Genomic DNA, 57,258 nt, shown 5'->3' with positions numbered 1-57,258 from the left:
CAGCCAGGATTTCACGGGCACTGTCAGGGGTAACAAAAACCAGCGTGTCATCAGGCGTGCGCAACGCCTCGGTGAAGCCCGCTGCCTCCCAACCTGCAATATGCTGACGGTCGGTTGAGGACACAAACACTTCGCGCTTGCGTGCACCGACGCCGTAAGACGCATCCAGCTCTGCCGTGGCTTCGGGGCTGTACGCAACCTGACGCTCCGAGCGGCCTCGCAGGTCATGCATGAAGCTGTTGTTGACAGCAGAGGAATAGAAGCCGGTCGGAGAGAAGCGGTTCAGATAAACATCCCCCTTCTTCAGCGTCAGAAGACGGCGCTTCCAAGCCTCCGGAATTGGGCTTTCCTTCGTGAGCAGAGGGCGCGTTCCGAACTGGAAGGCAATTGGCCCCAGATCCGGGTTACCAATCCAGTCCTGCCAGTCTTCCAGAGCCCAGACGCCACCGGCCATGATGATAGGTGTTTCATCCAGACCATACTGACGCATGACCCGACGAAGCTCCAGCACACGTGGGAACGGATCTTCCGGGTGCAACGGATTTTCCGTGTTGGAGAGACCATTATGGCCGCCCGCGCGCCACGGATCTTCATACACCACACCACCCAGCAGTTCCGGAGCCTTGCTGTACGCACGGCGCCAGAGCGCATTGAATGCACGCCCTGAAGACACGATCGGGTAATAGGGAATGCCGTACTTGATCGCGATATCAGACAGGCGATACGGCATGCCTGCACCACAGGTCAGGCCATTGATAACGCCCGGAGCGCCCTCAAGGATACCCTCGATGATTTCTTCGGCGCCGCCCATTTCCCAAAGGATATTGGCATGGAGGCGTCCTTTGCCACCTGAGATCTCACGGGCAATCTTCGCTTGGGCAATACCGCCATCAATGGCGTAGCGGATCAGTTCGCGCTGCCGTTCACGGCGGGTCCGTCCGTGGTAAATCTGGGGAACAGGACGCCCCTGCTCGTCGTAGCTGTCAGCGTTGACGGCGGAAATGGTTCCAATTCCGCCGGCAGCGGCCCAATGACCTGCCGAAGTACCGGTGGAGACAGAAACACCTTTGCCCCCCTCGACGAGAGGCAGAACATCCTGACCACCAAAACGAAGGGTGTCGATCAACTTCATGGGGACTCGATGTCTCCGATACTCACACAAAAAAGGCGGGGCCTTGCGAGCCCCGCCCGAGGACTCACTCGGCGTCGCGACGGGGCGGACGGCCGGCCTTGGCCCCCACACTCTCCGTGATATCGGCACCAGTTTCCTGATCGACAACCCGCATGGACAGCTTCACCTTGCCGCGGTCATCAAAACCGATGACCTTGACCTTCACGGCGTCGCCCTGCTGGACAACGTCGGACGTCTTGGCAACGCGACCCTGCGTCAGCTCGGAGATGTGCACCAGGCCATCACGCGGCCCAAGGAAGTTCACGAACGCACCGAAGTCGGCCGTCTTCACAACCTTACCGTCGTAGATGCGGCCGATTTCCGGCTCAGCCACGATGCCTTCAATGCGGGCGATAGCCTTCTGGGCCTGCTCGTCATTGGAAGCAGCGATCGTGATCGTGCCGTCATCCCCGATGTCCACCTTGGCACCGGAATACTCGACGATCTCGCGAATGACCTTGCCACCGGAACCGATCACGTCGCGGATCTTTTCCTTCGGCACGGACATCGTCGTGATCTTCGGCGCATTGCCGGAGACATCCGTACGGCCTTCCGTCAGAGCCTTGGCCATTTCGCCGAGGATGTGGATACGACCGCCACGAGCCTGCTCCAGGGCAATCTCCATGATTTCCGGCGTGATGGACGTGATCTTGATGTCCATCTGAAGGGCCGTAATGCCCTGTTCCGTACCGGCAACCTTGAAGTCCATGTCTCCCAGATGATCTTCATCACCCAGAATGTCGGACAGCACTGCAAAGCCACGATCTTCCTTGATCAGGCCCATTGCGATGCCAGCAACCGGGCGCGGCAGCGGAACACCGGCATCCATCAGCGCCAGGGACGTACCGCAGACGGTTGCCATGGATGATGAGCCGTTGCTCTCCGTGATCTCGGAGACGACACGCATCGTGTATGGGAACTGCTCCTTGGACGGCAGCAGCGGATGCAGCGCACGCCATGCCAGCTTGCCGTGACCAATCTCACGACGGCCCGGAGAACCCATACGACCACACTCGCCTACCGAATACGGAGGGAAGTTGTAGTGCAGCAGGAAGTTCGAGCGGTACTCGCCTTCAAGCGCGTCAATGATCTGCTCGTCCTGGCCCGTGCCAAGCGTTGCAACGACCAGAGCCTGCGTTTCACCACGGGTGAACAGGGCAGAACCATGGGCGCGCGGCAGGATGCCGACTTCTGCAAGGATCGGGCGAACCGTCTTCAGGTCGCGGCCGTCGATGCGGATACCGGTCTTGAGAATGGTGCCGCGAACAACCTGAGCTTCCAGCTCCTTGAGCATCGGCTTGGCCAGCTCAACGTCGAGACCTTCTTCAGCAAGAATCTCGTTGATGCGGTCCTTGGCTTCAGCAACCTTCTTGTAGCGTGCCTGCTTGACGCGCTCCTTGTAGGCATCGGCCATCAGCTTGTTGCCGACCTTTTCGACGCGCTTGCGAAGAGCAATCTCTTCCTTCGTCAGCGTCGGCAGATCCCACGGAGCCTTGGCTGCGTGTTCGGCCAGAGCGATGATGGCTTCAATCACAGGCTGGAAGGACGTGTGACCCAGGGTCACGGCTTCCAGCATGGTTTCTTCCGAAAGCTCGCTAGCTTCGGACTCAACCATCAGCACGCCTTCAGACGTACCGGCCACAACGAGATCCAGCGTGCTGTCCTTAACTTCGGACAGCGTCGGGTTCACGACGAGCTTGCCATCGATGCGACCAATGCGAGCAGCAGCAACCGGACCGAAGAACGGAATACCAGATAGCGTCAGGGCAGCAGAGCAACCGATCAGGGAAACGATCGCAGGATCGTTTTCCATGTCATGGCTCAGAACCGTAGCTGTAACCTGAACTTCATTGCGGAAGTTGTCCGGGAACAGTGGACGGAGCGGACGGTCAATCAGACGTGCATTCAGCACCTCTGCTTCAGACGGACGACCTTCGCGCTTGAAGAACCCACCTGGGATCTTGCCAGCGGCGTAAGCCTTTTCCTGGTAGTTGACTGTCAGCGGGAAGAAGTCCTGTCCCGGCTTGACGCTCTTGGCACCAACAGCCGTACACAGAACGACCGTGTCACCATAGGTGATCATGACAGCGCCGTCAGCCTGACGGGCAATCTTGCCGGTCTCAAGAATAAGCGGGCGTCCGGCCCACTCGATTTCCTTACGGAAATAATCGAACATATCGTTCTCCTAGATTAGGAACGAGCCATCATCTGGACATCCGGCAGGTGACGGAGCAGCGTTTCGGACGGCATGGCGGTGGTGGCGGGAAGCCCCCGGCACGACACCATGTGGCCTGAAACGCCGGTCGCGCACCCCACCCCCGGAAAGACCGATGGCAGGGGTGTCCGGGGGCAAGCCCCCGGACGACGTATCAGCGACGCAGGCCGAGACGCTCGATCACGCTCTGGTAACGAGCCTGATCCTTGCGCTTCAGATAGTCCAGCATGCTACGACGCTGACCGACCATCATCAGAAGACCACGACGGGAGTGGAAGTCCTTCTTGTGGGTCTTCAGGTGCTCGGTCAGGTTAACAATGCGCTCGGTCAGGATCGCAACCTGAACTTCCGGCGAGCCCGTGTCGGTCTCGTTCTGGCGGTATTCAGCGATCAGAGCCGTGCGGCGTTCTGCAGTAATCGACATCGTGTTCTCCAAAAAACTCGTGGTTTTCCAGCATCCGCGCTGCCCTGAGCCGTCCATCGCGGATCTGACACAGGCCAATCACGTGCTCTCCGATCATCGCACGCCACAGATGGTCTCCCTCCTGTGACACGGCCGGCAGAGAATATGTGAGATCCGAGGGGTCAAGAGACTGGCCCCAGATCAATATTCTTCCCTCCGCTTCGGTAACGGCCAGCGCCGGGATGTCGACCAGCGCGGTCGCTACATCCAGCAGAGGAGCCGGAAGAGCATCGGCGTTGTCCACAGTTTGAGTCGATTTGTCCAGTGCTATCTCGTCAATCGTCATGGCATGGGACAGATCAAACGGCCCGCATTTCGTTCGACGCAGGACGGAAATATGCCCCACAGTTCCGCAGGCAAGAGCGATGTCTCGCGCCAGAGACCGCATATAAACGCCCTTGCCAGACTGTACTTCAAAAACCGCAGTATCTGGATCCGGGCGCTCTACCAGTGTTATCGAATCTATCCGGGCCGGGCGTGGCGGAAGCTCCGGCGGACGGCCCGCACGCGCAAGATCGTAAGCCCGTTTTCCACCAACTCTCAATGCAGAGAACACGGGGGGAATCTGCATTACATCGCCCGTCAAAGCAGGGAGACAGGCGCGTAGATCGTCATCTGTTGGACGATGAACCGACGTCGCAAGAACTTCTCCCTCGCGATCATCGGTTGTGCGGCTTTCCCCCAGAGAAAGGGTAAAGCGGTAACGCTTTGTCGCATCCATAATATAGGGGATCGTTCGCGTGGCCTTGCCAAATGCGATCGGCAGGACGCCGGAGGCCAAGGGGTCGAGCGTGCCGCCATGGCCCGCTTTTTTCGCGTCAAATTCCCAACGCAGTTTATTGACCATGTCCGTAGACGTTGGGCCAAGCGGCTTGTCGAGAATCAGCCATCCGTCAATCTCGCGTCCGCGTTTTCTTGCCACTGGTCCAGCATCCCTCACTCATGATCGGGCGCTGATAGACCAGTCTGACCTGTAAATGCAAAAACACCCCTGACCCAAAGGCCAGAGGTGTTATGCACAATCAGTCTTCCAGATCTCGGCTAACTTCCGGTGAACGAAAGAGCTGATCCAGTTCCATCGCATTATCCAGCGCCGTATCTGGCTGGAAATGAATTTCCGGAACACTTCGCAGTCGAAGCACCTTGGCCAACCCGGAACGAAGGAAGGGAGAAACCCGCTTTAAAGCGGGAAGGACTTCTTCCACATCGCTTCTGCCCAGTCGGGTCACGAACACTGTCGCGTGACCAAAGTCCGGGGAAACCCGCACTTCCGTAACCGTAATGCGAACATCCAGCAGGTCAGGATCACGAAACTCCGTGCGGGCAAAGATGTCCGCCAGTGTCCGGCGAACCTCTTCTGCCACCCGAAGCTGGCGAGTGCTCGGCCCTTGGGCAACAACGCCTGCCGGGCCTTTCAGGTCATTTCTGGAACGTGAGCTCAAGCCGGGATCACTTCCATCTCGTAGCACTCAACGACATCGCCTTCGCGCAGATCATTGTAACCTGCGAAGGAAAGACCGCACTCATACCCACGAGCCACTTCCTTGACGTCGTCCTTGAAGCGCTTGAGCTGGCTGAGTTCACCCTGATGGATGACCACGTTCTCACGCAGCAGACGCACGCCACAGCCACGCTTGACGAGGCCTTCGGTGACGTAGCAACCAGCGACCTTGCCAGTCTTCGTGATGTTGAAGACCTGACGGATCTCCGCATAGCCCAGGAACTTCTCGCGATGCTTGGGCGCAACCTTGCCCTTCACGAGCTGCTCTACGTCGTCCGCCACCTGGTAGATGATGGAGTAGTAGCGGATATCCACACCTTCACGCTGCGCCAGTTCACGAGCCTGCGTCGTCGCACGAACGTTGAACGCCACGATGATGGCATCAGAAGCCTTGGCGAACTGGATATCGCTTTCCGTGATCTGACCGACGCTGGCGTTCAGGACGCGAATTGCAACTTCTTCATGAGCCAGCTTCTGGACGGTCGTGGAGATTGCTTCTGCAGAACCCTGAACGTCCGCCTTGATAAGAAGGGCAACTTCCTTCTGATCACCGGCCTGAATACGAGCCAGCATCTGGTCGAGTGTGCCACGGGCAGCAACCTGCGTCGCAGCCTGCTTTTCCTTGATGGTACGCTGACGGAATTCGCTGATCTCACGAGCGCGGACGTCGTTTTCAACAACAACGAACGGCTCACCCGCACCCGGAACACCCGCGATGCCGAGAATCTCGACAGGCATGGATGGTCCAGCATCCTTGAGCTGACGGCCACGATCATCGAGAACCGCACGAACACGTCCCCACTCCGCACCAGCGACAACGATATCGCCGCGACGCAGTGTGCCCTTCTGAACCAGAACGGAAGCTACTGGGCCACGTCCGCGATCAAGGCGGCTTTCGATCACCGTACCTTCGGCCATACGATCCGGGTTGGCTCTCAGATCAAGCATTTCAGCCTGAAGCAGAATAGCTTCTTCTAGCTTGTCCAGACCCGTACGCTTCAGTGCCGAAACTTCGACATCCTGCGTATCACCGCCCATATCTTCGACCACGATTTCATGGCTCAGAAGTTCCTGACGGACACGGGTTGGGTTGGCGCCTGGCTTGTCCATCTTGTTGATGGCGACAATGATTGGGGCGTTCGAAGCCTTGGCGTGCTTAATGGCTTCGATCGTCTGCGGCATGACACCGTCATCAGCCGCAACCACCAGAACGACCACGTCCGTCACGGATGCACCACGAGCACGCATGGACGTAAACGCCTCATGGCCCGGTGTATCGATGAAGGTGATCTTCTTCCCGGAAGGTGCCGTGACCTGATACGCACCGATATGCTGCGTGATACCGCCGGCTTCTGCGCCAGCCACATCAGCAGAGCGCAGTGCATCGAGAAGAGACGTCTTACCGTGATCGACATGACCCATAACAGTCACGACCGGAGCACGCGGCGCCAGATCTTCTGGGCGATCTTCGACACCCTTGATGCCGATTTCCACATCGCTTTCAGCAACGCGCTTCACACGATGGCCGAACTCTTCGACGATCAGCTCAGCAGTATCGCCGTCGATGCTCTGGGTTGCCGTCGCCATGACGCCCATTTTCATGAGCGACTTGATGACATCACCCTGGCGGGACGCCATACGGTTGGCCAGCTCGGCTACCGTGATGGTTTCCGGAACAATTACGTCACGCACAACACGCACCTGATCAGAACGAAGGCGTTCAAGCTCAGCCTGGCGACGCTCACGATCGCGCTGACGGCGAACTGAAGCCAGCGAACGGGTTTTGCCGTCATCGCCTTCAATCGCTGCACGCACATCGATGCGACCGCTACGACGGTCATTGCCGCCCGGGCTCTTACGTGGGGAAGGTTGCGTGGAACGACGCTGGGCCGGACCGCTGGGAGCACCACCGCCACTGCGACGAGCAGGAGCACGGCGCTCTTCTTCGCCACCAGCGGCTGCGGCCGGAGAACGCAGATGAAGCGTCTCACCACCACGTGGCTGTGCCGGCGCGGCAGGTGCAGGACGCGCAGTCTGAACCGGACGCTCCGGCATGATTGCACGCTCTGCGAGAGGACGCAGGCGCTGCACAGGGGCGGCAAGCTGCACGCCACCCGTTGAATGTGTACGCGGATCAAGCGGAGCAGCACGCTGGGCTTCTTCAGCTTCGCGCTCAGCCTGACGCACAGCGCGCTGGGCTTCTTCTTCTGCGAAGATGCGTGCGTCTTCCGCCGTTTTGATCGCCTGGCGATCACGCTCGATGCGCGCTGCTTCTTCAGCTTCTCTTGCTTCTGCAGCAAGACGCTGTTCTTCCTCAGCACGACGGGCCGCTTCTGCAGCCGACATGATCTGGATCTTTTCGGCTTCGCGGCGTTCAGCCTCTTCAACCGCAGCTTTACGCTGTGCTTCCAGAACGCGCTGACGCGTTGCAAGCTCCGCAGCCGTCAGGGCGCGACCGCCAGCACCAGCACCACGACCACCACGTGCGCCGCCAGCAGCCGAGCCACCCGGACCGGACGCTGCGCGCTTGGGCTTGCGAACTTCAACCTGCACGACCTTTGAACGGCCGTGGCTGAAGCTTTGACGCACGGAGCCAGCGTCGACTGTACGACCGACCTCCTGACGTCCTGCTGGGCGTAGGGACAGGCGGCCAGTCTTGTTCTGTTCGCCGCCCTGTGATGGGGTCTGTGTTCCGTCCTGGTTGCGCTCGTTGCCGTCGCTCATAGTTCCGCCTGTTCCTTACTGACCCCTTTGGGGTCTGGGAGTGGACGTCCTGCCACTCCCGAAAATCTCTCATGTTCGGCGATCAGGCGCTGTGCCAGCGCACCCGGCGCCATCACCGCATAGACCGCCCGGTCCCGGCCGAACGCCGAAGCCAGGACGCGATCGGGAACTGTCACCGCCGGCAGAGATCGCCGGCCCGACACCAGTCTGGAGAACTCGTCCAGGCTTGCACCTTCGGAACGGATCACCACCCCTGCCCTACCGGAAATGAGCCACTCCCGGCATTTCTGAAACCCGCAGACAACCTGCCCCGCTCTTCGGGCCAGACTGACAGCGTCCAACATCCTCTGCCCCAGTGCAGCCTCGACGAGATCCGCCAGACAGTCCGGTACAGACACCTGGGCCTTTGCAGCACGTGCAAAAGCCTGTCGGGTGCGGGGGCTATCTAACACATCCCGGCTGGCACTCAACCACATTCCCCGACCAGGCAGCTTTGCAGCCAGATCTGGTACAACCCGATTATCCGGGCTGACCACGAAACGGATCATGCTTTCAGGCGGCCTCTGCTCTCGGGTCACGAGGCAGCGGCGCTCTGAACCGCGGCGCCCTAAAGCACCGCGAATGGGACCATTATCAGTATCAGAAATATCAGACGTCGGTCGACTCCCCGTCCTTCTTTTCGGCTTCAGCCGATTCGTCACCTTCAAACCAGTGGGCACGGGCTGCCATGATGACTTCATTCGCGGCATCTTCATCCATGGCGTCTGCGCCAAGAATGTCCACGAGTTCATCACCTGCCAGATCCGCCAGATCGTCGAGCGTTTTCACACCCTTCTCACCAAGCGTCACCAGCATCTGGTTCGTGAAGACTCCGAGATCGACAACATCGTCCGTCACGCCAAGCTCTTTGCGCTTGTCGTCCAGCTCGTGTTCCTTGCCAGCCAGATACTCGTTTGCACGCAGCATCAGCTCTTCGGCAACACTCTCATCGAAGCCTTCGATGTCATGCAGTTCGCCCGGCTCCGTATAAGCCAGTTCTTCGATGGAGTGGAAGCCCTCTGTAACCAGAAGGCTGGCAATCACATCGTCCACATCCAGCGAGTCAACGAAGAGGCCAGTCCGCTTGCGGAACTCTTCCTGACGACGCTCCGATTCCTCGGCCTCCGTCAGAATATCGATGTCCCAGCGGGTCAGCTGGCTGGCCAGACGCACATTCTGTCCGCGGCGACCGATCGCGAGCGAAAGCTGCTCATCCGGCACCACGACTTCAACACGCCCTGCTTCTTCATCCATCACCACCTTGGTGACTTCAGCAGGGGCCAGCGCATTCACAACGAATGTTGCAGCCTGCGGGCTCCAGGGAATGATGTCGATCTTTTCGCCCTGCAACTCAGCCACAACGGCCTGAACGCGCGAGCCGCGCATACCAACGCAGGCACCGACCGGATCAATTGCAGCATCACGGGAAATGACAGCCATCTTGGCACGGGACCCCGGATCACGGGCAACAGCCTTGATCTCGATGATGCCGTCATAAATTTCTGGCACTTCCTGGGCGAACAGCTTGGCGAGAAATGCCGGATGCGTCCGTGACAGGAAGATCTGCGGGCCGCGCGGCTCGTCACGTACATCATAGATATACGCGCGAATGCGGTCCGAATTTCGGAAAGACTCGCGGGGGATCAGCTCGTCACGACGCAGAAGGCCTTCGGCATTGCCGATTTCAACCATCATGTTGCCGTACTCGGTACGCTTGACGGTACCGTTGACGATCTCGCCTACGCGATCCTTGAATTCATTGAACTGGCGCTTGCGTTCATATTCACGCACGCGCTGCACAATAACCTGCTTGGCCGTCTGCGCTGCAATACGACCAAAGTCGATCGGCGGCAGTGGATCAACGAGATGTTCGCCAATCTGAATTTCCGGCTGGAATTTACGAGCAATGTGAATGGGGATCTGCGTGTCCTCATTCTCCACCTGCTCGACAGCTTCCGTCCAGCGGCTGAGACGAACTTCGCCCGTCTTGCGGTCGATGGTCGCGCGAATGTCCTTCTCGTGACCATACTTGGCGCGGCCAGCCTTCTGAATGGCCTGCTCCATCGCTTCCAGCACTTCTTCGCGGTCGATGTTCTTCTCGCGCGAGACTGCGTCTGCGACCAGCAGCAGTTCAGGGCGGATAACAGATGTGTCCATCAGATCGGACCTCCAGCCAGCATGAGACGGGTCATTGTTTCTTCTTCCCCGGCTTCTTCGGATTCAGTTTCGGAACGCGAGGCGTCTCGCCGTCACTCTCCGCTTCAGGTGTGATACCCGAAAGGGCAGCACTTGCCTCAATCAGGGCATCCGTCAGGATCAGACGGGCCTTGCGAACTTCCGCCAATGGCAGCTCCGCTTCAGTCCCGTCGTCCAGACGAATCACGCCCTTGCCATCCCGCGTGCCCATCACCGTTCCAGAGAAACGACGACGGCCATTGAGCGGAACATCAAGCTCAGCCTTGGCCAGATGTCCGGCGAATCGCTCCCAGTCCTTTGCACGGGTCAAAGGGCGGTCGATTCCAGCTGATGATACTTCGAGCATCCATGCGCCTGGAATCGGGTCATCCACGTCAAGGATGGCACCGACGGCGTGACTGATCTGCTCGCAGTCCTCCACGGAGATCAGGGAGCCGTTTGCACGGTCCGCCATGATCTGAATGGTCGGGGTGTCGCGCCCGAGAACGGAAAGACGGACGAGTTCGTAGCCCAGGTCCGCCAGCGTCGGCACGATCCGCTCCGCAATGCGGGCTTCAAGGCCCGTCAGATGAGGCAGTTCGAGACCGGAAGATGTGTTCTGTTGAGACAAGACAAAAAAGGCGGCCCGTCAGGGCCACCCCCCGAAAAGAAGCGGAAGATGAATGGAATGACCTCTATCTAGGCCCTCCACCCTCGCAATGCAAGTAGAACGACAGGGATACAGCCCCATAAGCATATCGAAAGATTTGTTTACATTTATCAGTGCGGAGAATGCTTGCCTTGAACGGGTAGTCAGGGTGAGATGAGGCCCTGATGACAGCCGAACCCGAGCCTAAACCGCATCTCCTTCCGCAGCAGGATGCTCCCCGGAGCCGACCTCTCTGGGCGGGAGGTAGTCTTCTGGCCGTGGTCACCATTGGGGCCGGGGCATTTTTCTACACTCATGCCACAACGCCCAAGGCGGCAGTTCCCGCTCCTTCGCCAGACAATGCTGCCGTTGGCACAGCACCAGCGCTTCAGGCGGCGGTTCAGCTTTCCATGCTCTCCGCACAGAATGCCCCTAAAGCGCTTGCTGCCACCAGCTTCAATGCCCAACAGCGAAGCCAGATTTTAGCGGCTGTGCAGCGTGGCGATATGCGCCTTGTGGAAATGCCAGTTCTGGATGCGGCAGGCGTGACAGGACAGACCGTTGATGTCACAGTATCTGGATTGACCCAGCGCGTTGTTTTGACAGGAAAATTCCAGCGGCTCATTCTGCCGATTGCCGAAGCCGCACAGGTTACGATTGATCCTGTCACAATGCCGCACGCACCCGCTCTTACCATTGGTGCCATGACCGCCCTCGGCCCCGAAGCCCTGCCAAGCCTGACTGCGCTGAGTCAGCGTATCGTGCTTGGTGTGATTGTTCAGTAAAGGCCACCCCGGTGTTCAAGTCCCTCGTTCCCATGCTCAACCGGGCCATGCCAGTTATGATGGCGGCCTTCCTGATTCTGGCGGTCATTCAGGTGGCCGTCATGCTACACCTGTCTCTGGATGGTTTTTGGAGAGCTCTGAACTGGGCACGCCCTGCCTATCTCCCCCTTGCGGGGATCGGCGCCCTCCTGACCGTCATGGGTCTGGGATACGAAACTTCTGCAGAAAAACTGGCGCGTCGTGGACTGCGCCGGAGGAAAGGTCTGATCATGGATGTTCTCAGCCGGCTGACCAATCGTGGTGCGCTTGAAGAACTCATGGCCCGCGAACAGCGCGAAACCGTCATTGATGCGGAGGAGCTTGCCGCATCTCTTCGGGCCCGCGTCATCGGGCAGGACCGTGTCTGCGAAGACATTGCCCAGCAGCTCCGCCGCCGCCTCGCTCTTCAGGTTCGTGGCAAGCCCGTCGGCATTTTTCTGCTGGCAGGGCCTCCAGGAACTGGCAAAACCTATCTGGCCAAGCAGATCGCTCGCCAGATGGAGCGCCCTCTGCTCCATTTCGATATGACGCAGATGTCCAGCCCCCATGCAGCCACACAGCTCTTCGGCTCCCCGAAGGGCTATGTCGGCTCAGATACTTTCGGCAAGCTGACCGGCGGCCTCAAGGATCAGCCAGATGCCGTCGTGCTGCTGGATGAGATCGAAAAGGCCCATCCGGACGTGTTCAAGAAGTTCCTCACTGCATGGAACGATGGTCACGTTACGGAAGCGTCTACAGGCGAACAGGTCTCCACCACCCGCGCCATCTTCATGCTGACGTCCAACATCGCAACGGACGCACTGACAGAGATTGCGGACCGTTTGGAGAATGAGCCCGACAAGATGCGCGCCGAGTCGGTGGAAGCGCTCAAGCGGGCAGGCTTCGCTCCTGAGGTTCTGAACCGCCTCGACAGGATCTTCGTATTCCGCGCTCTCCGCGGTCTGGATCTGGCCCGTGTGGCCGCTCTGGAAATTGAAGCCATGATCGAAAGCTATGGCCTGCACGTTGAAATGGGCGGTATTGATCCGGCCCTGCTCTTTCAGGTCATGGTCAAGCAGAAGAACCTGGGCACCGGCGCCAGCGCTCGTGATCTGGTGCGGTCCATTGAAGATATGGTGAGCGAAAGCCTGATTATCGCCCGTCAGCAGGGCGCCAAGACGGTTCGCCTGACGGCAGGAGATGAGGGCGTTGTCGCGGAAATTTCCAAGGATACCGAAGCGCAACTCGGCCGCCTGAGCCACTGATCCATGACAGCATTTGGACGACTCTGGCGCCGTGCGCCTCTCTGGCGCACAAGCCTTATCATGATGGTCGGCGGGATCGGGATGGCCTCGTTTTTCCCGACCCCGGCTTTGAAGAAAGCCATGCCCTGGCTTCCGGGACATGCTTCTGGTGCAAGCCCATCGCCTGCAGCGGGCGCTGGCCCTCAAAACGCCGCCAGCGGCAATGCCCCAAACGGTGGCGTGGATCAGGTCGGTGTTCCCGATCCAGGCATCACCCTCCGGCACAGCCTGAAGATTGCCGGGCGTACGGTTCCGCTCCCGACCGGAGACTGGCACACCATCCTGACAGCGCGTAGCGGCCCTCACGGAGAAATTTCCCAGCAGGTTCTGGCGCGTACGGATAGTGGCGTTGTCTCGGCCGTGATTGTTGTCCGCGCCAGCCAGCAGACTCTTCCACAGGAAGTGACGGATGGGCTGGAAACGCCGTGCCATGATGATCGCAACTATGCATCACGTATCAGCGGAAAGCCGGGCGCATCGGAAGAGTGCACCTATATGGGGAACGCAGTTCTGGCGAACAATACAGTCAGCCCGGACCCATTCATCACAGCTGCCTTCAACCGCATGGCAACACTCGGCTTTCCAATTCCGCCCCTCATGATCAATGTTGGGTGGTATCACGCAGCCCTTCAGGGCACGCAGGGCGTTCAGGTCGAGACTGTTGAGACGCTTATTGCCCCGATTGAGCATGGGTCCCGCCAACTCCTGGCGCCCATTAACATTTGGGGCAAGGGCACAGTTCATTCCAATCCGGACTCCTCGCGCTTCATCACGGATCTGGATCGGTGGATGCTGAAATGGGCGGACGTTCTGCGGCAAGGGTTTGACGGAACGCTTGACCCGAATAACCTCACACCATCCATCACGAGTGATCCGTCAGCGCCCAAAGCGTCCTGACAAAAAAAGGCTGCCTCCCAACAGAGAGGCAGCCTTTTTTAATTCATTGAACGAGGCGTCTTTCATGCCTCCCAGTCAGTGGTGACCGATATTGCCGCCCATACCGCGGCCCATGCGCCGTTCTGCCATACGGGCCAATCTCACGAACGGTAGCCCAAGCAGAAGATAAGCCGCACCGACCATCAGCCCCGTTCCGAAATAATCGTAATAGGTGGACGATAGACGGACATAGGTCTGACTGAGTTCCGTCAAGGTGATGACGGACACCAGCGAACTGTCTTTGAGCAACGAAATAAAGTCATTGGTCATGACCGGCACAACCGTGCGGAAGGCCTGCGGGACCACGACCAGACGAAGCGCCTGCCAGTGCGTCATGTTCAGGGCGATAGCGGCTTCCATCTGGCCGCGGGGGACAGACAACAAACCCGCACGGTAATTCTCGGCTTCATAGGCCGCGTAATTGAGCCCCAGTGACAACACGCCTGCCATGAAGGGAGACAGCCGGATGCCAAAGGCTGGCAGGCCATAGAAAATGAAAAGAACCTGAATCAGCAGCGGTGTACCGCGAACGATTTCCACATATAGCCCTGCCACAAGCCGAGGGACCGTCCCACCATAATGCCGCGCCAACGCAAGAAGCAGGCCCAGAGCGACCGCAATCACCATAGCGAGCGCTGAAACAGCCAACGTCATCAAGGCAGCCTGGCCGATCAGAGGCAGGAACCCGACATACCGGTGAATTAGAACTTTCCAGTTCCCACCGGTCGTGCTGGCCATGGCCGCCCGATACCGGTCCCATTCCACCGGGGCAATATCCGGATGGGTATGGTCCCCCGTGTAGTTCTCCATCAACGGAGTCCACAGGTTCCAGCGTGCCAGAATCTGGTGAAGCGTCCCGTCCTTGATAAGGTCTCCGAGGGCGGCGTCCACCTGATCACGCAACGCGCGGCTACCAGGCGCAAACGCGATGCCATATTCCATGCTGCCGATCGGTTCGCCCACCAGCTTCATGTCATCGGAAATGCTGCCGTAATACAGGGCGATGGGCGCATCCAGCAGGATCGCATCCAGTCTTCCGTTGCGCAGATCTGAAAAGGCATTTGTCTCTTCTTCATAAGACCGGATCGTAGAGCCACCCTGCCGACGCAGCATTCGCTCGGCTGTAGTGTCCTTGATCGTGCCGATCTTATGCCCCTTGAGAGCCTCCAGCGTGTCGAGACCAGTTTCTTCCTTGCGAAGAATGATCCGCTCGCTTGTCACATAGTAAGGACGGGAGAACAGGACCGCTGCCTTGTGCTCCGGCGTCATTTCAATGCCGTCTGCAACCATGCTGTAAAGGTCACGCGACAGGCCAGGAATCAGGCCATCCCAGTCATTCTGAATGAAACGCGCCTTGCGGTGCATTTTCTCAGCGATGGCATTGACCAGATCGTATTCGAAGCCGGTCATCCGGGATTCATGCTCGGGATCATGGAACACGTAAGGCACATTGGCCTCACCATCCGAGGCCCAGGGCAGATCAGTGTTATCCCGAGCCCCCGGCACGACCAGAGCGTCTGGCGCGGATGCGACAGTCTCTTCAGCTGCTACGGCATGAACGGAGGGTGCCAGCATGAAAGCCAGCGCCAGTAGACACGCAAAAAACTTGTTCATCACAGGAGCGTCCGCAGGAAGCGCCGTGTGCGCCCCTCTTTCGGGTTGGCGAACATCAGGTCCGGGTCACCGCTTTCAACGATTTCACCAGCCTCCACGTACAGTACGCGATCCGAGGCGGCACGGGCAAAGCGCATGTCATGCGTTACGACAAGCTGCGTCATCCCATCATCATCCAGATCCCGCATCACCGACAGAACTTCTTCTGAAAGTTCCGGGTCGAGTGCGGATGTCGGCTCGTCGTACAACATGACAGATGGCTTCATGGCGAGCGCACGAGCAATTGCCGCGCGCTGCTTCTGGCCGCCCGAAAGACTGTCCGGGTAGCGGTCTTTAACACCGGCAAGCCCCACTTTTTCTAAAAGCGTACAGGCAGTCGCCTGCGCCTCATCCCGTGAGACACCCTTCACGCGCATCGGCGCCATCATGACGTTATCAATGACGGTTCTATGAGGGAAAAGATTGAAGGCCTGAAAGACCATGCCGACATGCGCCCGCAAACGATGGGCCTGTGCCTCATTGGCACGCGTCCAGCTTTTGCCGGTGCAGGCGAGTGTCACATCTTCAATACGGACAGTTCCGGCGTCAGGATGCTCCAGAAAATTGAGGCACCGCAGGAACGTGGACTTGCCACACCCTGACGGTCCGATAATCGAGATCAGCTCGCCACGTTCAACATCAAGTGACAGACCACGAAGAATTTCGTTGCCATCAAAAGACTTGGCGATCCCGCTCGCCTGTAACACCAGATCAGTCAGTTCCAGACATCCCTTAACAAGACGTGTGATCATTATACCGTTCAGCCCTCTTAACGGACCTCGCACTGGCTATCGAGACCTTTCCTGCATGCGGGAATGAGAATTCACCAGATTGCAGCTTTTCAGACGCCCCCTTGCAGTTCCCGCGCTCAGAGGGTCTAAGCTGATGAGACCGTGAACCGGACAGAACGCTTCCCATGACGACCCAGCCGCCCGACCCGACAACACCTTCCGTGCTTCTGGATGTCAGGGATATTACGGTTTTCCGTGGAGACCGGCTGGTTCTGGATGATGTGAGCCTTTCGCTTGCTCATGGCGATGCCATGATACTCACCGGCCCGAATGGTGCGGGAAAATCCACTCTTCTCAGAACAATCGCAGGCCTTCGCAAGCCTGATGGCGGCACGATTGAGCGCTATGGAGCACTGGCCTGGCTGGGCCATCAGGATGCTCTCAAGCCCGGCCTGACGCTGGCGCAAAATCTTGCCCTGGCCGATCGCCTGGGCAGCGGAAACATGGAAGACGTGTTGGAAGCCCTTGATCTGGCATTCCTGGCTGACCTTCCAGCACGCCTCCTGTCCTCGGGGCAAAAACGCCGGGCGGCTTTCGCACGCGTCATGCTGTCAGGAGCACCCCTTTGGCTTCTGGACGAACCGACCGTTGGTCTGGACGTGGCGAGCATCGAACGGCTTGGAGCAATCATGGCCAAACACCGTGACAATGGGGGAGCCATGATTGTTACGACGCATGTGTCGCTCCCTCTGGATAACACGCGCTCGCACGAACTCCCTTCCCTTGCTCACGCTGAACCGCTCTGGCTGTCATGACCGCTTTCTTTGCCTTGATCGACCGCGACCTGCGACTTGCCTATCGGTTTGGGGCGGATACGCTCGCATCCCTGCTCTTCTTTATATTATGTGGCAGCCTTTTCCCTCTGGCTCTTGGTCCCTCACCAGACCTGTTGCGTCATATGGGACCTGGTATCATCTGGGTCTGTGCACTACTCGCATCGCTTCTCCCGCTGGACAGACTTTTCGGCTCTGAACTGGAAGATGGCTCACTGGATCTGCTGATGCTCACGGGCCTTCCAGCGTATGCCGTTGCCTTCGCCAAAATGATTGCTCACTGGCTGACAACTGGCCTGCCTCTTCTTGTTGCAGCGATCCCGCTTGGCATCATGCTGGGCGTAAAAGGGAGCGAACTCCCGCTTCTCTTGTTCGGGCTGATGCTTGGAACGATGTGCCTGTCCCTGATGGGTGGCATGGCCGCCTCAATCGTGTTGGGGGCGCGTCGTGGTGGCGTTCTTTTGCCACTTCTTGTTCTGCCTCTCGCAACGCCGGTACTGATTTTCGGTGCGGCTTCCTCCTATGCCGGGCAGCTTGGTGCATCATCAAGCGCCGGATTCGACCTTCTGGGAGCATGCCTGTTTGCAATGCTGCCACTTTGCCCACTCGCAGCAGGCTATGGCCTCAAATCTGCGGTCGGTTAAAAAATCTCTCGATAAATCCATAAATTTTTTCGATTTGAACGTTTCTTGCCCGGCTTGAATAAGCTGAGCAATGAGGCGTTGGTTTTTTACAAATTATTCATCTTCATCATTTACATTGACTGTTAGCTTTAATTGAACGAATTACGCCATCAATAGCTTTCGTTTGTCTGCAGAAGAAGCGATGGGAGCAATTCCACTTCACTCTGCGAACAATACGGCGCACCCCTGCATTCTGGATTTTCATCACATCATGGCAACATCTACACCCGCTTGGACAAACGGCGATCTCTACACGTGGGTCGGCCCAACAACCGGCGGCAACTGGAGTGACGTGTCGAACTGGAGCTACGATGGCGCACCAGCAACACACGTTCCTGATACGCAGACGAATCAAGGCACAGTCACCATCCCATCAGGTGTGACCGTTACCGTCTCAAGCGCGACATCAACGCTTTCCGGCGTCAACATCAAGGTTGCAGGCACTCTCGACATTGCCTCCGGCACCAGCGCTCTGGCTGTCAACAATCTGGAAGTCGCTTCAGGTGGCACGGCCAACATCCAGCGCCCGCTGACGGCTAACAACGTCCTTCAGGTTGATAACGGCGGCACTGCGACATTCTCGAATGTCTCGCAGGACTGGTCTGGCTATCCGGGCCTCAAGCCATCAATCGCGACTGGCGGCACGCTCAATTTTGATAATTCCAACATTACGCTGGGCAGCGTCAGCGGCAGCGGAATTGCTGGCAACCTCAATATTTCCAACGGTTCGACCGTCAAGACGGCCAGCAACAGCACCACCATTACAGGCCCCATCACGGTCAACGGCGCAGGTACGTCCTTCACGGACAGCTCTGCCCTCCAGTCTACCCTGACGTTGAATGATGGTGCCAAAGCCACCATTACGACTTACCCGACTGACGGCACAAAGGTCGTTTTCGGAACGGGCAACAACACGCTGATTCTTCCGAGCGACCAGTACGCAGCTAATAAGCTGGTTCTGGCCAACCTGAAGGAAGGCGACAGCCTTGGCGTGAATGGTCAGACTGTAACGTCTGCCACCATGACCAGCGACAATGTAAAGCTGACCACGTCTAACGGCACAGTCAGCCCCAAAAGCGTTACCTACGACAGCAGCTACAAAAACGCTCCGACCGATAGCAACCCGGTCACGGTTAACACCAGCAATGGAAACGGCGTCATCTGCTTCCTCGCAGGTTCAATGATCCGCACGCAGGACGGTGAAGTCGCTGTCGAGACCCTGCGCCTTGGCGACAGCGTGGTTGTGTATGTTGACGGCCGTGAAGACGTTCGCACTGTCACATGGGCCGGACGTCGTCACATGACGGTACGTCCAGGTCCGTTTGCAGACGAAGCAGGCTACCCGGTTCGTATTCTGAAGGACGCCATCGCACCCGGCATGCCACACACGGACCTTCTGGTGACGGCAGAACATTGCCTGTTCCTTGATGGAAAGTTTGTCCCGGCCCGGATGCTGATCAATGGTCGCTCCATTCACTACGACACGAGCATCACGTCTTACGATTACTTCCACATCGAGACGGCAGATCACTCGGTCATCATGGCCAATGGCCTGTTGACGGAGAGCTTCCTCGACACGGGCAATCGCGGCGATTTCCGTCAGGACGGAAATGTTTTCAGCATCGGTGGCAGCGTCAAGAGCTGGAGCGAAGACGCAGCGGCCCCGCTCACGACGGACCGTACAACAGTCGAGCCCCTGTTCCGCGCAATCGAAGCACGGGCAGACATGGCAGGTCTGGTGTCTCAGGCTGACAGTGCAGTCCTGACGCAGGATGCTGACCTGCATCTCATGACGGAAGATGGCACCATCATCCGTAAAACGCGTGAGACCAACGGCTATGCCATGTTCATGCTGCCGGAGAAGGTTCGTTCTGTCCGTCTGATGTCCCGCACGAGCCGCCCATCCGATGTGATTGGCCCATTCGTTGATGACCGCCGCGAACTCGGTGTGCTCGTTGGCCAGATTGCCCTCTACGAGGCAGGCAGCACCACTGTGCTTCCCGCACATCTCGCCAAGGAAGAGCTGTCTGGCTGGAGTGTTCCTGAAGGAACGACCATGCGCTGGACCACAGGTCATGCCGTAATCTCGCTTCCGAGCCGGTCCTCGCACAGCATTGCCATGCTGGCTGTTCAGGTCCTGTCTAATAGCTCCTACCTGGTAGCAGCTGAAGACAAGGTCATTGCTCTGACCGCCTGATCCAGGTTTTCACGGCAAAACACGAAGCGCCAGCCCATCTAGGGCTGGCGTTTTTTGTTTTCCCACCTTCAAAACGCACCTGCCGTCTCGACGGCGATATGAAACCGCAGCATCATCGACGGATATTTTCATATGAGAAGTCCTTCACATCATGCGGTTTTCCCTCCGACGTTCCCTTCTCTCATGCGCCGCTCTTCTGGGATGCACCTACGGGCTGACCGCTCAGGCTGAACCCGGTTACTTCAGGGAGCCGTCACTCACGGGGCAGACTGTTCTTTTCAGTGCGGAACAGTCAGTCTGGAGTGTGCCCCTGACGGGAGGCACGGCCCAGCGCCTGACCAGCGCGCCTCATGGCGCCAATGCTGTTGACCCGCAGCCTGTCCTCTCGCCCGATGGCAAAGAAATCGCATTTCTAGCGAATTTTGATGGGCCAACAGAGCTCTACATCATGCCAAGTTCCGGCGGCACGCCCCGACGCATGACGTTTGAAAACGCGCCCAAACTTCATATCGCAGGGTGGGATGCTCATGCAGGCATCCTGTACTCCATGCCGGACGCAACTGGCCCTTACTACAGCTACAATGTCGCAGCTCTGGATCCCAAGACGGGTGCAAAGCACGTCTATCCGCTTGCCAACGTCAATGACGCATCCATTAGCCCAGACGGTAAATGGCTGTATGCCGTGCGGTTCGGGCTCGCCATTACAGGCGATCATATGCGGGCCTATCGTGGAGGAGCACTCTCGCAACTCTGGCGGTTTGATCTTCAGTCCGGAACTGAAGCCGAACGTATTGGCACACGCACAGCGAACCTGATTCGTCCCATGCCGTGGCGGGATCGTCTGATCGTTATTTCCGACGAAAGCGGGCGTTACAACCTCTGGAGTACCGCCACAGATGGAACAGATGCCCGACAGCTAACCCATTTTACGGATTACAGCGTTCTGGAAGCATCACTCTCAGGCGACCATATTGTGTTCCGCAAAGGGGCAGACCTCTTTTCGCTGGATCTGACCTCAGGCGAGAGCCACCAGATCCCCGTCAATTTGGTCTCGGACAATGCACCTCGTGCACCATACTGGCTGGATCGACCAACCCGCTTCACCACCTCGGAGACGATTTCTCCCAAAGGCGATGCTGCTATCTTCACGATGCGCGGCCACACGGTCGTGGCAGCAGCTTCCCCACGGCGTCTGATCGTCCTGCCCACCCCAGACAATGTCCGCCTGCGCCTTGCCCGCGTAACGCCAGATGGAAAATCCGTCATTGCGTTCAGTGATGCGGGTGGCGAATCTGCACTATGGCGTTTTGCGGCAGATGGCAGCGGCAAGGGAGAAGCACTCAGCCGGCCATCCTCAACCGAACCTGTCGCTCTGGAAATCTCACCAGACGGAAAATACGCCGCGCATACGGATCTGCTGGGGCGCCTGTGGTTGCTCAACCTTTCGAGCAAAGCTGAGAAGCTCGTTGATGATGCCACTCAGGACGGCACGAACGTTTTCGATTCCCTTTCATGGGCCGCAGACGGAAAGGCCCTCGCCTTCGTACGCACGCGCGGCTCTAATCTGCGACGTCAGATTGCCCTGTATTCTCCGGAAACAGGACGGACGGAGTGGGTGACGAGCGACCGTTACGAATCTTATAGCCCAACCTTCTCCCCAGATGGGAAATGGCTGTGGTTCCTGTCTGATCGCACATTCTCGCTGGCTAACGGTTCTCCCTGGGGAGACCGCAATCTAGGACCGGCGTTTCCACATCGTACAGGCATCTATGCCTTGGCACTCCAGGCCGGAGAACGCTTTCCTTTCCAGGCCCCCACCGAGCTGGATCATGATGACAGCAAGGAAAAGAGCGACAAGAAAGATGAGAAGAAGGACGCTCCCAAGAAGCCTCTTCCCGCGTTTGAATGGAACGGATTGGCCGATCGTCTCTATCAGGTTCCCGTCCCTGCCGCGGATTATCACGGGCTGGCAGCCGCCAGCGATTATCTGTTCACCGTGGATGGTACGGACGATGACGCCAACCCTCTGAAGTCCATCCATATCGACAATAACGCGCACAAGATCGAAACCTTCTCCTCCAAGGTTGAAGATTTCAGCCTCTCGGCAGACGGCAAAACGATCATGACCGTAGCCCCTCGCGCGAAGCAGGCACCCGAAGTTCTTCTGCTGCCGGTCGGGGCCAAGAAGCCTGATGATGTTGCAGGGAAAGCGGTCAGCTTTGACGGACTACGACTGCGCATCGACCCTGCTCAGGAATGGTCAGACGAATTTGTCGATGCCTGGCGCCTTCACCGTGATCATTATTATGACCGCGATCTGCATGGCGTAGACTGGAAAGCCGTCAGAGCCCATTTCGCGCCATTTGTGGATCGACTTGGAGACCGTGCGGATCTGGATGATCTGCTTGGCCAGATGGTTGCTGAAATTGGCGCCATGCACTCCCAGCTCCGGCCGGCACAAAGCCTCGAAGACCCGGCTGCGAACCTGATTGCCGGACTGGGTGCACAGATTACCCGCGAAGCAAAAGGCTTCCGCATCACACATATCTATAGAGGAGACCGCGATCTACCGGATCAGCAGTCTCCATTGGCTGCTCCGGGCGTTGATGCGCAGGACGGAGATCTGATTGTTGCCGTGAACGGACAATCCGCAGCCGACGAGCCCGACCTCTCTACGCTTCTGGCCAATCAGGCTGGAAAACAGGTTCTCCTGACCCTTCTGCGCAATGGCAAAGAACACAAAACAGTCGTGACAGCCGTAAGCTGGCGCAAGCAGAAGTCCTTGCGCGCACGGGACTGGGAAGTCAGCCGTGCTGATCTTGTGGATCGTGCAAGCCATGGACGCATTGGTTATCTGCATCTGCAAGCCATGGTCGGCGATGACATGGAGGCATTCGCTCGCGAGTTCTATGCCAATATCGACAAGGATGGACTCATTGTTGACGTCCGCGGCAATAATGGCGGCAACATTGACAGCTGGGTTCTGACGCAGCTCATGCGCCGCTCCTGGATGTTCTGGAGCCGCTATGGCAACGCTCCGGCCATTGACATGCAGCAGGCGTTCCAGGGCCATCTTATCGTGATTTCAGATGAAATGACCTACTCGGACGGTGAGACCTTCTCTCAAGGTATCAAGTCTCTCCACATCGCGCCGCTCCTTGGGGAACGCACAGCAGGCGCCGGTGTCTGGCTTTCGGACGGTGACCGTCTGATTGACAACGGCAATGCCCGGACAGCCGAGAATCCCTATTTCGATATGAACGGCCACTGGTTGGTCGAGAACAAGGGTGTCTCACCGGATATCGAGATCGAGAACATGCCGGTCGCCACCTTCAAAGGGCAGGATCAACAACTTGATGCGGCGGTTTCGTATCTGAAGACGCAGATGGCGGATCATCCGCGCCCTGCGCTCAAGGCTGAGCCTTTCCCGATTCAGCAGCCTGCTTCACCGCAATAAGGCAAAATAGTCCAAGGCCTCTGCACACATCTGCAGAGGCCTTTTTTATTCAGAGCATCATATCCATCACCTGATCCCGCCGGGAAAAACGGTGCATCAGCGCCGCCACACAATGCCCGGCAATCAGAACCCCCAAAATCCAGGCAGAAAACTGGTGCATGACACCCAGGATCGGCGCGAATAACGCAGTTTTCTGAATGAGCGCTGGCAGGTGCACCGTCCACAGCATCTGGACTGGCGCACCGTGGGCAGAGGCCATCAGCCATCCCGTGAGAGGTGTGGTCAACATCAGAAGATAAAGACATCCCTGAAGCACGCGCGCAGCAATGCGCTGCTCTTCCGGAATAGTGTCAGGTAACACTGGCGGCCGATGCGTTGCGCGCCAGGCCATTCTGAGAACAACCAGGATCACAACGGTCGATGCGATCTCCTTATGAATGGAAAGCAGTTCCCCCTTCAAAGGAGAAGCCCCACGCGGCAACAGGCGCCCCGCATAGAATCCAATCATCCAGACCGGGATAATGATAGCCGCCATGCCCCAGTGAAACAGGCGGGCCAGAAGAGAGTAACGTTGGGGCACGGGGCATCCATTTTCAGAAAAGGAAGAGCTTAGTGCTTCCTTTACCCTGTTTTCCGAAGCAATGAATTTTCATTCAGTGACAGAGAAGGATAGGAAGACCGGATATTCCTCCACAGGACCAGACCGTGATCCATTCCCTCTATCGTCGCATCACCGACCTTGCCGCCTCACCCAAAGCCGTATGGTGGCTTATTATTATCGCCATGGCAGAAGCGTCGGTCTTTCCTATCCCCGTTGACCTGATGCTCGTTCCCATGATCCTGACGCGACAGGACAGGGCCTGGTTTCTAGCAACAGTCTGCACTGTCTCCAGCGTAATAGGTGGCGTGATCGGATGGCTGCTCGGCGCTTTCCTGATGAAGCATATCGGTATGCCCATCGCCCACTTCTATCATGCAGACGGGCGCATTCTGGCATTGGAAGACCTGTTCCGCCGATATGGCATATGGATCATTCTGGGCAAGGGGCTTACACCTCTCCCCTACAAATTCGTCACACTGGCAGCCGGTGCGGCACACTTGCCGCTGCTGCCGTTCATCGCTGCCAGCATCACAACGCGCGGCGCACGCTTCTTCCTGGAAGCCGCACTCCTCAAGGCCTTTGGCGAACCTGTGCGCGAGTTCATCGAAAAGCGCCTGACGGTGATCCTGCTGATTCTTCTTGTCGTGATCGTTGCGGGCGTCGCGCTTGTTGAGCTCTTCTAGAGGAATAGTCACATCAGATGATGCGTTTATGGCATAAAAAATAACATAAATACTATTTGAATATAACAGAATCATGTTATCGTCCGCGAGATCGTACTCACACGGTTATCGGTGACGGCTTTCCAGCAGGCCTGCCTGCTCCGTTCTCCTCACGTCAGAATGTCCTGCGCGGATGACATGAGGAGAAAGGAACTGCCGGCCTCCGAACGACAACCCGAACGCATATTCCCGCTGTCAAAGGAGCTCGCCATGTTTAGAAAACAGCCTATCTTTAGCGCTAAACGTTTTAACATCCTGCCTCCGGCATCACGCTCGGCAGGTGTGTTCAGTGGTATCGAAGCACAGTTTCTTGGACTGGCCTCCCCCGGGATCGTCACACTGCTTGGCCCTCTGGAAAGCACCGATCTGTCATCGTTGCCGTGTGAAGACACTCCATCCTCCCTTTCCTTCAGGAAGGCATGACATTCATGAGTGCCACAGAGCTTTCTCCACCCCATCGATCAGCCGTCACCAAATCCCGCATCCTCTGGGGCATGCCGGTGATGTTGCTGTGGGGTTATATCGCCGTTGCCCTGTACATGACGGGCGACGGCATCGAAGTTGCATTCCTTGCCAAATACGTCACGCAGATCGGCTTTACGCCCAAGCAGGCAGGAATGCTCTTCACCATTTACGGTGCAACAGCCGCCATTTCGAGTTGGCTGTCTGGCGTGTTGGCCGAAGTTTATGGCGCACGCCGCATTATGGCGATCGGCACCATCTGGTGGGCACTGTGCCACGTCGCGTTCCTCGGGCTTGGCCTCGGACAGCACTCCTTCCCGATGATGATGCTGTTCTATGGTCTGCGCGGCTTTGCATACCCGCTGTTTTTCTATGCGTTCTTCTTCTGGATCGTCCAGAAAACCCCGGATCATCGTCTGGCCTCTGCCATCGGCTGGGTCTGGTCGATGTTCACGCTGGGTTACGGCATCATCGCGTCCTTCCTGCCAAGCTGGACCATCCCCGCTTTCGGCTTCATGCCGACCCTGTGGATGTCTTTAGCCTGGGTTCTGGCTGGCGGCGCACTGGCATGCCTGACCATCCGCGAAGATCCGTCTGAGGCCAAGCCACTGGCAGCCAAGGTGTCCGTCAAGGAACAGCTGATCGAGATCAGTCGCAGCCTGACGCTGATTGTTGAGAACCGCGATATTGCATTGGCACTCATCACGCGCGTCATCTGCAATCTGTCTCTCTTCGGCTTTCCGGTCATCATGCCGCTGTTCTACACGTCTCCGGAAGTTGGCTTCACCATGCCGCAATGGCTGCGGATCTATGGTGCGTTCTTCCTGGTTCAGCCGGTGACCAATGTTGTCTGGGGCCTTATTGGCGACCGGATCGGCTGGCTGCGTCAGATGCGCTGGTTCGGCTTTGTCGGCTGCGCAATGGCAAGCCTTGCCTTCTATTTCATCCCGCACCTGATGCCCGGCAACATGTTCACCGCAATTATCGGTGCCTTGTTCCTAGCTTTAACGCTCAACGCATTTGTGCCTATGGGAGCAATTTTCCCCGCCATTGCACCCGATCACAAGGGTGCAGCAGTTTCCGTGCAGAACCTTGGCGGTGGCCTGAGCAACTTCCTGGGCCCGGCACTGGCAACACTGTTTGTGACCGGCTACGGCACGCGGGGCGTCGTTTACATCTACGCAGCACTGTATCTGCTTGCCGCAGTCATCACCTGCTTCATCCGCTTGCAACAGCCAAAGGGAGCTTCCGCCATGGAGGTTTACTCTTCCGCTAAAGCGTCCGCGGTTCATGAAGAAATGGAAGATCTGGGCATCCAGACCCAGAAAAGCTAAGCCCCGGAAACAAAAAAAGCCCGGCACGCAGGCCGGGCGATTTTCTGAAGAGACCTCGCATCAAAATGCTGATGCGAGGTTTTTTTATTCCTAGTTCAGAGCCATCTGCTCATGAGCCAGAGCCTGCTCCGCACCAAATGATGGCCACTCAGAATGCGTCAGCGCTTTCAGAGACGGCGAAGACAGCCCCATCTTATGTGCATAAAGCCACGTATACGTCAGGGCGCGATGCACATAGTCACGCGTTTCCGTGTTGGGCAGCGTTTCCATAAAGAACAGCGGATCATGCAGATCTGCCGTCTGCGCACTTTCCCAGCGGGCAATAGCGCCAGGGCCTGCGTTGTAAGACGCCAGAACCCGTACAAGATCCCCGCCCTCAGGCCGCGCCGACAAAGATGTATGGCTCGACTGGGAAGCCAGATACAGCACGTAAAGCTGACCAATCTCCAAATTGGATGACGGGTTGTGGAGGCGATTTACCATGTCAGGCGGCACCGGAATGACAGCCATCCCATGGGCATCATATGTCTGGTGATGCAGTGTGATGAAGCTCGCCGTGATCGGCCGGATCTGCATCAGCCCATGCGCACCTGCGCCGGATGTAGCGGCAGCATCGAAATTCGATTCAACGCGCGTGAGGGCATAAACCAGAGCCGGGTTCATCCGGAAGCCATGGTTGGGCTTGAGACGAGGCATCGGCAGATCCGCACCGGCCGCTTGTGGCCGGTTTTCCCCATTCATGATGAGCGACGCAAGCTGTTCGGACAGATCTTCAAATCCGGCAGTCTGGGCAACCAACTGCAAGGACCGGGACCGCGCACTATCAGGCGCCACGTCCGTCCACATCCGCCGCATCAGCGCCTCGGCGCGTGCACGCTCGCCAATCTGAAGCAGGGCAAACAACTGTCGACCCTGTGGGAGCGCACTGATGGCCTCGACGTCAATTTCCCCAAGAACCGGAACAGGATCATGGAGCGTGATTTCCGTTACGCTGTCTGGCAGGCGGGCATGGCCCTTACGTCCAAGCTCCAGTGTCTGAGCGGCGAGCATCCCATAAAATGTTTCGTGATGGTTCGCTGCACGATGGAGCCAGGACACATATGCCGCCATTGCGTGACGGCGAATTTCTGCACGAGCGGCCCAGAACGCCGCGGCTGCATGAAGCTCAGGCGATGTAACTGGAGCATTCGCCGCCGATTCAAACAGCTCATATGCCGCATCAAGATGCCCCTGACGCCAGGCAGCCAGACCAGCAACATAAGCAGGAAGACCAACCTGATGGCCTCCGCGCTCGAAGCCGGCGCAACCATGACGCAGCGCGCTCTGAGCATCTCCCTGTGAAAGCAGCCCCAGAGAAATTTCTCCGTAAAGCTGCCCTGCATAGGCAGGGGTCATGCCGGGCGTAATATCCACAAGGTGCAGTGCGCTGGCTGCGCCCTTCACACCCTGCATCACCCGCTCCTGAACCGTACGATCCAGAAGAGGATTACGCGTGAAGGCGTGCGCCAATGGGTCCGCAGGGAAACTATTCGGCAGGTGAACGGTTTCAGGACGATCTTCAGGCGCCAGAGACCTCACAAAAGTCTGGACCTGAACGGAGCCTGCTGGAGCAGTCCTTACCAGAAGCCCCTGAATTGCAGGGGCGTCCGGTTGAGTTGAATAGTTTTTCAACCAGTCACGGAGCTGGTCCGCCCCTGGATGAGCACCAGGTGCAAGATAGCGATCTGCCAGAATATCGCCCAGCAGGACGCGATCCGTCAGCAAACGCGTCTGCTCCATGGCTTCTTGCAGGTCACCACGACGCTGCGCCTGCAGGATCAGACGATATCGACTGGCCATAGTGGCCGTCAGAGGGTGTGGCAGCGATACAATGCCGTCCCCACCGAGGCTGGGACGGGCTTCTGCAAACGCTGTTTCATCGCCAGCATGGTCTGGCTGAGGCGGCAGAGTCTGCACACCGTCAGCACGCACCGGGGAGAAAGTTCCACCGGTCAGAATCAGCACACTCACAAGCAACGCTCGCGCCGTGCCACCTGAGATGAAAGGGGTAATCCTTCGCATAGCCGCCGGGTGCTACCCGGTTTCTGGCACGCTGGCAAGTTTTGGTTAACCAGAACAGAACCTCGGACCAAGCGATGATATCGTCACACACTGGAACAATCCAGTGGCAAACACCTGTTTTCGAGTAGTTTTTTGCGTTTTCGCGAAGTTTTTTACAGGCTTAAATCAGGACTTATTTAGTTCTGTATTTTCCGCACCCAATCGCTCCATCAGAACCAGAAGATCCTGCCACGCATTCCGGCGTGCAGCAGGGCTGGCAGCGAGTTGTAACGGGTGTCGCATAGGCAGCAGAGCAACCGGTGCATCCAGCTCGGGAATCCGAATTTCCGTCCATTTGCCACGCAGCCGATTCAGCATGGCCTGATCCCCCAGAAGCAGCCGCAGAGGCGTTACTCCCATCGTCACCAGAAACGGTGGCCGGCACAGGGCGATCGTTTTCAACAGCAACGGACGACAGGACCGCATCTCCTGATCCGTTACACCGCGCCCTCCCGGCGGCCGCCATGGGACCGCTGGTGCCATTGAGAGCACGGAGCGTTCCAGCCCCGCAGTGGCCAGCATTCGATCCAGAAGCTCACCGGCACGCCCAGCAAAAAGTTCTCCAGAGCGATCTTCATCCGCATCCGGCGTCTCTCCGATCAGCATGAAACGAGCAGCATCGACAAAAACGGGCTTGAGCCGATGCGTTGCCGTCCGCGCCAGAAACAGATCATCAAGCGTTTCGCTCGCCCGAATCAGGGAAGGCAGATCACGTGCCTGTTCCAGCCCGGGTGATACCGGCGCAGGCGATGGCACTTCCCTGGGTAACGCTGATCGGGCGTGTAAGGTGTCCACTCGCGCAGGCAGACTCCGAGGCACATCAGAGAGGCGGTCAATCGTCTCTTCCGAAAGAACCTCGTCCACACCCCAGTCATATTGCAGCTGTAGCGCGGCAAGCAGTTCTGCCCGGCTCGGAACAGGCTGGGGTGTCATGAAAAATCCGTTCAGGTTGGCGTATGACCGCATGCGGTCTAGAATTGACCCATTATGCAGATCACGCGCGGCTGGCCCAGATCAATTCCGGTTTTTTCGCACTCGCTTCGCGCGGGTCTCTCGGCACTTATGCTGGCGGGAACCCTCCTGCCCTCAGCATTTGCTGCCCCTCCTCCGGAAACACTGCCCGCTATTGATCCCGGGAAATCCCTGACCGGATGGCTGCTGGCGTCGAGCGTCATGATGCAACGCGGAGAGATCGACGCTGCCTATAATGCGCTTTCACATGTCCTGACGTTATCTTCCCGCGATCTGAAGCTGCGCGAAGATGCTCTGCGCTACGCCGCCATGACGGGACATGAAGATGAGGCTGTGACGTTCGCCAAAACGCTTCCCGCCAGCGATATTGCCACCCTCGTCCTTGCCCAGAACGCGGTTACTCGGAAATCCTGGACGGAAATGCGCCAGACGCTGAGCCGCAATAACCATCGAGGCCCTCTGGTCTCTGTTGCAACGCCCGTTCTTCTGGCATGGGCACAGGCAGACGAAGGCCATGTCGAGCAGGCACTCTCCACCCTCAACGCTGCTGCGACCTTCGCCCCTACACGCCGCCTGTACCAGTTCCATGCCGCGCTGATTGCAGAGCGACTGCCTTCTCAACATCAGGCGGAACTTCTCTATCAGAAGACTGGCAACAGCCCCGATGATCCGCTGACGCTTCAGATTCTTTATGCCCAGATTTATGGTGGCTGGCTGGAAAGTCAGGGCCAGCATAAGGCGGCACTTGATGCCGTAGCTGCACTGGGCGTGAGTTCCCCTCTCGCCTCTATGATCATCGGGCCACTTCAGCATAACCTGAAAAAACGACCTCCCCTTTCTCCCTCTCAGGGTGCGGCAATTCTGAACCTGCAACTTGCCCTGATGATCACGGACGTTATTCAGCAGGAAGGCATTCCTCACGATCCGGCCATCATCGCATTGCAACAGGCCCTCTACCTTGATCCCACCCTGACGGTTGCACGCATTTTCCTTGCCGACACCTTCCGTGACGGCAATCAGATCTCGAAGGGCCTCGAGACACTCAATTCGGTTTCCAGCACGGACTCTCTGGCAGCGCTAGCTGCCCAAGAGCGAGTCAATCTGGCCAGCCGCTCTCACGATCTTCCACTTCAGGCCGATGCGCTTTATCGCGCGCTGACCCTGCTTCCGGGTAACCCGCAATTTCTGGTTCAACTGGCTGAAGTTCAGGATCAGATGGGCCATCATGCCGAGGCGATCGATCTTTATACAAAAGCTCTCAAGGCCTCCCCTCCTCGAAAGGAGATTGCCTGGCCGATACTTCTCGGTCGCGCCATGGCTGCCCAGGAAAACGGAGACTGGGCCATGATGCAGGAAGATATGCACCATGCACTGGAACTCGCCCCTGACCAGCCAGAAGTTCTCAACTTCGTCGGTTATGCCAGTATCGAACACGATATTGACCAAGACCACGCCCTGCAGCTGCTTAAGCGCGCGGTGGAGCTCCAGCCTAACGATCCATCTATTCAGGACAGCTACGCCTGGGCCCTTCTCAAGGCCAAAGGCGACCTAAAAACTGCGCTACCCATTCTTATTCAAGCTGCAGAGCATGCCTCGAGTGATGCCGAAATCGGCTATCATCTGGGCGTTGCCTATTGGTATCTCGGTCGCCACACGGAGGCTCAGGATCAATGGAACCAGTCTCTGGATGACAATCCGCAGCCTCAGGATCGCACTCTCATTCTGAATGCCCTGCAGCAGGGCGGCCCACATCTCAAATCATTCGAACAGAACAAATGACCCGTCTTCAAGATACCGCCCACGCCAAGATCAATCTCTATCTGCATGTCACTGGGCGGCGGCCTGACGGGTATCATCTGCTCGACAGTCTCGCAGTCTTCGCCGGTGCAGCCGACACGATCAGTGTGGGAGAAAAGTGCGATCGGTTTTCTCTGTCCATTGAAGGGCGATTTGGCAAAGGCCTTGAAGCCGACGACAGCAATCTCGTTCTCAAGGCAGCCCGTGCGCTTCAGGCAAAAAGCGGCTCTCATGATGCATACCGGCTAACACTGAAAAAGGATCTACCTGTCGCATCAGGTATTGGCGGCGGCTCAGCTGATGCCGCGTGCACGCTGCGCCTCCTGTCACGCGTCTGGAACGCAACAGAATCCGATCTTTGCACACTTGCAGAGCCCCTTGGGGCCGACGTTCCCGTCTGCGTTCGCCAGCAAGCGACACGCATGGAAGGGATTGGGGAAATTCTGACCCCATCACCAGAAATGCCGAACGGCGGAATTCTGCTGATTAATCCAGGCGTTGGTGTGTCAACACCTGATATCTTCCGCAGCTTTGCCGCGATGGGGGGTATCGTTCAGCGTACAAAACCGGTGCTCCCCAGCCAATGGGCGTCAATGCAGGACCTTGTGGATCTATTACAGCAAACAGCAAATGACCTTCAGGCACCCGCGATTGCTCATGCCCCGATTATTTCTGACGTTCTCACTGCGATTCAAAGTCAGTCGGATTGCCTTCTGTCGCGTATGAGCGGATCAGGCGCTACCTGCTTTGGCCTCTTCCCTACCCCACAAAAAGCCCGCGAAGCAGAAGAAGCTCTTACCCAAACGGCTACACGCTTGGGTTGGTGGACATGGAGTGGTCCATTCCATCAGAATTCTCCCGTTGGAACCCCCTGAAAAGAGGCGCTCGAGATGACTAGCAACCCGCGCATGCAGGTAACCCGCTCAGAAGACGGGCAAAAGATCATTCTCTCCTTTTTGGATGGAAGCGGTCTGACCGGTGACATTTCTCTGGACGAAGCCCAGTTGAACCAATTGATTACCAGCTTGGGGATGGCACGCACCGCGCTACTGGAAAAGCGTCCACCAGCGCCGATTGAAGGAGCGCGCTTTGCTCCCGTGTATAAAACAAACTGGGCTTTGCAGATTGATGCGCTAACCGAGGGGTCATTGCTGGCCTTTCAGCACCCTGCATATGGGCCCGTCGGTTTTGTTTTTACGCCTTCAGATGCGGAGCAGCTTTTACGCGGCCTCCAGAAGCATCGGACAATGGTTCACTCCCAACCTGGCGACGCTAGTCAGCCAAGCTGAGGGACACTTAGAATAGTTCTACATCCGCGGCAGCGAACGGAGCGACAGGGTGCCCTTTAAGCATCCCTCGAAGATGCTCCAGGGTCACTTGTTCAATTTCGTGACTAGCAATTGTCACACGCTGTACATCAGACTGCCTCGAAAGACGCAGGCAGAGCGCACTCATTTGCTCAAGCTCCTGCATCAGGACGTCCAGTCCCTGCAGAGAGCCAACCGCGTTTTGACCGCAACCATCCAATATGAAGGCCTCAGCATATCTGCATGAAGATGATGCCTGAGCCCACTGCTGTGCCATTCCTTGAAACAAAACAGCGAGTTTGATCTGATCCACACAGTTACGCTCCACAGATGGGACCGAATACTGCCTCGATCCGTGATTTTAGCGAGCTTGTGGTAAAAGGCTTAGCCAGAAAATTGTTTACTCCGGCTGAAATAGCCTGCTGTACCAGCTCCTTATTGGCCTGCCCCGTCAACATAATGAAACCCGTTTTTCCGATCGTAGACGACGCGCGCACAGCCTTTAACAGCTCCAGACCATCCATATCTGGCATATTGAAATCTGATATGATCAGGTGCGTTGAATTTGCATTCAGATGTTCAAGAGCTTCCAGCCCGTTACGGACGCCAGAAACTTTCACAAAGCCTAACTGAACAAGACTGTTTCTCAACAGAGAACGAATGGATGTCTGGTCATCCACAAGCAGAACAGACATGGAGGAAGCAGAAATCATTGATAAGTCTCCATTTTGTGGGGATCGGCCAGCCGAAGAATAGCAGCGCCTATTTTAGGTAAGGGGAGTTGCGTCTCTACAGCGCCACACTCAAATGCGGCTCTGGGCATCCCATAGATGACTGAAGTGTGTTGATCCTGCCCGATTGTCTTGGCCCCGGCCTCTCGCATGGCCAGTAGCCCTCGCGCACCATCAGCTTCCATCCCGGTTAAAATGACGCCAACAGCTCGGGAGCCAGCTGATCGAGCGACAGAGAGAAAAAGCGCATCCACCGAAGGTCTATGGCCATTCACTGTCGGCCGCGGCACCAAATGGCAGACGTAAGACGCAATGTTTTCATCATAAGCAATTTCCGTGTGCGCCTCGCCTCCAGGCGCAATCAAAATTTGCCCCCGTTCAAGGCGACAAAAATCGGTCACAAGATTAACCTGAGGGCGAGAAATTGAGTTTAAACGCCGAGAAAAATTCTCAGAAAACTGCCGCGGCATGTGCTGCACAATCACAGTGGGTGGGCAATCAACGGGAAAGCTTTGCAAAACCTCGGAAAGAGCCTCTACACCACCTGTAGATGCACCGATTGCCACGATGGCATCGCTTACGTCTTTTTTCACTGAGTGGGTCGCCGTTCGCGATAACGAAGCTTGAACCACAGCTTCTCCAAGCCCCGCAAACGCGTCCTCGCCTTGCAAAGTAGGCATTTTAGAAAAGCAGCTTACAGCGCCCATCTGCCGAGCCCGTTCTGTAATTTCCCCATGTGGAGATAAGAGGCTGGAAACCATAACAACCGGCATTGGGCGTAAACGCATGATCTTTTCAAGAAACTGCAGCCCATTCATCCCCGGCATTTCAACATCAAGTGTCAAAACATCTGGCTTCAGTCGGATAATCATATCCCGCGCCTCAAGAGGTGTAGTTGCAGTTCCAACTACTTGAATGCGTTTATCTCGCTTCAATGCAAGCGTTATGAGCGCTCGACTTGTAAGCGAATCATCTACAATCAAGACTGATACAGGTGAATGCCGTAAATAAGGGTCGAAAATTTTATGGTGCACTTGCATCATACAACTTTTTTGTAAGCATTTATTCCAATAGGGCGGAGACCCAATTCTTCAAAATTAGTTATTCTCTCAGAGTGACCAATATAAATTTCGCCCTTGATGTGAAGACGACTAGACAGCCTTCTCCACAAAAGATCGGTCGTTTTTTTATCAAAATAAATTGTGACATTCCTACAAAAAATTGCATGAAATTTCGCTTGAAATGGCCATTCACCAATAATATTTAGTTTTTTAAATAAAACTAAATTCTTAATATTTCTTGAAAAATAGAATTCTTCCCCAGAAAAATCACAAAATTTATTAAATTTTTCTAAGAAATTTTTTGGAATATTATTTTTGAAATAGATGCCATCTTGAGCTCGCCTTATCATCTCCGGATCAATATCAGTACCTAGAATTTTTATTTTTTTTATATGCGAATAATTTACTGCTTCAGCTGCTGTCATTGCAGCAGAATAGGCTTCTTCTCCACTTGAACAGGCGGAAGACCAAATACGAATTCCTTCTTCTCTCATTATTTCCGCATGGAAATCACAGCATAATAATTTATACAAATAACAAAAGTGATGTTTTTCTCTAAAAAATGACGTAACATTTGTTGTTAAAGCCGATATCATTTTGTCTTTTTCATATTCACCTCCTCTAGATTCCATTAATTTAAAATAATCGTTTATATTTTCAGCATTAACCTCTTTGATTCTTCGAGAAATTATTGATTGAATAGTATATTTTTTACTTTGATCAAGATTAATTCCAGATATTTTTTTTGCAATTTTTGAGATAGTTAATAAATCTTCTTTGCTTAGAAGTTCCTTATTATTAATCATTTATGCATTCTTTTATAAAAAACGACTCATTTATTTTAAATATATTCCTCTCATCAAAAGAAATAATCCCCTCTAAAAAAGAGCAATTTTCATTAAAATTTATTCGTCGCAAATCCTCCTTATGGTAAGATAGTATTTCCAAAACATCATCGACAGAAAAGGCAATTATTTTGTTATCTCCCTCTAAAATTATAATAGCTTTTTTTAAAATATTTTCATTATAACTATTAATTTTTTTACCAAAATTTATCAGCGGTATAACTGACCCACGAATATTTATAATACCTTCCACGAACTCTGGAGAGTTTGGAATAATGGTTGATTTTATCCAATTTTTTATTTCTTTCACATAAGATATATCTATAGAGTATTCTTGATTATTGGATAAAAAAACCAGACTTTTTGACATATATTAAATTCCAATTCTAGATAATTAGTTACAAAAAACTACCGATGCCAGAATCGACATCAATAATTAGCGCTACACTTCCATCTCCAAGAATAGTTGAAGATAAAAATCCGGATAATTTTTTATAGTTTTTTTCTATTGATTTGATCACAAATTTTGATTGATCTATTAATTCATCCACAACTATAGCATAGTTCGATTTTTTCTCATTTTGCAAAACCAAACATATTGATAGATATTTTTTCTCTTTAATATTTATAGGTATTAATTCATTTCTGTATAAATATTTTAACTCATTTTCTGATATTTTTAATATTTTCTTTTCTTCCAATAAAAAGGCTTCAACAACATAATTTGTTGGAACAATAAATTTTTGATTTCCGGATTTAAATATTAAACCATCAATAATAGAAAGCGTCATAGGCAAGGAAATAGAGAATTTAGTTCCTTTTCCTTCTTCAGAGAAAACCGAAATATTTCCACCTATCTCAGATACAGTCTTCTTTACTACGTCCATCCCCACACCGCGACCAGACAATTCCGAAACAACATCAAGAGTAGAAAAACCTGGGGAAAAAATTAAATTTTGAATTTCTTCTTTTTCAAGATGAATTCCTGGCATGATAATTTTCTTAGAAATTGCCTTTTTATAAATTTTACTACAATTTAATCCGGATCCATCATCTTCTACTTCAATGATAAACCGTCCAGAACAAATAAAAGCTCTTAAATATAAATTTCCTTCATTGTTTTTATTACTATTTTTTCTAATATTTGGTTCTTCTAGACCGTGATCTATGGCATTTCGGATCAAGTGCATTAAGGGCTCAGAAAGTTTTTCCAAGATTGATCGGTCAATTTCTGCTTCCTCACCTTCGATATGAAACACCACATGCTTTCCAGAAAGACGCGCTGCCTCTCTCACAATTCTGTTCATACGCTGAAAAACAGCTTTAATGGGATGCGCACGCATTGCCATTACATTTTCTTGTAACTCTTGGGTAAGCTGATTCAATTCAGAAACTGCGATATCAAGTGACGATCCGGGCAAAACATTACTTGATTGCATCTGAGTCCGTATAGCTCCCTGGTTAATGACCAGCTCGCTTACTAAATCTACGAGTTTATCTACTCTGCATGTATCAATACGAATTGTAGAATGCTCTTTATTTTCGTATTGAGAAACTCGATTCACTAATGCAGGATCGACTAAACCATCATTTGAACTTTCATGCGTCGGGATGGGTAAAGGTTGTAATTCTAAATTATCTTTGGAGAAGGGAGATTCGATAAATTTGTAGCCAAGATCCCCCCCTGACCACTCAAATATCTCTTCAATATTCTCCCTAGCTTCAGGTGTTCTCAGAATTATTTTCCATTTGAGATAGCATACATCTGCTTCAAAAGACGTCAGAGACGGAACTTCAGTAGCATCCAATTCAACCTCAATAATTCCTTTCTTCTGTAAAAATACAAGAAAATTTATTGCATCGTCACCGTTCGAATAAAATGAATATTTCGGGTTTATTTCAAAAAAGAACGTATTTTCTTTTTGATCTACGATATCTATTTTGACCGGCTGAAATTTAAATTCATCTATCTCTTCCGGCACCATGGAATTCAATATCAAATTTTGATCTGGATCGATTCCATCATTCAAATAATGGTTGAGATCAGCGTAGGTTTCATTCGAATCAGATAATGAAGTACCAAATCGATAAAATGAAACAATATCAGATAAAAAATCAGTCGCTTTTAAAAAAATTTCGACTGAACTTTGATCAATATCAAGTAGACCTGATCGAAATTTTTCCAGTACCTCCTCAAATAAATGAGCAAGACGTACCAGATTTTCCATTCCGAACGCTGCAGCTCCACCTTTAATAGAGTGAACTGAACGAAATATCGTATTTATTTTCGACAGTTTATCCGGAGACGTCCCGATGCTTCCGAGTTCGTCTTCAAGTACAGATAAGTGTTCCTCGCATTCTTGAAAAAAAACCTGACGAATTTCTTCCAAGCCATCTTGATCGTTCATGGTAACACTCGCTCAATAGTCTCAAGCAAGCGATCCGCAGTAAATGGCTTTAACAGCCATCCCGTGGCCCCAGATTCACGTCCTTTGTTGCGAATTTCTGGACTTCCCTCAGTCGTCAAAAAAAGAATTGGTACGTATTGCGCTTTCGGTCCGGATCGCAGCCTTTTAACAAGCTCTAAGCCATCCATTCGTGGCATATTCAGATCCGTAATAATAATATTTGGATCAAATACTTCTAGCTTTTCTAGCGCATCCAATCCATCCTCTGCAGGACAGACATTATATCCAGCTTTCTCCAATATATTTCGCAGAATATTTCGGATCGTTCTAGAATCATCAACAATCATTATATTCATTGATTATTTTCCTTCTCAAGTAGGAAGGTGCCTCCCAACAATTCGAGAGCTTTCTGAAATTCAACGGATGGATTTTGAATAAAAAAACAGGCTTGGCGCCCATGAGCTGTTTTTTGAGCTGAGAGTAAAATTTCGAAACACCGCCCCCCCAGACGTTTGACAGCGCCACCATCCAAAACAATATCTGTCGCTTGGTCTCTAAGCTGCTGCAAAAAATGCTTTGCAAATGCAGTTCCCATATCTGCCGGGAGACAAAGCACTGTCATCATCGAAACTCCTCCCAGCCGTCGTCAGAGGTCTGAAAATCATTCGTTGAAAATAAAGAGGTCGCGGGAACGATATTATGATCGACCTGCGCATGCACGGCTCCAAATACGTTCCGATCGCCGACATGAAAATGATGAACAATCTGCACCAATTCTCGCGCTTCTTTGCTGAGGTTATGGCTTGCAGCCGTCGCTTGCTCGACCATTGCTGCATTTTGCTGGGTATTCTGATCCATCTGGTTTACTGCCAGGCTAATTTCAGACAGATCGTTTGCTTGGCTTTGCGCAGCAGTCGCGATTTCTCCAATTAGCACGCTGATCTCACCGACATTTTCAACGATGGTCTTCATGGCAGCACCAGTTTCCTGAACAAGGACCGTGCCTTTGCTGACTTGCTGCGTGCTGGACGTAATAAGATTTTTGATATCTTTCGCAGCATTGGCCGATCTCTGAGCAAGAGCTCGTACCTCTGTGGCGACAACAGCAAACCCTCGTCCCGCATCTCCAGCCCGGGCTGCCTCTACGCCAGCGTTTAACGCCAGTAGGTTTGTCTGGAACGTAATATCATCGATAAGCCCCAGAATTTGCCCAATTTGTTTGGATGATTGCTGAATATCAAGCATTGCAGCCATTGCTGCTGCCATGACATCTCGAGAACTCTCGGCGCGCTCACGCGTCTGGGTCACCACAATACTGGCATGCATTGCCGCGTCTGCGGTTTTCTTGACCGTCTCCGTCACACTTCCAACGGACTGAGTCGTCTCTTCAAGTCGACTGACTTGCTGTTCCGTCCTATGAGCAAGGTCATCGGCGGCAGACGCAATTTCGGCAGATCCGGAAGAGATTGTTCCGACGCTATCATTAAGAGACATCAGAATTCTCTGAAGGTCCGTAAGTGTCGCATTGAAATCTTGTCGAAGGCGCTCGTATTTTTCCGGGAAGACCTCCTCCAGTTTCTGGTCAAGGCGACCTGCTTTGAGGTTCTTTAACGCAGCCCCAAGTACGTCTATCATCTCATCGCGCGAGCCAGCTTCGGCCATCGCTTCACTTTGGGAACGATTAGCTTCTTCCTGAGCACTCTTTATGGAAGCCTGCGCTTCGACAGCACGCTTTTGACTTCTCTCCAGATCAGTTTGCAGACCTAGCAAACGTTCATGAACGCCAGCAAGATCAGGAAAAGGGTTACCAGAAGAGAAGACATCCTGAACTGCCAGTTGAGATAAGCCGTACGACAGACGCTTGGCTGGAAGAAACACTTTCCAAAAGATCAGAATGTCGGAGAGAATTATGCCCAGAAAAACTAGAGCATCTGGCGCAAGGCAATTTAAAATTCCGTAGCCAGACATTTCGCGTACGCGCCAGTACGCTGCTCCAAACAGCAGCATCATAGGAAACGCCAGAATTACGCACAGCAGCGGCAATGTGATGCCACTGCTCTCAGGGCGTACAGGCTCGCGCGAAAAGAACATTCCAGATCACCCTGTCAAAACAGAACCTGCCCCAAGTCCGCACGGCGCGAGAGGCATGAAGGGCTGTTCTACAAGTGACTGATTTATACTCCGTTAACAGCGCTGACAGAGCATCCAGGGACTACGGCTGCGAGGCTGTACTCTGGCCCGCGTCTGCAGCAGGAATATCTTTATCATGTTGAGCGTAAAGATAATCATCCCGAGAGATCCAAACCCGGTAATGCTTCAGGAAGTCACTACCCAGAAGAACATCGCTTTCTGAAAGATCATCAACAACATCCAGTCTGATGTTTCTGAAAACAATGTCCCCAATTTCCAGCGTAGAAAAGAAATGTCGGTAGATTTTTATAGGGTCTCGCGTGACCCCATATCCAGGCATGACGGGATCATTATTCAGCATAGCCTGAGTGACCCCTGCCCTTCGTGCTGCACTCATTGTCACCAGAGTTGAGGAAGCACCTGTATCCAGGATCGCCTCGGCTGGTTTGCCATTAATCTTGATCTGGAGCCTCGTTTTCAATCCATCTGTCGAAGAGTGGGTAACGGGAATTTTGTGGACTGTTCCGTCCCACCCTGGTGTCGGAAACGAACAGTCTTCCGTGCGAACCAACTGGACAACATGATCAGGCACATCGACGATGGTATCGTAGTTTGCCAGAAATTCCTGCCCGAACAGCCCAACGACAGGCAGACCATCAGCATGCCCCCCAAACTTCCCACCGGCAATGACCGCAAAATTCTTGGCGCTGGATGGCCCCATTTCCAGGCTCTTGATGCGAACAGCCTGAACGAGTTCGCTGCCGCCTACACCCGTCATGGTACCGACCGGCCCCATGACTTCCAGTCCAAACGGCGAGATATAGGCACTCCCGATTACAGAAGTCGTAGCCCCGGTATCGACTATAAGAGCCGCCGGATGCCCATTTATGCCGGCTCGGACAATCGGCGATCCAGACTCATTGATGATGGGCATGACGCCACTGATATACAGCTTGCAGTTATGAGGCCCGGTAGGCGCGCAAGCCGATAGAACCCCTGAAAGGAGTCCAACGGCTCCCAATCGCTTCAACACCCGCATTACCGCACGTACCCAATCAAACGTTTCAAACAGTTACACTGTCCGCAGGTCACGTTTTTCCTGCAAGTCATTTTTTTTGTTCGAAAAAAGCATTTTTTTAAAAAACGCTCTTGCCACCCCCAGAGCACGCTGCTAAATCACCGCCACCGACCGAGAGGAAGCCAACACGGCCCCGAACGGACGGTCCAAAGATCGCCTAAAGCGATTTGCGGGTGTAGCTCAGTTGGTTAGAGCGCCGGCCTGTCACGCCGGAGGTCGCGGGTTCGAGCCCCGTCACTCGCGCCACTCTCCTTAAAGAGTGGCCACTAAATCCCCTCCCAAAAAAATTTACAGTAAAAAACGGGATTTTCCGTCTTTTAGCTTTTTAGTAATTAGCGTTACATTTGGCTACAAAGAGCCTTTAATTTCGTAAGAAATTCTTAACCTCCCAAGAAGAAACTCTAAGCATCCTCTCATCTTCTCAGGGTGCACTTATGTCTTCCATTTCTGCTGTTAGTACCGCTTCCAATATGTCGGCGCTCTATGCCACAGCAACCGGCCAGAGCTCGAACGCGTCGTCCTCCTCTTCTACCGCCGAAGAGACAACCACGACGACAAACGCTGATGGCACTGTCACCACCACAGTTACAGATTCGTCCGGCAATATTATTTCTGAAAGCACAACAAGCAGCACGTCTGGAGCCACTGACAAAAGCAGGAGCCTGGATACGATGGCCTGAACCGACTCACTCAGGCTGTGAGGTAAACCTCCAGAACCTCATCCGGAGGTCCATCCATCCGGATTTTCCCATTTTCCAGCCAGATAACCCGCGTACACCATTTCCGCATAATATCTGGCTGATGGGTTGAAATCACCAAGATATCCGCGTGCTGAACCATGGCTTCCAACCGTTCCCGTGCCTTGTTCATGAAGGCACCGTCACCGGCCAGGAACCATTCGTCCATGAGCAGAATCTGCGGCAACATGGCTGTTGCTAAGCCAAAAGCCAAGCGAACCGTCATTCCTGAGCTATAGGCTTTGACGGGCATATCCATATAACTGCCCAGATCAGCAAATGCCTCGACATCCTGATCCAACTGCGCCGTCTGCTGCTTGGAAAGGCCACCGTGCAGCGCAAACAGGCGGATATTTTCGCGTCCTGTCAGCTCCATGTTCATGCCAAGGCTACTATCCAGCAATGTCCCGATTGAGCCTTCCAGGCGAACACGCCCGTGTACTGGCTCGTAAATACCCGCGAGCGAACGAAGAAGCGTCGTTTTGCCGGCACCATTTCGGCCGATCAGACCAAGCCGCTCACCCGGCGCGAGACTGAAGCTGATATCTTGTAAAACGCTAACAATAGTTCTCTCACGGCCATCCTGAACAAGATGCGCTGCCGGAGAACCAGGACGAAGACTGGATAACCTGTCCCCTACATGCCGCTTCAATGAGCGACTTTGGCCATGGTACAGGGGAAAATCGATCCGAAGCTGATCAACGACAATACTTGGCATTACATCAGATCCAGTATGGAATACGGGCACGCATACGACAGAACAATGCAGCAGCAGCAGCCCAAAGAAGGATGCCCTGTCCGATAGCGGCATACCAAAGAACGGGTCTGACCTCGTACCCCATGAGTGGGCCACGCATGACTTCAATAATGGGGTAAAAGGGATCGAGCAGTAGATATTGGCGCCCGGCGTAGATCAGATCCGGCTTCCAGATCACGGGTGTGACGAAAAAGAAGATCTGCAGTAGTGACGCCATGATCGGGGCAATATCCCGAAAGCGTGCCCCCAGCATGCCAATCAGCAAAATGATCGAAAAACTGTCCAGAAGCCAGAGCGGAACGCTCAGAAGCAGGCTCCAGCTCTGCTTGGGCCAGATATGATAGATGCCAAACACAACGGCAATCACGACCACGTTGTGAAGTAGCATCAGCACGTTACGGACAATCAGTCGAATAACCGGCAGCGTGGCGGGAATTCTTCTGGCATGGAATAGCGACGTACTCTGAGTAAAAGCCGTTGCGGCATCATTAATGACGCCGCTGACATACCCCCACAATACAATCGAAAGCGACAGGAACGGCAGGTAATGCGGCAGATCCATATGGAAAAGATAGCCGTAGACCACCCCCATGGCTGCCGTCATGATTGCGGTCGAAAGTGTCAGCCAGAATGGCCCCAGCACTGACCCGCGATATCGGAGCTTGATGTCCAGCCAGCCAAGAGCAACAGCCAGTGGCAGCAGCCGAAAGCCGGCCTTCAGGTCATCCAATGCGGCCCGGATACGGCCGAATCCCTTCTGCGGAGCCAGATCGAGTATGGGAGTACGGGAGTTGCTGTCTTCCATGGGCTTCTCCCTACCATGAAAGACGTTTCTGCCCACCCCTGCGGGCCGTCGAAACACCTGTCCGCAGATAAAAGAATGTTTTCCCTTGCATCTGGCCGCGTCCTCGCCGAAATGCTGCGGTCATGTCTTATGCTGTGAAGGAAATGTTCGTCACCCTCCAGGGAGAGGGTGCGCAGACGGGTCGCGCCTCGGTATTCTGCCGATTTGCCGGGTGCAACCTGTGGTCAGGCCGAGAGCAGGACCGTGAAACGGCAGCATGCCGCTTCTGCGACACGGATTTTATTGGAACCGACGGTGAAGGAGGCGGCCGCTTTCAGGACGCTGCCACTCTGGCGGATACGATCGAACAATGCTGGCAAAGCGTCGCTGATGCTTCGGGCCGCCGTTATGTTGTGTTCACGGGAGGAGAGCCACTTCTCCAACTGGATGCGGAACTGATTGCTGCCGTGAAGGCCCGGGGGTTTGAGATTGCCGTTGAAACCAACGGAACAATCGCCGCACCGGACGGGATCGACTGGATCTGCGTCAGCCCCAAGCCGGGCGGCGCCCTGGTCCAGAAAAATGGCTCGGAACTCAAGCTCGTATATCCACAGATCGAGCTTCCGCCCGAACTGTTCGACACGCTGTCTTTCCAGCACTTCTGGTTGCAGCCAATGGATGGACCTAACCGCCTGGAGAACACGCAGGCTGCTGTTGCGTATTGTCTGGCACATCCGCGCTGGCGCCTTTCCCTGCAAACTCACAAGATGATCGGAATTCCATGAGCAACGCCGCCCTCGTCCTGTTTTCTGGCGGCCAGGATTCAGCAACCTGCCTCGCCTGGGCTCTATCCCGTTTCGATCGTGTTGAGACGGTAGGTTACGCTTACGGACAACGACATCTTGTCGAGCTTGAGTGCCGTGACACCCTGCGCGCGCAGATGGCAGCCCATTCTGCAGAATGGAAAGCAAGGCTGGGCGAAGATCATACCATTGATCTGGCATCCCTTGGCGCCCTGTCCGAGACCGCTCTGACCCGAGAAGCCGAAATTGGCTTCAACGAAAGTGGTCTGCCCAATACCTTTGTGCCAGGTCGCAACCTGATCTTCCTGGCGTTCGCAGCAGCATTGGCTTATCGTCGCAACGTCAAGCATATCGTTACGGGCGTCTGTGAAACCGATTATTCGGGCTACCCCGACTGCCGCGACGATACGATCAAAGCATTGCAGGTTGCCCTGAACCTGGGCATGGACCAGCGCTTCGTGCTGCACACACCCCTGATGTGGATCGACAAAGCCCAAACCTGGGATCTGACGGAAGAACTTGGCGGAAAAGCGCTCGTAGATCTTATCAATCAGGAGAGCCACTCCTGCTATATGGGAGATCGCACACATCAGCACGCCTGGGGTTATGGCTGCGGCACATGCCCGGCCTGTCAGCTCCGTGCTGAAGGATGGCGCCGTTATTGCGAGAGCAAAGCATGACCGCAGAACTCGTCTTTACGCGCCGTTTCTGCATGGGCCACAGGCTTATTACTGGCACCAGTGAGAAGTGTGCGGTTCCGCATGGGCATAATGAATATGTGAAGGTGACACTCCGGCCCGTTGACGAGAAACGACTGGACGGGCACCAGAACATGATTCTGCCATTCGCAGAGGCCAAAACCCGCTGGCATGACTTTGTGGATAACAGTCTCGACCATGCTTTGCAGCTATCGGAGCAAGACCCGTTGCTGGCATGGTTCCGGGATCACGAGCCTGAACGCGCACGCAGGATCGTCGTCACGCCAGGCGACCCCACGACCGAGGTCATGACTGCCCTTCTGCTTGCCAAGCTGACAGCCATTCTGGCCGATCAGGGCGGAAAGCTCCGTGTTCATGAAATTGAGCTTGAAGAAACCCCGACCAACACGGTCAAGCTCAGCGGCGATCCCTCATTCTATCTTCCGCAAGTCGATCGCGCTGCCCACGCCTGCTGGTGGAACCGGGCAGACATGAGCATATCGGATTTTTAAAGCCTGTCAGCTTCGCAGAAGAGACAGGATCTCCATGCGGGCTGCATGGTCATGCTTCCAGGTTCCACGAGCAATCATTGTAACCGTAGTGGAACCAGGCGAGCGTACACCGCGCATACTCATGCACATATGCTCGGCTTCAATCACAACGAGAACAGCTTCCGGCGCCAGTACATCCTCCATGGCCTGCGCGACCTGATCGGTCAGGCGCTCCTGCAACTGGGGACGTCGAGCAAAACCTTCCACAACGCGCGCCAGCTTACTAAGGCCCGTCAAACGCCCGCCTGCCGGCAGATAGGCCACATGCGCCTTACCGTGCACCGGAAGAAGGTGATGCTCACACATGGAATGGAAATGGATATCTTTGACGATAACAGCACCATGGTGCTGGTCTGCTGAGAACTGCGTCTTCAGATGGTCGCGCGGGTCTTCATACAGACCTTCGAACACTTCGAGATACATCTTTGCCACGCGCTGAGGCGTGTCATGTAAGCCCTCGCGTTCCGGATTTTCCCCGATCGCTTCCAGAATTGTACGAACTGCGCCCGCAATCCGCTCCTGCGCATCGGCAGGCCGAGACAAGCCTTCGAGCGGGCGCAGATCTTCATTGCTGGCTTTTGCAGCCGTGGCGTTCCGGTCAGTCATGTCGGGTTTCAGGCTCCTTCGTTCCCCGAAGCGGCACGATCCGGGTCACGCCGGGTCACATCTCCGCTGGTTCGAGGCAGGACTGCTAGCGCGTCCGCCACTCGACGTCCACCAATCACACGCTCTGCCGCTATTTCCGCCAGAGGTTCGAGAACAAAGGCCCGCTCAAACAGATGACGATGCGGCAGCGTCAAAATGCGGTCAGAAATACTGCATTCATCATAATGAAGAAGATCAATATCGATGGCCCGCGCGCCCCAGCGGACACCCGGCTGCCGACCCAACTCCCGTTCAATCCGCTTACAAATCGCCAGCACTGCATGAGGACGCAGCGTTGTCTGACCCGTTACACACAGATTGACGAATCCCGGCTGATCGATCCCACCCCACGGTGCACTATCGTACAGGGAGGAGACGCTCAGAAGCTGCAAGCCACTCTCCAGAGACAGGCAATCTGTTGCGGCTGCCAGAATTGCCTCACGGTCCCCCAGATTGGCGCCCAGCGAGAACGCAACCTCATGAACCCGCTGGCGCTCAACTGTCGTCGCGGTTTCCGATACGGGATAGGGCACGGGTGCAGACGGCTTACGTACGGTCACAAGCACCTGCTCAACACGCTCCAGACGCCTCAAAACCTCATCAGCAATCCGTCCCGCCAGGGCCTCTATCAGGCCCATGGGCTTTCCGGTCACGATGTCAGAAGCGATATCGCACAAAGTGCCGTAGCAGACGGCCTGAAGGTAGTCGTCTGTTTCGATAGCCCCTGAGAGATCTGCACGAATCTCGATATCAATGATGAAGCGTTGCCCGATCCGGTTCTCTTCCGGCAACACGCCATGATAACCGAACAGACAAAGATCCCGGACAAAGACGGCAGTCAGCGGGGCGGTAATCATTTACAGTCCTTCAGAATCTGGCGCATTGCCAGCGCATCTGCATGCTCCCGAACGTCATGAACACGCAGAATATCAACGCCAGCATCTGCACCGAAAAGATTGGCAGCCAGGGTTCCCGCAAGCCGTTCATCTACAGGACGGCCCAGAAGATATCCAAACATAGACTTCCGGGAGAGCCCCAGAAGGACCGGCAGACCATACTCCTGTTTCAGAATGCCTAGGGAGGCCACGGCCTGGACGTTCTGATCCTGTGTTTTTCCAAAACCAATTCCCGGGTCCAGAATCAGGAAGTCTTTCTTTACCCCAGCCTTCTCAGCCAGATTAAGTGAGTAATCAAAAAACCGGCGCCAGTCCGCCAGTAGGTCCAGTTGATCATCGCAATCATGCCGGTTGTGCATGAGAACCGCCGAGGCTCCCCTGTCTGCCACCACGAACGCCATATCTGGATCGGCCTGAAAGCCCCAAACATCATTGATAACTCGTGCGCCCGCCTGAAGAGATTTCCGAGCGACCACGGCTTTCGTTGTATCGACCGAGATTGGAACGCCCTCAGGCGCAAGACGGTTAATAATCGGCTCAAGCCGTGCCCATTCCTCATCGGCCGGCACTGAGCGAAAACCAGGTCGCGTTGACTCCGCCCCAATATCCAGAATGTCGGCACCGTCAGTGAGCATGGACCGGGCGTGTGCCAGCGCTGTTTCCGGGGCCTGAAAATGACCGCCGTCAGAAAACGAATCCGGCGTAACATTCAGGATACCCATCAATAAGGGCTGTCTTCCTGAAGGGGAGCCAGAAAGACGTGAAGGGCTACTTTCAGACGGAAACAGAGAGAACAGTTTCGATATACCTTGGTGCGAGAAGAGCCGGAGAATCCCAGCTTCTTCAACTGTAAGAGACCTGCATCGTAGTCCGCCCGCATGTGAACGGACAGTGGCGAAGTTTCCGCCTTGCTACATGGAAGACGATCTTCACGAGAACGCCTCCATGTTCATATGGCACTCAATTACGGCACCAATTGGGATCCGAAATTTACGCTTTTCACATTCTCCGGCGACGGACCTTCCGGCACCGAAGAGCTTCTCTTAAGAATTCAGGATTTTCTAGCCTGCTCCAGAAAGGCTTCCATCTGCTCTTCATTAAGAGCTCCCGGAGCGACGGCAGCCGAACCGAAAATAAACGTCGGCGTCCCGTCAAGATTGATGGCACGGCCCTGATCCAGATTGGTCGTGATCAGAGCGACAGTCGCAGGCGAGCTCATATCTGCTTTCAGGCGATCAGCATCCAGACCGTTTGCCTTCGCAAGCTCCGTAATCCGTTCCATGGTCGGCTTGGTGGTATCCGCCATCAGGACCTGACGCATCACGTCATATTTCCCCTGCGCGCTGGCAGCGAAAATGGCCCGGCTATCCAGCACGCTTCCGCTCCCCAGAACTGGAATAACCTTTTCAACCAGACGGACATCTGGATGACGGGCCAGAAAACGATCAACTTCCGGCATCATGGCCCGGCAATATGAGCAACGCGGATCAAAGAATTCCACCACGGTAATTTTTCCGTGCGGATTACCGCGAACAGCATAGTCAGGAGCCGTCTGCAGGTCATGCAGATGCGTTTTTACAGCCTCAAGAGCCGAATCCTGCTTCTGCTGCTCTGCTTTCTCTCGCAGGGAGCGGATGGCGTCCGTCAGAATGGAAGGATCTTCTTTCAGAGCCTGCCGAAGGATCTGAACCACTTCGGCACGCTGTGCAGGCGTAAAGTTTTCTGAGGGGCTTCCCGAAGCGGCCATCGCAGCATTCCCGTAGGAAGAAAGCGCAGCAAAAACGGCGAAAACCGTTGCAGACAGGCGATGTTTCACAGAAGGCTCCGGATTGCAGAAAACGCGGCACCGTAACTGTCCGCGGCCATTAATGAAAGACTGTCACAAAGAGAAGCGACCAAGACCTCTCCCACAACAGAGGGATTACCGTTATGACTGAGCAAACTGAATGTGAGGTCTCTTCCGAATGGGGAGCATCTCACTTGCCGGACCCGAGACCAGATAGTGGAGAAACGCCAGGTGGCGCACCGTCGAAACCAGATTTCCCTCCGCGGCTCCCGTAAGGCAGGCCGCGTGTCGTTCCACCTTCTGGCTTCGGTAGCCTCAGGGCTCCTGCTGACCGCCTGCTCAAGCATTCCTGGCTTCACGTCCCTCGTGGGCACAGCTCCTGCCCCGGCTCTCACCGGCAGCATCGGCACAGTGGTCGCTGACGAACCACAGGCAGCACTTGTTGGCCACGATGTTCTGGCACGCAAAGGCAATGCTGCAGACGCCGCAGTGGCCACAGCCATTGCCCTTGGTGTGACCCTTCCCTCCCGCGCGTCTCTGGGCGGTGGAGGTGCATGCCTCATATCCCAGCCCGGCGTCCCTGCTCAGAGCATCAGTTTCCTCCCTGCTGCTGGTAGCAGTGCAGGTGGCAATCGCCCGGCGTCCACGCCTGCAACGCTTCGCGGCCTGTTCCTGATCCATCACCATTATGGCTCGGTTGAATTCAACGACCTGATCGCCCCCTCGATGAACCTTGCCAGCAACGGTATCACCGTGAGCCGGGCTCTTGCCTCTGATTTGGCGGTCGTACGCACTGCCCTTCTGGCTGACGAAAATGCACGGGCGATCTTCGGTCGTGGCGAAGCTGGAACCCTGACTTCTGGCGATACTCTGATCCAGCCTCGTCTGGCTGGCTTTCTGGAGCGCGTCCGGTCAGCAGGCGTTGGTGATTTGTATAATGGTGCCTTGGCGGACGTTTACAGCACAGCCGCTCAAAAAGCTGGTGGGGGCCTCAACACCAGCGATCTACGCAGAACGCTGCCGGTTGAGACAGTTGCTCTCACCACACAAGCCAACGGCATCAGCGCTTCGTTCCTTGCGCCACCCGCTGATGGCGGCCTTGGCGCAGCCATTCGCTATACAACCGGTTCATCTGCCCAGGGCGCTGTCAGCGCCTGGCGCGCTTCGGGCGCAACGGATATCGCTGCCGCACAGGCAGCTCTGGATAACGGCAAGACAGGAGGTAGCGCTCTTCCTGCACTTCCAGCCTCCACATCCTTTGTCGTCACGGACCGTAATGGCATGGCCGTTGCCTGCAGCCTGAGCGAGAACAATCTGTTTGGAACAGGTCGTATCGCTGGCAGCACGGGCATCGTGCTTGGTGCATCTCCCGCCGCGACACCTCGCCCCCTCCTCGCGGCGGCAATTCTGAGAGACCGTCGCGGATTGAAGGCTGCGATTGCGGCGTCTGGCCAGAATGACGCTGCGGATGCTGTAGGCGATGCGGCACGGGCTGCAACTCAGGGGGCAGAAATTGCCCATTCCGGCGCAGGTCGCGTCAACGCAGTAACGTGCACTGACGGCAATAACTGCCACGGAAACACCGATCCGCGCGGCGCAGGCCTTGCCGCCGGAACAACGAACTGATTACCCGGTAAAGCTTCTTACAAGGCTCCCCGCCACCAGTGACCAGCCATCGACGATCACAAAGAAGATCAGTTTGAAGGGCAAAGACACTGTGCTGGGGGGGAGCATCATCATGCCAAGGCTCATCAAGACACTCGAAACAACGAGATCGATGACGAGGAATGGCAGATACAGCAGAAATCCCATTTCAAAACCGCGCCGCAGCTCTCCAATCATGAAAGCCGGCACAAGAACACGCCACGGTGTGTCCTCAATTTTTTGAGGCGGCTTTTCATGGGCAATGTCCAGAAAGGTTGAAATGTCTGCAGGCCGTGCCGTAGCGGCCATGAAATCATGAAAAGGCTGCGCAGACCGGCTTAACCCTTCCATCTCACCAACCTGCCCCGCCATCATGGGAGCAACGCCTGTATCCCAGGATTTCTGAAGCGTAGGCTGCATCACAAATAACGTCAGAAAAAGCGCCAACCCGATCAGAACGGTGTTCGGCGGCGTGCCCTGCGCGCCGAGTGCGCTTCTCAGCAGCGACAACACAATCACGATCCGCGTAAAGGCTGTCACCATCACCAGAAGACTGGGGGCAAGCGACAAAACGGTGATGAGGGCACTGAGCTGCACCAGCCTGCTGGTCGTTCCAGCCCCGCCGGACTGCCCCAGATCAATACTGACGGCCTGAGCATATGCCAGATGCGGACACAAAAGACAGAGCAGGAGCGCAAACAGGAGAAGGCAGGACTTCACGAAGCCTCCTCCAGCGCTGCAGCAAAACCGGTTCTGTCACCATGCCATTCCAGCAGCACATCCTGACTGCCACCAGTCAATACCAGAACTTCGCGGCTACCGTACCGTATGACTGAAAGTCGCCGGGTACGATCCAAGGCCATCTGTCCCACAAGAGACAGCCCCGCACCGGATTTTCCATGCCCTCCCTGACGAGAGCGGACGGCCTTCAGCAAAGGCTTCAGACCGACAAGAAGCACTATTATGAACATTAACGCCGAACAGGCAGTCAAACCGTCATGGAGAGTCATGGCACCGTATTTCCTTCACTTTGGAAAAGAGTGCCGGACAAAGATTAATAGACGCCTAATAGCGGCTGGAATTCTGCTCATCACGCCCCCGATTATCATCGGAGGCCGGAGAATCATGGATGCTATCAACCATTCATTAAGCACTTTCCGCCATGATCAACTCTATCGGGCCGAAACAGGGTTCTGCATGGAGGGAAACTGCAGCAATGCGCAACACGGACACCACAGCGACCAGTGGCACAAACCTGTTTGCCCTTGGTCAGGACCGTCTGAACTGGCTTCAGGCGCGTCAGCAGGTTCTTGCAGGTAACATCGCCAATGCAGATACCCCTGATTACACGCCCAAGGATGTCTCCCCTTTTGAAGCGGCATTAAGCCAGTTCGAGATCACGCCAACGGCGACGCAGCCTCAACATATAGGCTCATCAGCCTCCGTCATGCATGTGCAAGACGTTGAAACCGAGCAGTCTCTGGATGGCAACCAGGTTTCCCTCGATCAGCAGATGGAACAAGTGGCAGACGTGAGCGACCAGCAGCATCTCGCAGTCAATATCTACGGAAAATACATGAGCATGTTTCAGACAGTTCTCGGCAAATAAGGGGAGCTGACCCATGAACCTCTCCAACACCATCGGCATTTCTGCCAGCGGGATGGATGCTCAGGCCCAGCGCCTGCGGATTGTGGCCGAAAACCTTGCCAACCAAGACACGACAGGCTCCACACCCGGCGCAGATCCCTACCGACGAAAAACCATCACTTTCGCAGAACACGTGGACAACGACACTGATCGTTCCACAGTCGATGTGCAGGAAATCGGCCGGGACATGTCTGACTTCCAGACGAAGTATGACCCGTCTCATCCAGCGGCCAATGCACAGGGCTATGTGAAAATTTCCAACGTGGATTCAATGGTGGAAATGATGGACATGCGCGAAGCCGAACGCTCGTACGAAGCCAACCTCAACACCATGCAAAGCACCCGTACCATGCTGTCCCGCACACTGGACCTGTTGAAATAACTCATGATCACGTCCCTTTCCCAAGCGCATAGCGCATACGCCCAAAGCCTTCAGAGCCGTTTTCAGACAGGAGTGACGGACGACGTTCCTGATGGCACGGCTGCCTCGGGCGATTTCGGCTCTGTCATGTCGCAGGCGGTCAGCAGCGTCATCAACACTGGCCATGATGCAGAAGCACAGTCTGCTGCCGGACTGCATGGCGGCGGGGACATGACCCAGATCGTCACAGCCGTATCCAACGCCCAACTCGCGCTGCAGACGTCCACGGTCCTTCGAGACCGAATGGTGCAGGCGTACCAGGACGTTATGAAAATGACGATCTGACCAATGCAGGCAATCGATCTGGGCGCGATTCTGGAGCAGACCTTCATTGTCGCCCTCAAACTGAGCGCTCCGGCTCTCCTCACTGCGCTGGCCGTTGGCCTGTTGGTGTCACTCTTTCAAGCCGTCACGCAGCTGAATGAGAGCACATTGTCTTTTGTCCCCAAAGTAATCGCCATCGGTGTTGTCATGGTGATGGCAGGCTCCTTCATGACGGCAACCCTACTGACGTTCACCCGACATCTGTTTGATCAGCTCATTCTCGTCGGAACAACGTGACATCGTTTCCTTTTCCAACGGATCTGTCAGGACAGGCTCTGACAGAATGGGCCTTGGCGTTTGTGCTGGTTCTTTGCCGAACGGGTGCGACGGTCATGGTGATGCCAGGACTGGGGGAACAGTCGCTCCCCATGATGATCAGAGCAGGAATTGCCCTGACGCTTACCTTTCTGATCCTTCCCTTGGTTCTCCCTTTGCTGAACACTTCGCAGCTCGACACGCTCGGCCCGATAGCGCTCGCAGGAATGATATCTGTGGAGCTTTTCGCTGGCCTTCTGATCGGATGGATTGCACGCCTGATTACGATGGCGCTCCCTATTGCTGGTCAGATGATCGCCATGTTCATCGGTATTTCCAGCGTGCTCCAGCCAGACCCCGACCTTGGCTCCAGCAGCTCAGCGCCCGCACGCTTCATGAATCTGCTCGCCCCTCTGATCCTGTTGATCACCGGTGCCTACCTTTTGCCAATTCACGCAGTGATTGGCAGCTACAGCCTCATTCCGCCGGGAGGGGCGCTCATGAACCATGCTGCAGTTCCACACTGGCCCATTTTTGGAGATGCCGCGCGCAGTATTATTCAGATGACGGGCAAGGCTTTTACTCTTGGCCTGGAACTCAGTGCTCCATTTCTGATCCTGTCGCTTATCTGGGAAATGATGCTCGGGATCATGACGAGGCTGCTCCCAAATCTACAAATTTATAATACCGCGAACCCCTTACAAATGTTGGGAGGCATTGCGCTCCTGGGGTTAACACTCCAGGCCATGCTGACAGTCTGGCAAGGACAGGCTGTTGATGTGCTCCGCACACTGCCAGGGCTTTGACGCGTGGCAGACGCAGAAGACAGAACAGAAGCCCCTTCGCAACAAAGGCTCCAGAAAGCCCGAGACGACGGACAAATCGTTCTTTCTCGAGAAGCCATGAGCTTTACTGTCCTGCTCGGTGGCCTCCTGGGTATTTTCGCGCTTCTTCCGTTTTTGGTGCCCAACTTTGTGCACAGCATGAAAAGTCTCATGGACAATGCCGGCACCATTTCGATGGTACAGGGCGGCCTTCTTTCCACAACACAACACACCATCACCGCAGGGCTTGCACTCGCCCTTCCCGTAGCAGGACTCATCACGGCACTCACGCTAGGTGTGGGCTTCCTGCAAACCGGCTTTCTGATTCATCCCGGATCATTACTCCCAAAGATGTCCCGTGTTTCTCCTATGGGAGGTCTTAAGAGGATTTTGGGCGGCGGAACCTTGCCGGATACATGCAAAGCGCTCGTCAAACTGCTTATCTTCGTCGCGGTACTCTGGCACCTGGCGAAAGGCATTATCCCTGACGCCCGGAGTATGACAGGCCTCAACGCAAGCGCCATTCTGACGACTGTTATTCGTCTGGGGCTCAGTGGCGCCACAGGCATGATTTTGGCTCAACTTGTGATTGCTGGAGGCGACATCTTCTGGATGCGCTTTCGGCACGCAGCCAAACTCAAAATGAGCCGGGAAGAGCTCAAGGAAGAATACCGAAATACTGAAGGCGATCCGCACGTTAAAGGAAAACTGAAAGCCATGCGCGCCAAGGTGGCCAGGCAGCGCATGATGGACGCCGTAAAAACCGCCACGGTCATTGTGACTAATCCAACGCACTATGCCGTCGCACTTGTTTATGAAAAGGGCGCATCAAGTGCCCCTAAGATCGTTGCCAAAGGTGTTGACGACGTAGCCGCGCGCATTCGAGAGCTAGCACAAGACCACCGCGTACCCATCGTAGCGAATCCTCCTTTGGCCCGCGCTCTTTATCCCTTGCCTCTCGAAAGTGAAATTCCGGCAGAGCATTTCAAGGTCGTGGCCGCAGTCATTGCTTATGTGTGGAAACTCAGAAGGCCAGCCGGCAACCATTCTCCGATCAGATAAAAAGAATCTTCTTTTTTCTAATGCTACCCCCTTGGCGAAGCCTCTTGTTCTCATGATATGATGACCAGAACATTTGTGAACACGACACCTCAGAACACGATGAAATTCTCTCCGGTGAGAGGTGCCCTCCTATGCGGAGGGCCTGGCAAGGTCTATCGTGTTCCTGCCCACCAGCCATGAACGATTACGAGGATTGAATGGACAAGACCAAGGCGCTTGAAGGCGCTCTCAGCCAGATCGAGCGTGCGTTCGGCAAAGGGTCGATCATGCGGATGGGCCAGCGCCCGAAAGAGCAGGCTGACGTCATTTCAACCGGTTCCCTGGGGCTTGATATCGCTCTCGGAATTGGCGGCATGCCCCGCGGCCGCGTTGTCGAAATTTATGGGCCGGAAAGCTCCGGCAAAACCACGCTGGCACTGCATGTTCTGGCTGAAGCACAGAAAAAGGGCGGTACGGTCGCCTTTATCGATGCGGAACATGCGCTTGACCCTGGATATGCCAAGAAGCTCGGCGTTAATGTCGATGACCTTCTGCTGAGCCAACCGGATGCCGGTGAGCAGGCGCTGGAAATCGTCGATACGCTGGTTCGTTCCGGCGCCATTGATGTTCTGGTGGTGGACTCAGTGGCCGCGCTGGTCCCCCGGGCAGAACTCGAAGGCGATATGGGTGACAGCCACGTCGGCCTTCATGCCCGCCTCATGAGCCAGGCCCTGCGCAAGCTGACCGGAACCGTCTCACGATCGAACACACTGGTCATCTTCCTGAACCAGATCCGCATGAAAATCGGTGTGATGTTCGGCAACCCAGAGACCACAACAGGCGGTAACGCGCTGAAGTTCTACGCTTCCGTTCGTCTTGATATCCGGCGCATCGGCTCCATCAAGGACAAGGATGAAGTCGTTGGAAACCAGACGCGCGTCAAAGTGGTCAAGAACAAGATGGCCCCGCCGTTCCGTCAGGTTGAGTTCGACATCATGTACGGTGAAGGCATCAGTAAGGTCGGTGAACTTCTTGATCTTGGCGTGAAAGCGAACATCGTCGAGAAATCCGGCGCATGGTTCTCTTTCGATAGCCAACGCATTGGTCAGGGACGTGAAAACGCCAAGCAGTTCCTGCGAGACCATCCTGAAATGGCGCAGGAAATCGAGCGTCGCGTACGTTCTGAAGCCGGTGTCGTGGCAGAAGCCATGATGACAGGCCCAGAGAGTGATGACGACGCATCAACTGAAGACTGACTTCAGCAAAAAGAGGCTCCGACAAGGGGCCTCTTTTTTTGTCTGTTGGAAGACAGCAAAGCCAATATCAGATTGAAGAAACGCTTTCTTGCCCTGTCTTCCGCCCAAAGCATTACAAGGCATAGACCTGATAGCTACGGGCCCTCCGGCAGATTAAAGACCTGAAACAGGGCATAAAAAAAGGATCAGGCGAGCCTGATCCTTTTGGTCTTTAGAAGTTCTAAAAATTATTTCAGGCAACAGACTTCGCGGGGCATAGCTTGCTGCGCAGACATGCCCATGTCTTCACTCCCTTGATAATCGCTCTCGCAATGGCCGGAGTGGTTGTCGGCCGAAGCAACCGCGGATCATAGCCCGCAAAGCGGCGGTCATTCTCATCAAGGCAGAGCTGCATCAGGTCAGGAACATTGACATCCATATTCGTCATGTCCTTGGCCCCGGTGACCGTGAAATTATTGTCCTGCGTGTGCTCTTCACCGCTCTCGTCGATGCTGCGCGCCAAGCCCATGCGCTCATACGCCAGGAAGATCCAGACTCCGATAACACGCGCTTCAAACCATGGGCGCTTCCAGAACGGCATTGTGGCCCGATGCCAGGCCAGCCAGTTCGCAAACAGCAGAATGTGACGGCATTCTTCCTGCATCACAGGCTCAAATGTCTCGATCAGTTCCGGCGGGAAAAGCCCTGCGCGCTCAGCCAAGGCAAACAGGCCAAAGGCAAAGAAACTGTCCACACATTCAGAGAAGCCCGTCACCAGGTAGGCCCATTCCGTGTCTTTCGGCTCCACATAGGGAGGCTCAGGCGCCATCGGAATTTTGTAGGCTTCAACCAGCTTGGTCAGAACTTCCTTATGGCGATTTTCTTCCCAGGCATTGCGGGACAGAGCGTCCTTCATGTCCGGGTCATCAATCATCGCCGCATAGGCGGCCATACGGAGGCGTGCCTTGCCTTCGGTCTGAACAGCAATATCCCAGATTGGCAGGGACGTGATGCGATGCAGCGTTTCCGGATCAAGTTCCGGCCAGTCAATGACCGAAGGCTTGTATGGATTGAACGTGTCGCGAAACATCTGCGCGACAGCCTTCTTGTGCTCTTCCGTTCCCGGC

At 55.0% G+C, this 57,258-nt stretch carries 57 protein-coding genes, 1 tRNA gene and 1 pseudogene (2 of these 59 only partly in view); 25 read left to right on the top strand and 34 right to left on the bottom strand.

Annotated features, from left to right (window positions below; all coding sequences use genetic code 11):
- The 10 genes and pseudogenes from R5H23_RS05345 to rimP all read right to left on the bottom strand — a co-directional run.
- Positions 1-1,132: the 5' portion of a nitronate monooxygenase family protein gene (locus tag R5H23_RS05345; protein ID WP_086634013.1), read on the bottom strand. Its footprint begins 287 nt before the window's first position; only the first 1,132 of its 1,419 coding nucleotides appear in the window; the start codon lies at positions 1,130-1,132; its stop codon lies beyond the left edge, outside the window.
- 64 nt (positions 1,133-1,196) lie between these two features.
- On the bottom strand, positions 1,197-3,347 hold the full coding sequence (gene pnp / locus R5H23_RS05340) for a polyribonucleotide nucleotidyltransferase (RefSeq protein WP_064273757.1): 2,151 nt from the start codon (positions 3,345-3,347) through the stop codon (positions 1,197-1,199).
- A gap of 193 nt (positions 3,348-3,540) precedes the next feature.
- Entirely contained in the window at positions 3,541-3,810 is a 270-nt protein-coding gene (rpsO, locus tag R5H23_RS05335) for a 30S ribosomal protein S15 (protein ID WP_007283842.1), read from the bottom strand.
- A complete protein-coding gene (gene truB / locus R5H23_RS05330) occupies positions 3,770-4,771 on the bottom strand; it encodes a tRNA pseudouridine(55) synthase TruB (RefSeq protein WP_211495922.1) in 1,002 nt (333 codons plus the stop codon). Before truB ends, rpsO begins: the two co-directional genes overlap by 41 nt.
- A gap of 100 nt (positions 4,772-4,871) precedes the next feature.
- A complete protein-coding gene (gene rbfA, locus R5H23_RS05325; protein WP_046900027.1) occupies positions 4,872-5,291 on the bottom strand; it encodes a 30S ribosome-binding factor RbfA in 420 nt (139 codons plus the stop codon).
- On the bottom strand, positions 5,288-7,165 hold the full coding sequence (gene infB, locus R5H23_RS05320) for a translation initiation factor IF-2 (RefSeq protein ID WP_369826521.1): 1,878 nt from the start codon (positions 7,163-7,165) through the stop codon (positions 5,288-5,290). The genes rbfA and infB overlap by 4 nt, the downstream gene beginning before the upstream one ends.
- A gap of 92 nt (positions 7,166-7,257) precedes the next feature.
- Positions 7,258-8,074, bottom strand: a pseudogene (locus R5H23_RS17110) (translation initiation factor IF-2 associated domain-containing protein); the annotation flags it as partial.
- The gene (locus R5H23_RS05315; RefSeq protein WP_373321863.1) at positions 8,071-8,775 is read right to left on the bottom strand and encodes an RNA-binding protein; all 705 of its coding nucleotides are present in this window, start codon (positions 8,773-8,775) and stop codon (positions 8,071-8,073) included. The pseudogene R5H23_RS17110 and the gene R5H23_RS05315, both read right to left, overlap by 4 nt.
- Entirely contained in the window at positions 8,723-10,270 is a 1,548-nt protein-coding gene (gene nusA, locus R5H23_RS05310; RefSeq protein WP_046900030.1) for a transcription termination factor NusA, read from the bottom strand. The genes R5H23_RS05315 and nusA overlap by 53 nt, the downstream gene beginning before the upstream one ends.
- A gap of 31 nt (positions 10,271-10,301) precedes the next feature.
- Positions 10,302-10,919 (bottom strand): ribosome maturation factor RimP, encoded by a 618-nt coding sequence (gene rimP / locus R5H23_RS05305; protein WP_046900031.1) that lies wholly within the window; start codon positions 10,917-10,919, stop codon positions 10,302-10,304.
- 203 nt (positions 10,920-11,122) lie between these two features.
- Here rimP and R5H23_RS05300 point away from each other — a divergent pair, with 203 nt between their 5' ends.
- From R5H23_RS05300 to R5H23_RS05290, 3 genes are read left to right on the top strand one after another with little or no spacing between them, the layout of a single operon-like run.
- Positions 11,123-11,722 carry a hypothetical protein gene (locus R5H23_RS05300; protein ID WP_046900032.1) on the top strand — a complete coding sequence of 200 codons (600 nt, stop codon included), beginning with the start codon at positions 11,123-11,125 and terminating at the stop codon, positions 11,720-11,722.
- Positions 11,723-11,754: 32 nt separating this feature from the next.
- A complete protein-coding gene (locus R5H23_RS05295) occupies positions 11,755-13,005 on the top strand; it encodes an AAA family ATPase (RefSeq protein WP_317215074.1) in 1,251 nt (416 codons plus the stop codon).
- A 3-nt stretch (positions 13,006-13,008) separates the two neighbouring features.
- Positions 13,009-13,941 (top strand): hypothetical protein, encoded by a 933-nt coding sequence (locus R5H23_RS05290; RefSeq protein WP_317214733.1) that lies wholly within the window; start codon positions 13,009-13,011, stop codon positions 13,939-13,941.
- A gap of 75 nt (positions 13,942-14,016) precedes the next feature.
- Here R5H23_RS05290 and R5H23_RS05285 read toward each other — a convergent pair whose 3' ends face one another.
- Positions 14,017-15,594, bottom strand: coding sequence for an ABC transporter substrate-binding protein/permease (locus R5H23_RS05285; protein WP_317214732.1), 1,578 nt, complete (start codon positions 15,592-15,594; stop codon positions 14,017-14,019).
- Positions 15,594-16,385: an amino acid ABC transporter ATP-binding protein gene (locus R5H23_RS05280; RefSeq protein ID WP_244974517.1), complete on the bottom strand. Its 792-nt coding sequence runs from the start codon at positions 16,383-16,385 to the stop codon at positions 15,594-15,596. The genes R5H23_RS05285 and R5H23_RS05280 overlap by 1 nt, the downstream gene beginning before the upstream one ends.
- A 164-nt stretch (positions 16,386-16,549) precedes the next feature.
- Between R5H23_RS05280 and ccmA the strand changes: the two genes are divergently transcribed.
- The 4 genes from ccmA to R5H23_RS05260 all read left to right on the top strand — a co-directional run bounded on the left by ccmA (position 16,550) and on the right by R5H23_RS05260 (position 23,534).
- Positions 16,550-17,179, top strand: coding sequence for a heme ABC exporter ATP-binding protein CcmA (gene ccmA / locus R5H23_RS05275; protein WP_317214729.1), 630 nt, complete (start codon positions 16,550-16,552; stop codon positions 17,177-17,179).
- Positions 17,176-17,841, top strand: a complete 666-nt coding sequence (gene ccmB, locus R5H23_RS05270) for a heme exporter protein CcmB (RefSeq protein WP_086634019.1) — start codon at positions 17,176-17,178, stop codon at positions 17,839-17,841. Before ccmA ends, ccmB begins: the two co-directional genes overlap by 4 nt.
- Before the next feature lie 181 nt (positions 17,842-18,022).
- Complete coding sequence (locus R5H23_RS05265; RefSeq protein WP_317214727.1) at positions 18,023-20,077, top strand: Hint domain-containing protein; 2,055 nt, start codon at positions 18,023-18,025, stop codon at positions 20,075-20,077.
- 151 nt (positions 20,078-20,228) lie between these two features.
- Positions 20,229-23,534, top strand: a complete 3,306-nt coding sequence (locus tag R5H23_RS05260; RefSeq protein ID WP_317214726.1) for a S41 family peptidase — start codon at positions 20,229-20,231, stop codon at positions 23,532-23,534.
- A 49-nt stretch (positions 23,535-23,583) separates the two neighbouring features.
- On the opposite strand, the gene R5H23_RS05255 is transcribed toward R5H23_RS05260, so the two are convergent.
- Complete coding sequence (locus R5H23_RS05255) at positions 23,584-24,114, bottom strand: cytochrome b (protein WP_317214725.1); 531 nt, start codon at positions 24,112-24,114, stop codon at positions 23,584-23,586.
- Between the two features lie 125 nt (positions 24,115-24,239).
- Here R5H23_RS05255 and R5H23_RS05250 point away from each other — a divergent pair, with 125 nt between their 5' ends.
- Together R5H23_RS05250 and R5H23_RS05245 are read left to right on the top strand one after the other, a co-directional pair.
- A complete protein-coding gene (locus R5H23_RS05250; RefSeq protein ID WP_317214724.1) occupies positions 24,240-24,818 on the top strand; it encodes a YqaA family protein in 579 nt (192 codons plus the stop codon).
- 467 nt (positions 24,819-25,285) lie between these two features.
- Positions 25,286-26,653, top strand: a complete 1,368-nt coding sequence (locus tag R5H23_RS05245) for an MFS transporter (protein WP_317214723.1) — start codon at positions 25,286-25,288, stop codon at positions 26,651-26,653.
- Positions 26,654-26,743: 90 nt separating this feature from the next.
- Here the strand turns inward: R5H23_RS05245 and R5H23_RS05240 are convergent, their stop codons facing one another.
- Positions 26,744-28,669 carry a transglycosylase SLT domain-containing protein gene (locus R5H23_RS05240; RefSeq protein WP_408874338.1) on the bottom strand — a complete coding sequence of 642 codons (1,926 nt, stop codon included), beginning with the start codon at positions 28,667-28,669 and terminating at the stop codon, positions 26,744-26,746.
- A 210-nt stretch (positions 28,670-28,879) separates the two neighbouring features.
- Positions 28,880-29,686: a uracil-DNA glycosylase gene (locus tag R5H23_RS05235; RefSeq protein ID WP_317214721.1), complete on the bottom strand. Its 807-nt coding sequence runs from the start codon at positions 29,684-29,686 to the stop codon at positions 28,880-28,882.
- 54 nt (positions 29,687-29,740) lie between these two features.
- Between R5H23_RS05235 and R5H23_RS05230 the strand changes: the two genes are divergently transcribed.
- The 3 genes from R5H23_RS05230 to R5H23_RS05220 are packed head-to-tail and all read left to right on the top strand — an operon-like array spanning position 29,741 to position 32,811.
- Positions 29,741-31,504: a tetratricopeptide repeat protein gene (locus R5H23_RS05230; protein ID WP_317214720.1), complete on the top strand. Its 1,764-nt coding sequence runs from the start codon at positions 29,741-29,743 to the stop codon at positions 31,502-31,504.
- Entirely contained in the window at positions 31,501-32,397 is an 897-nt protein-coding gene (locus R5H23_RS05225) for a 4-(cytidine 5'-diphospho)-2-C-methyl-D-erythritol kinase (protein ID WP_317214719.1), read from the top strand. Before R5H23_RS05230 ends, R5H23_RS05225 begins: the two co-directional genes overlap by 4 nt.
- 15 nt (positions 32,398-32,412) lie before the next feature.
- Positions 32,413-32,811, top strand: coding sequence for a hypothetical protein (locus R5H23_RS05220; protein WP_244974514.1), 399 nt, complete (start codon positions 32,413-32,415; stop codon positions 32,809-32,811).
- A 7-nt stretch (positions 32,812-32,818) separates the two neighbouring features.
- On the opposite strand, the gene R5H23_RS05215 is transcribed toward R5H23_RS05220, so the two are convergent.
- The 10 genes from R5H23_RS05215 to R5H23_RS05170 all read right to left on the bottom strand — a co-directional run bounded on the left by R5H23_RS05215 (position 32,819) and on the right by R5H23_RS05170 (position 40,938).
- A complete protein-coding gene (locus tag R5H23_RS05215) occupies positions 32,819-33,142 on the bottom strand; it encodes a hypothetical protein (protein WP_211499900.1) in 324 nt (107 codons plus the stop codon).
- A 4-nt stretch (positions 33,143-33,146) separates the two neighbouring features.
- The gene (locus R5H23_RS05210) at positions 33,147-33,542 is read right to left on the bottom strand and encodes a response regulator (RefSeq protein WP_211497684.1); all 396 of its coding nucleotides are present in this window, start codon (positions 33,540-33,542) and stop codon (positions 33,147-33,149) included.
- Positions 33,539-34,603 carry a chemotaxis response regulator protein-glutamate methylesterase gene (locus tag R5H23_RS05205; protein WP_317214718.1) on the bottom strand — a complete coding sequence of 355 codons (1,065 nt, stop codon included), beginning with the start codon at positions 34,601-34,603 and terminating at the stop codon, positions 33,539-33,541. The genes R5H23_RS05210 and R5H23_RS05205 overlap by 4 nt, the downstream gene beginning before the upstream one ends.
- Positions 34,600-35,427, bottom strand: coding sequence for a protein-glutamate O-methyltransferase CheR (locus R5H23_RS05200; RefSeq protein ID WP_317214717.1), 828 nt, complete (start codon positions 35,425-35,427; stop codon positions 34,600-34,602). Before R5H23_RS05200 ends, R5H23_RS05205 begins: the two co-directional genes overlap by 4 nt.
- On the bottom strand, positions 35,420-35,836 hold the full coding sequence (locus tag R5H23_RS05195) for a chemotaxis protein CheW (RefSeq protein WP_317214716.1): 417 nt from the start codon (positions 35,834-35,836) through the stop codon (positions 35,420-35,422). The genes R5H23_RS05200 and R5H23_RS05195 overlap by 8 nt, the downstream gene beginning before the upstream one ends.
- A gap of 28 nt (positions 35,837-35,864) precedes the next feature.
- On the bottom strand, positions 35,865-37,874 hold the full coding sequence (locus tag R5H23_RS05190) for a chemotaxis protein CheA (RefSeq protein ID WP_317214714.1): 2,010 nt from the start codon (positions 37,872-37,874) through the stop codon (positions 35,865-35,867).
- Positions 37,871-38,230: a response regulator gene (locus R5H23_RS05185; RefSeq protein ID WP_317214713.1), complete on the bottom strand. Its 360-nt coding sequence runs from the start codon at positions 38,228-38,230 to the stop codon at positions 37,871-37,873. The genes R5H23_RS05190 and R5H23_RS05185 overlap by 4 nt, the downstream gene beginning before the upstream one ends.
- On the bottom strand, positions 38,227-38,499 hold the full coding sequence (locus R5H23_RS05180) for an STAS domain-containing protein (RefSeq protein ID WP_249207385.1): 273 nt from the start codon (positions 38,497-38,499) through the stop codon (positions 38,227-38,229). Before R5H23_RS05180 ends, R5H23_RS05185 begins: the two co-directional genes overlap by 4 nt.
- Positions 38,496-39,884 (bottom strand): methyl-accepting chemotaxis protein, encoded by a 1,389-nt coding sequence (locus tag R5H23_RS05175; RefSeq protein WP_317214711.1) that lies wholly within the window; start codon positions 39,882-39,884, stop codon positions 38,496-38,498. Before R5H23_RS05175 ends, R5H23_RS05180 begins: the two co-directional genes overlap by 4 nt.
- A 202-nt stretch (positions 39,885-40,086) precedes the next feature.
- On the bottom strand, positions 40,087-40,938 hold the full coding sequence (locus tag R5H23_RS05170) for a retroviral-like aspartic protease family protein (protein WP_235271721.1): 852 nt from the start codon (positions 40,936-40,938) through the stop codon (positions 40,087-40,089).
- A gap of 313 nt (positions 40,939-41,251) precedes the next feature.
- Between R5H23_RS05170 and R5H23_RS05165 the strand changes: the two genes are divergently transcribed.
- Positions 41,252-41,328: transfer RNA gene (locus R5H23_RS05165), tRNA-Asp, on the top strand.
- Between the two features lie 188 nt (positions 41,329-41,516).
- Entirely contained in the window at positions 41,517-41,762 is a 246-nt protein-coding gene (locus R5H23_RS05160; protein ID WP_317214709.1) for a hypothetical protein, read from the top strand.
- 10 nt (positions 41,763-41,772) lie between these two features.
- Here R5H23_RS05160 and R5H23_RS05155 read toward each other — a convergent pair whose 3' ends face one another.
- Positions 41,773-42,537 carry an ABC transporter ATP-binding protein gene (locus tag R5H23_RS05155; protein WP_317214708.1) on the bottom strand — a complete coding sequence of 255 codons (765 nt, stop codon included), beginning with the start codon at positions 42,535-42,537 and terminating at the stop codon, positions 41,773-41,775.
- 4 nt (positions 42,538-42,541) lie between these two features.
- Positions 42,542-43,381 (bottom strand): ABC transporter permease, encoded by an 840-nt coding sequence (locus tag R5H23_RS05150; RefSeq protein ID WP_046900057.1) that lies wholly within the window; start codon positions 43,379-43,381, stop codon positions 42,542-42,544.
- A 122-nt stretch (positions 43,382-43,503) separates the two neighbouring features.
- On the opposite strand from R5H23_RS05150, the gene queE reads away from it, so the two are divergent.
- Genes queE through R5H23_RS05135 form a run of 3 tightly spaced genes read left to right on the top strand, consistent with a single transcriptional unit; the run spans position 43,504 to position 45,373 of the window.
- Positions 43,504-44,145 carry a 7-carboxy-7-deazaguanine synthase gene (queE, locus tag R5H23_RS05145; RefSeq protein WP_211499893.1) on the top strand — a complete coding sequence of 214 codons (642 nt, stop codon included), beginning with the start codon at positions 43,504-43,506 and terminating at the stop codon, positions 44,143-44,145.
- Positions 44,142-44,843, top strand: a complete 702-nt coding sequence (gene queC, locus R5H23_RS05140) for a 7-cyano-7-deazaguanine synthase QueC (RefSeq protein ID WP_317214707.1) — start codon at positions 44,142-44,144, stop codon at positions 44,841-44,843. The genes queE and queC overlap by 4 nt, the downstream gene beginning before the upstream one ends.
- Positions 44,840-45,373, top strand: a complete 534-nt coding sequence (locus R5H23_RS05135) for a 6-carboxytetrahydropterin synthase (RefSeq protein ID WP_317214705.1) — start codon at positions 44,840-44,842, stop codon at positions 45,371-45,373. Before queC ends, R5H23_RS05135 begins: the two co-directional genes overlap by 4 nt.
- A 6-nt stretch (positions 45,374-45,379) precedes the next feature.
- On the opposite strand, the gene folE is transcribed toward R5H23_RS05135, so the two are convergent.
- The 4 genes from folE to R5H23_RS05115 form a co-directional block, all read right to left on the bottom strand.
- The gene (folE, locus tag R5H23_RS05130; RefSeq protein ID WP_046900061.1) at positions 45,380-46,018 is read right to left on the bottom strand and encodes a GTP cyclohydrolase I FolE; all 639 of its coding nucleotides are present in this window, start codon (positions 46,016-46,018) and stop codon (positions 45,380-45,382) included.
- Between the two features lie 8 nt (positions 46,019-46,026).
- A complete protein-coding gene (gene folK / locus R5H23_RS05125) occupies positions 46,027-46,914 on the bottom strand; it encodes a 2-amino-4-hydroxy-6-hydroxymethyldihydropteridine diphosphokinase (RefSeq protein ID WP_317214703.1) in 888 nt (295 codons plus the stop codon).
- The gene (gene folP / locus R5H23_RS05120; protein ID WP_317214701.1) at positions 46,911-47,675 is read right to left on the bottom strand and encodes a dihydropteroate synthase; all 765 of its coding nucleotides are present in this window, start codon (positions 47,673-47,675) and stop codon (positions 46,911-46,913) included. The genes folK and folP overlap by 4 nt, the downstream gene beginning before the upstream one ends.
- 329 nt (positions 47,676-48,004) lie before the next feature.
- Positions 48,005-48,769 carry a DsbA family protein gene (locus R5H23_RS05115; protein WP_317214700.1) on the bottom strand — a complete coding sequence of 255 codons (765 nt, stop codon included), beginning with the start codon at positions 48,767-48,769 and terminating at the stop codon, positions 48,005-48,007.
- A gap of 201 nt (positions 48,770-48,970) precedes the next feature.
- On the opposite strand from R5H23_RS05115, the gene R5H23_RS05110 reads away from it, so the two are divergent.
- Positions 48,971-50,365 carry a gamma-glutamyltransferase gene (locus R5H23_RS05110; RefSeq protein WP_317214699.1) on the top strand — a complete coding sequence of 465 codons (1,395 nt, stop codon included), beginning with the start codon at positions 48,971-48,973 and terminating at the stop codon, positions 50,363-50,365.
- On the opposite strand, the gene fliP is transcribed toward R5H23_RS05110, so the two are convergent.
- Together fliP and R5H23_RS05100 are read right to left on the bottom strand one after the other, a co-directional pair.
- The gene (gene fliP, locus R5H23_RS05105) at positions 50,366-51,103 is read right to left on the bottom strand and encodes a flagellar type III secretion system pore protein FliP (RefSeq protein ID WP_046900066.1); all 738 of its coding nucleotides are present in this window, start codon (positions 51,101-51,103) and stop codon (positions 50,366-50,368) included. It abuts the gene before it with no gap.
- Positions 51,100-51,393, bottom strand: a complete 294-nt coding sequence (locus tag R5H23_RS05100; RefSeq protein ID WP_086633792.1) for a flagellar biosynthetic protein FliO — start codon at positions 51,391-51,393, stop codon at positions 51,100-51,102. The genes fliP and R5H23_RS05100 overlap by 4 nt, the downstream gene beginning before the upstream one ends.
- Before the next feature lie 206 nt (positions 51,394-51,599).
- On the opposite strand from R5H23_RS05100, the gene flgB reads away from it, so the two are divergent.
- The 7 genes from flgB (at position 51,600) to recA (ending at position 56,152) form a co-directional block, all read left to right on the top strand.
- Complete coding sequence (gene flgB / locus R5H23_RS05095) at positions 51,600-51,992, top strand: flagellar basal body rod protein FlgB (protein WP_317214698.1); 393 nt, start codon at positions 51,600-51,602, stop codon at positions 51,990-51,992.
- 13 nt (positions 51,993-52,005) lie between these two features.
- On the top strand, positions 52,006-52,413 hold the full coding sequence (flgC, locus tag R5H23_RS05090; RefSeq protein WP_046900069.1) for a flagellar basal body rod protein FlgC: 408 nt from the start codon (positions 52,006-52,008) through the stop codon (positions 52,411-52,413).
- A 3-nt stretch (positions 52,414-52,416) separates the two neighbouring features.
- Positions 52,417-52,737 carry a flagellar hook-basal body complex protein FliE gene (locus tag R5H23_RS05085; RefSeq protein WP_046900070.1) on the top strand — a complete coding sequence of 107 codons (321 nt, stop codon included), beginning with the start codon at positions 52,417-52,419 and terminating at the stop codon, positions 52,735-52,737.
- A gap of 3 nt (positions 52,738-52,740) precedes the next feature.
- Positions 52,741-53,013 (top strand): flagellar biosynthetic protein FliQ, encoded by a 273-nt coding sequence (locus R5H23_RS05080; RefSeq protein ID WP_086633790.1) that lies wholly within the window; start codon positions 52,741-52,743, stop codon positions 53,011-53,013.
- On the top strand, positions 53,010-53,837 hold the full coding sequence (locus tag R5H23_RS05075; RefSeq protein WP_317214697.1) for a flagellar biosynthetic protein FliR: 828 nt from the start codon (positions 53,010-53,012) through the stop codon (positions 53,835-53,837). Before R5H23_RS05080 ends, R5H23_RS05075 begins: the two co-directional genes overlap by 4 nt.
- 3 nt (positions 53,838-53,840) lie before the next feature.
- Positions 53,841-54,917, top strand: coding sequence for a flagellar biosynthesis protein FlhB (locus tag R5H23_RS05070; protein ID WP_211506904.1), 1,077 nt, complete (start codon positions 53,841-53,843; stop codon positions 54,915-54,917).
- A gap of 197 nt (positions 54,918-55,114) precedes the next feature.
- Positions 55,115-56,152 carry a recombinase RecA gene (gene recA, locus R5H23_RS05065; RefSeq protein WP_046900074.1) on the top strand — a complete coding sequence of 346 codons (1,038 nt, stop codon included), beginning with the start codon at positions 55,115-55,117 and terminating at the stop codon, positions 56,150-56,152.
- A gap of 232 nt (positions 56,153-56,384) precedes the next feature.
- Here the strand turns inward: recA and R5H23_RS05060 are convergent, their stop codons facing one another.
- On the bottom strand, positions 56,385-57,258 hold the 3' portion of the coding sequence (locus R5H23_RS05060) for a ferritin-like domain-containing protein (protein WP_317214696.1). 116 nt of this gene lie beyond the right edge of the window; the window shows 874 of its 990 coding nt (coding positions 117-990); its start codon lies off the right edge, out of view — the gene reads right to left on this strand; it ends in the stop codon at positions 56,385-56,387.

Origin of the sequence: Gluconobacter sp. GP1, assembly GCF_032913585.1 — a bacterium.
GTDB lineage: Bacteria > Pseudomonadota > Alphaproteobacteria > Acetobacterales > Acetobacteraceae > Gluconobacter > Gluconobacter cerinus.
The sequence above is the reverse complement of the archived record's forward strand: the minus strand, read 5'-3'. Positions and strand labels throughout refer to the sequence as shown.

Bases quoted from the DNA above. Each gene is read 5' to 3' on its own strand.
- R5H23_RS05210 (WP_211497684.1), bottom strand. From the start codon at position 33,542: ATGATTTCTGCTTCCTCCATGTCTGTTCTGCTTGTGGATGACCAGACA.
- R5H23_RS05280 (WP_244974517.1), bottom strand. From the start codon at position 16,385: ATGATCACACGTCTTGTTAAGGGATGTCTGGAACTGACTGATCTGGTG.
- R5H23_RS05265 (WP_317214727.1), top strand. From the start codon at position 18,023: ATGGGAGCAATTCCACTTCACTCTGCGAACAATACGGCGCACCCCTGC.
- ccmA (WP_317214729.1), top strand. From the start codon at position 16,550: ATGACGACCCAGCCGCCCGACCCGACAACACCTTCCGTGCTTCTGGAT.
- nusA (WP_046900030.1), bottom strand. From the start codon at position 10,270: ATGGACACATCTGTTATCCGCCCTGAACTGCTGCTGGTCGCAGACGCA.
- R5H23_RS05085 (WP_046900070.1), top strand. From the start codon at position 52,417: ATGATCACGTCCCTTTCCCAAGCGCATAGCGCATACGCCCAAAGCCTT.
- R5H23_RS05200 (WP_317214717.1), bottom strand. From the start codon at position 35,427: ATGATTAATAATAAGGAACTTCTAAGCAAAGAAGATTTATTAACTATC.
- folE (WP_046900061.1), bottom strand. From the start codon at position 46,018: ATGACTGACCGGAACGCCACGGCTGCAAAAGCCAGCAATGAAGATCTG.
- pnp (WP_064273757.1), bottom strand. From the start codon at position 3,347: ATGTTCGATTATTTCCGTAAGGAAATCGAGTGGGCCGGACGCCCGCTT.
- recA (WP_046900074.1), top strand. From the start codon at position 55,115: ATGGACAAGACCAAGGCGCTTGAAGGCGCTCTCAGCCAGATCGAGCGT.
- queC (WP_317214707.1), top strand. From the start codon at position 44,142: ATGAGCAACGCCGCCCTCGTCCTGTTTTCTGGCGGCCAGGATTCAGCA.
- R5H23_RS05155 (WP_317214708.1), bottom strand. From the start codon at position 42,537: ATGCCAAGTATTGTCGTTGATCAGCTTCGGATCGATTTTCCCCTGTAC.
- R5H23_RS05150 (WP_046900057.1), bottom strand. From the start codon at position 43,381: ATGGAAGACAGCAACTCCCGTACTCCCATACTCGATCTGGCTCCGCAG.
- R5H23_RS05235 (WP_317214721.1), bottom strand. From the start codon at position 29,686: ATGACACCCCAGCCTGTTCCGAGCCGGGCAGAACTGCTTGCCGCGCTA.
- R5H23_RS05160 (WP_317214709.1), top strand. From the start codon at position 41,517: ATGTCTTCCATTTCTGCTGTTAGTACCGCTTCCAATATGTCGGCGCTC.
- R5H23_RS05295 (WP_317215074.1), top strand. From the start codon at position 11,755: ATGCTCAACCGGGCCATGCCAGTTATGATGGCGGCCTTCCTGATTCTG.
- ccmB (WP_086634019.1), top strand. From the start codon at position 17,176: ATGACCGCTTTCTTTGCCTTGATCGACCGCGACCTGCGACTTGCCTAT.
- folK (WP_317214703.1), bottom strand. From the start codon at position 46,914: ATGATTACCGCCCCGCTGACTGCCGTCTTTGTCCGGGATCTTTGTCTG.
- R5H23_RS05100 (WP_086633792.1), bottom strand. From the start codon at position 51,393: ATGACTCTCCATGACGGTTTGACTGCCTGTTCGGCGTTAATGTTCATA.
- R5H23_RS05260 (WP_317214726.1), top strand. From the start codon at position 20,229: ATGCGGTTTTCCCTCCGACGTTCCCTTCTCTCATGCGCCGCTCTTCTG.
- R5H23_RS05245 (WP_317214723.1), top strand. From the start codon at position 25,286: ATGAGTGCCACAGAGCTTTCTCCACCCCATCGATCAGCCGTCACCAAA.
- folP (WP_317214701.1), bottom strand. From the start codon at position 47,675: ATGGGTATCCTGAATGTTACGCCGGATTCGTTTTCTGACGGCGGTCAT.
- R5H23_RS05195 (WP_317214716.1), bottom strand. From the start codon at position 35,836: ATGTCAAAAAGTCTGGTTTTTTTATCCAATAATCAAGAATACTCTATA.
- R5H23_RS05230 (WP_317214720.1), top strand. From the start codon at position 29,741: ATGCAGATCACGCGCGGCTGGCCCAGATCAATTCCGGTTTTTTCGCAC.
- R5H23_RS05135 (WP_317214705.1), top strand. From the start codon at position 44,840: ATGACCGCAGAACTCGTCTTTACGCGCCGTTTCTGCATGGGCCACAGG.
- R5H23_RS05300 (WP_046900032.1), top strand. From the start codon at position 11,123: ATGACAGCCGAACCCGAGCCTAAACCGCATCTCCTTCCGCAGCAGGAT.
- R5H23_RS05175 (WP_317214711.1), bottom strand. From the start codon at position 39,884: ATGATGCTGCTGTTTGGAGCAGCGTACTGGCGCGTACGCGAAATGTCT.
- R5H23_RS05225 (WP_317214719.1), top strand. From the start codon at position 31,501: ATGACCCGTCTTCAAGATACCGCCCACGCCAAGATCAATCTCTATCTG.
- R5H23_RS05080 (WP_086633790.1), top strand. From the start codon at position 52,741: ATGCAGGCAATCGATCTGGGCGCGATTCTGGAGCAGACCTTCATTGTC.
- queE (WP_211499893.1), top strand. From the start codon at position 43,504: ATGTCTTATGCTGTGAAGGAAATGTTCGTCACCCTCCAGGGAGAGGGT.
- R5H23_RS05190 (WP_317214714.1), bottom strand. From the start codon at position 37,874: ATGAACGATCAAGATGGCTTGGAAGAAATTCGTCAGGTTTTTTTTCAA.
- rpsO (WP_007283842.1), bottom strand. From the start codon at position 3,810: ATGTCGATTACTGCAGAACGCCGCACGGCTCTGATCGCTGAATACCGC.
- R5H23_RS05185 (WP_317214713.1), bottom strand. From the start codon at position 38,230: ATGAATATAATGATTGTTGATGATTCTAGAACGATCCGAAATATTCTG.
- R5H23_RS05220 (WP_244974514.1), top strand. From the start codon at position 32,413: ATGACTAGCAACCCGCGCATGCAGGTAACCCGCTCAGAAGACGGGCAA.
- flgB (WP_317214698.1), top strand. From the start codon at position 51,600: ATGCGCAACACGGACACCACAGCGACCAGTGGCACAAACCTGTTTGCC.
- flgC (WP_046900069.1), top strand. From the start codon at position 52,006: ATGAACCTCTCCAACACCATCGGCATTTCTGCCAGCGGGATGGATGCT.
- R5H23_RS05285 (WP_317214732.1), bottom strand. From the start codon at position 15,594: ATGAACAAGTTTTTTGCGTGTCTACTGGCGCTGGCTTTCATGCTGGCA.
- R5H23_RS05170 (WP_235271721.1), bottom strand. From the start codon at position 40,938: ATGCCCATCATCAATGAGTCTGGATCGCCGATTGTCCGAGCCGGCATA.
- R5H23_RS05290 (WP_317214733.1), top strand. From the start codon at position 13,009: ATGACAGCATTTGGACGACTCTGGCGCCGTGCGCCTCTCTGGCGCACA.
- R5H23_RS05180 (WP_249207385.1), bottom strand. From the start codon at position 38,499: ATGATGACAGTGCTTTGTCTCCCGGCAGATATGGGAACTGCATTTGCA.
- R5H23_RS05205 (WP_317214718.1), bottom strand. From the start codon at position 34,603: ATGATGCAAGTGCACCATAAAATTTTCGACCCTTATTTACGGCATTCA.